Origin of the sequence: Ensifer soli (assembly GCF_041928815.1) — a bacterium.
GTDB lineage: Bacteria > Pseudomonadota > Alphaproteobacteria > Rhizobiales > Rhizobiaceae > JBHFEI01.
Genome location: NZ_JBHFEI010000003.1, coordinates 393,964 through 449,779, shown reverse-complemented (window position 1 = coordinate 449,779; position 55,816 = coordinate 393,964). Strand labels below are relative to the sequence as shown.

Annotated in this window: 52 protein-coding genes and 1 other RNA gene (2 of these 53 running past the window's edge); 21 read left to right on the top strand and 32 right to left on the bottom strand. The window is 67.2% G+C overall.

Annotated features, from left to right (window positions below):
- On the top strand, window positions 1-561 hold the 3' portion of the coding sequence (locus ACEVQ6_RS06975; protein ID WP_374888193.1) for an aldo/keto reductase. It extends 495 nt beyond the left edge of the window; 561 of the gene's 1,056 nt are visible here — the last part of the coding sequence; the start codon falls outside the window, past its left edge; its stop codon occupies window positions 559-561.
- A gap of 136 nt (window positions 562-697) precedes the next feature.
- On the top strand, window positions 698-2,362 hold the full coding sequence (locus ACEVQ6_RS06970) for a M20/M25/M40 family metallo-hydrolase (RefSeq protein ID WP_374888192.1): 1,665 nt from the start codon (window positions 698-700) through the stop codon (window positions 2,360-2,362).
- Window positions 2,363-2,478: 116 nt separating this feature from the next.
- On the opposite strand, the gene ACEVQ6_RS06965 is transcribed toward ACEVQ6_RS06970, so the two are convergent.
- The 5 genes from ACEVQ6_RS06965 to ACEVQ6_RS06945 form a co-directional block, all read right to left on the bottom strand.
- A complete protein-coding gene (locus ACEVQ6_RS06965) occupies window positions 2,479-3,273 on the bottom strand; it encodes an SHOCT domain-containing protein (protein WP_374888191.1) in 795 nt (264 codons plus the stop codon).
- 196 nt (window positions 3,274-3,469) lie between these two features.
- Window positions 3,470-4,699, bottom strand: coding sequence for an aminotransferase-like domain-containing protein (locus ACEVQ6_RS06960; protein ID WP_374888231.1), 1,230 nt, complete (start codon window positions 4,697-4,699; stop codon window positions 3,470-3,472).
- 361 nt (window positions 4,700-5,060) lie between these two features.
- Complete coding sequence (ilvC, locus tag ACEVQ6_RS06955; protein WP_374888190.1) at window positions 5,061-6,080, bottom strand: ketol-acid reductoisomerase; 1,020 nt, start codon at window positions 6,078-6,080, stop codon at window positions 5,061-5,063.
- A gap of 68 nt (window positions 6,081-6,148) precedes the next feature.
- Window positions 6,149-6,496, bottom strand: coding sequence for a hypothetical protein (locus ACEVQ6_RS06950; RefSeq protein ID WP_374888189.1), 348 nt, complete (start codon window positions 6,494-6,496; stop codon window positions 6,149-6,151).
- The gene (locus ACEVQ6_RS06945; RefSeq protein WP_374888188.1) at window positions 6,493-7,113 is read right to left on the bottom strand and encodes a TetR/AcrR family transcriptional regulator; all 621 of its coding nucleotides are present in this window, start codon (window positions 7,111-7,113) and stop codon (window positions 6,493-6,495) included. Before ACEVQ6_RS06945 ends, ACEVQ6_RS06950 begins: the two co-directional genes overlap by 4 nt.
- A 191-nt stretch (window positions 7,114-7,304) precedes the next feature.
- On the opposite strand from ACEVQ6_RS06945, the gene ACEVQ6_RS06940 reads away from it, so the two are divergent.
- Window positions 7,305-7,604 (top strand): hypothetical protein, encoded by a 300-nt coding sequence (locus tag ACEVQ6_RS06940; RefSeq protein ID WP_374888187.1) that lies wholly within the window; start codon window positions 7,305-7,307, stop codon window positions 7,602-7,604.
- A gap of 19 nt (window positions 7,605-7,623) precedes the next feature.
- On the opposite strand, the gene ACEVQ6_RS06935 is transcribed toward ACEVQ6_RS06940, so the two are convergent.
- Window positions 7,624-8,106 carry an Lrp/AsnC family transcriptional regulator gene (locus ACEVQ6_RS06935; RefSeq protein WP_374888186.1) on the bottom strand — a complete coding sequence of 161 codons (483 nt, stop codon included), beginning with the start codon at window positions 8,104-8,106 and terminating at the stop codon, window positions 7,624-7,626.
- A 146-nt stretch (window positions 8,107-8,252) separates the two neighbouring features.
- Here ACEVQ6_RS06935 and ACEVQ6_RS06930 point away from each other — a divergent pair, with 146 nt between their 5' ends.
- Together ACEVQ6_RS06930 and ACEVQ6_RS06925 are read left to right on the top strand one after the other, a co-directional pair.
- Entirely contained in the window at window positions 8,253-8,969 is a 717-nt protein-coding gene (locus ACEVQ6_RS06930; protein WP_374888185.1) for an aspartate/glutamate racemase family protein, read from the top strand.
- 55 nt (window positions 8,970-9,024) lie between these two features.
- Entirely contained in the window at window positions 9,025-9,945 is a 921-nt protein-coding gene (locus tag ACEVQ6_RS06925; RefSeq protein WP_374888184.1) for a bifunctional helix-turn-helix transcriptional regulator/GNAT family N-acetyltransferase, read from the top strand.
- On the opposite strand, the gene ACEVQ6_RS06920 is transcribed toward ACEVQ6_RS06925, so the two are convergent.
- Window positions 9,946-11,184, bottom strand: a complete 1,239-nt coding sequence (locus ACEVQ6_RS06920; RefSeq protein ID WP_374888183.1) for an FAD-dependent oxidoreductase — start codon at window positions 11,182-11,184, stop codon at window positions 9,946-9,948.
- Window positions 11,185-11,192: 8 nt separating this feature from the next.
- Complete coding sequence (locus ACEVQ6_RS06915; RefSeq protein ID WP_374888230.1) at window positions 11,193-11,579, bottom strand: winged helix-turn-helix transcriptional regulator; 387 nt, start codon at window positions 11,577-11,579, stop codon at window positions 11,193-11,195.
- Between the two features lie 160 nt (window positions 11,580-11,739).
- On the opposite strand from ACEVQ6_RS06915, the gene ACEVQ6_RS06910 reads away from it, so the two are divergent.
- From ACEVQ6_RS06910 to ACEVQ6_RS06900, 3 genes are all read left to right on the top strand, one after another.
- The gene (locus ACEVQ6_RS06910) at window positions 11,740-12,621 is read left to right on the top strand and encodes an NmrA family NAD(P)-binding protein (protein WP_374888182.1); all 882 of its coding nucleotides are present in this window, start codon (window positions 11,740-11,742) and stop codon (window positions 12,619-12,621) included.
- 176 nt (window positions 12,622-12,797) lie between these two features.
- Window positions 12,798-13,991, top strand: coding sequence for a hypothetical protein (locus ACEVQ6_RS06905; protein ID WP_374888181.1), 1,194 nt, complete (start codon window positions 12,798-12,800; stop codon window positions 13,989-13,991).
- A 283-nt stretch (window positions 13,992-14,274) separates the two neighbouring features.
- Window positions 14,275-14,955, top strand: a complete 681-nt coding sequence (locus ACEVQ6_RS06900; RefSeq protein WP_374888180.1) for a MerR family transcriptional regulator — start codon at window positions 14,275-14,277, stop codon at window positions 14,953-14,955.
- 143 nt (window positions 14,956-15,098) lie between these two features.
- Here the strand turns inward: ACEVQ6_RS06900 and ACEVQ6_RS06895 are convergent, their stop codons facing one another.
- From ACEVQ6_RS06895 to ACEVQ6_RS06875, 5 genes are all read right to left on the bottom strand, one after another.
- Window positions 15,099-16,226 carry an ATP-dependent DNA helicase gene (locus ACEVQ6_RS06895; RefSeq protein WP_374888179.1) on the bottom strand — a complete coding sequence of 376 codons (1,128 nt, stop codon included), beginning with the start codon at window positions 16,224-16,226 and terminating at the stop codon, window positions 15,099-15,101.
- A gap of 60 nt (window positions 16,227-16,286) precedes the next feature.
- The gene (locus ACEVQ6_RS06890; protein WP_374888229.1) at window positions 16,287-16,634 is read right to left on the bottom strand and encodes a nitrile hydratase accessory protein; all 348 of its coding nucleotides are present in this window, start codon (window positions 16,632-16,634) and stop codon (window positions 16,287-16,289) included.
- Window positions 16,624-17,283: a nitrile hydratase subunit beta gene (gene nthB / locus ACEVQ6_RS06885; protein ID WP_374888178.1), complete on the bottom strand. Its 660-nt coding sequence runs from the start codon at window positions 17,281-17,283 to the stop codon at window positions 16,624-16,626. The genes ACEVQ6_RS06890 and nthB overlap by 11 nt, the downstream gene beginning before the upstream one ends.
- Window positions 17,280-17,903 (bottom strand): nitrile hydratase subunit alpha, encoded by a 624-nt coding sequence (gene nthA / locus ACEVQ6_RS06880; RefSeq protein ID WP_374888177.1) that lies wholly within the window; start codon window positions 17,901-17,903, stop codon window positions 17,280-17,282. Before nthA ends, nthB begins: the two co-directional genes overlap by 4 nt.
- A 75-nt stretch (window positions 17,904-17,978) precedes the next feature.
- A complete protein-coding gene (locus tag ACEVQ6_RS06875) occupies window positions 17,979-18,572 on the bottom strand; it encodes a LysE family translocator (RefSeq protein ID WP_374888176.1) in 594 nt (197 codons plus the stop codon).
- Between the two features lie 107 nt (window positions 18,573-18,679).
- Here ACEVQ6_RS06875 and ACEVQ6_RS06870 point away from each other — a divergent pair, with 107 nt between their 5' ends.
- Window positions 18,680-19,525: an aldo/keto reductase gene (locus tag ACEVQ6_RS06870; protein ID WP_374888175.1), complete on the top strand. Its 846-nt coding sequence runs from the start codon at window positions 18,680-18,682 to the stop codon at window positions 19,523-19,525.
- Between the two features lie 3 nt (window positions 19,526-19,528).
- On the opposite strand, the gene ilvN is transcribed toward ACEVQ6_RS06870, so the two are convergent.
- Window positions 19,529-20,101 (bottom strand): acetolactate synthase small subunit, encoded by a 573-nt coding sequence (gene ilvN, locus ACEVQ6_RS06865; protein ID WP_374888174.1) that lies wholly within the window; start codon window positions 20,099-20,101, stop codon window positions 19,529-19,531.
- Between the two features lie 92 nt (window positions 20,102-20,193).
- On the bottom strand, window positions 20,194-21,969 hold the full coding sequence (locus tag ACEVQ6_RS06860; protein ID WP_374888173.1) for an acetolactate synthase 3 large subunit: 1,776 nt from the start codon (window positions 21,967-21,969) through the stop codon (window positions 20,194-20,196).
- 312 nt (window positions 21,970-22,281) lie between these two features.
- Here ACEVQ6_RS06860 and ACEVQ6_RS06855 point away from each other — a divergent pair, with 312 nt between their 5' ends.
- A complete protein-coding gene (locus ACEVQ6_RS06855) occupies window positions 22,282-24,300 on the top strand; it encodes an ATP-binding protein (RefSeq protein WP_374888172.1) in 2,019 nt (672 codons plus the stop codon).
- Between the two features lie 101 nt (window positions 24,301-24,401).
- On the opposite strand, the gene miaA is transcribed toward ACEVQ6_RS06855, so the two are convergent.
- Entirely contained in the window at window positions 24,402-25,307 is a 906-nt protein-coding gene (gene miaA / locus ACEVQ6_RS06850) for a tRNA (adenosine(37)-N6)-dimethylallyltransferase MiaA (protein ID WP_374888228.1), read from the bottom strand.
- Here miaA and serB point away from each other — a divergent pair.
- A complete protein-coding gene (gene serB, locus ACEVQ6_RS06845) occupies window positions 25,306-26,193 on the top strand; it encodes a phosphoserine phosphatase SerB (RefSeq protein ID WP_374888171.1) in 888 nt (295 codons plus the stop codon). The two genes, miaA and serB, sit on opposite strands and share 2 nt — an antisense overlap.
- A gap of 50 nt (window positions 26,194-26,243) precedes the next feature.
- Here the strand turns inward: serB and ACEVQ6_RS06840 are convergent, their stop codons facing one another.
- From ACEVQ6_RS06840 to ACEVQ6_RS06810, 7 genes are all read right to left on the bottom strand, one after another.
- Window positions 26,244-27,764, bottom strand: a complete 1,521-nt coding sequence (locus ACEVQ6_RS06840) for a DegQ family serine endoprotease (RefSeq protein ID WP_374888170.1) — start codon at window positions 27,762-27,764, stop codon at window positions 26,244-26,246.
- Between the two features lie 157 nt (window positions 27,765-27,921).
- Entirely contained in the window at window positions 27,922-28,308 is a 387-nt protein-coding gene (locus ACEVQ6_RS06835; RefSeq protein WP_374888169.1) for an ACT domain-containing protein, read from the bottom strand.
- A 159-nt stretch (window positions 28,309-28,467) separates the two neighbouring features.
- Window positions 28,468-29,388, bottom strand: coding sequence for a protease modulator HflC (gene hflC / locus ACEVQ6_RS06830; RefSeq protein WP_374888168.1), 921 nt, complete (start codon window positions 29,386-29,388; stop codon window positions 28,468-28,470).
- Window positions 29,388-30,512, bottom strand: coding sequence for an FtsH protease activity modulator HflK (gene hflK / locus ACEVQ6_RS06825; RefSeq protein ID WP_374888167.1), 1,125 nt, complete (start codon window positions 30,510-30,512; stop codon window positions 29,388-29,390). Before hflK ends, hflC begins: the two co-directional genes overlap by 1 nt.
- A 169-nt stretch (window positions 30,513-30,681) precedes the next feature.
- Complete coding sequence (locus ACEVQ6_RS06820) at window positions 30,682-31,188, bottom strand: dihydrofolate reductase (RefSeq protein WP_374888166.1); 507 nt, start codon at window positions 31,186-31,188, stop codon at window positions 30,682-30,684.
- Between the two features lie 9 nt (window positions 31,189-31,197).
- The gene (locus ACEVQ6_RS06815; RefSeq protein WP_374888165.1) at window positions 31,198-31,992 is read right to left on the bottom strand and encodes a thymidylate synthase; all 795 of its coding nucleotides are present in this window, start codon (window positions 31,990-31,992) and stop codon (window positions 31,198-31,200) included.
- A 220-nt stretch (window positions 31,993-32,212) separates the two neighbouring features.
- Window positions 32,213-32,524: a DUF2853 family protein gene (locus ACEVQ6_RS06810; protein ID WP_374888164.1), complete on the bottom strand. Its 312-nt coding sequence runs from the start codon at window positions 32,522-32,524 to the stop codon at window positions 32,213-32,215.
- Between the two features lie 96 nt (window positions 32,525-32,620).
- On the opposite strand from ACEVQ6_RS06810, the gene ssrA reads away from it, so the two are divergent.
- The 4 genes from ssrA to ACEVQ6_RS06790 all read left to right on the top strand — a co-directional run bounded on the left by ssrA (window position 32,621) and on the right by ACEVQ6_RS06790 (window position 34,112).
- Window positions 32,621-32,981: a transfer-messenger RNA gene (gene ssrA / locus ACEVQ6_RS06805) on the top strand.
- A gap of 110 nt (window positions 32,982-33,091) precedes the next feature.
- Complete coding sequence (locus tag ACEVQ6_RS06800) at window positions 33,092-33,610, top strand: SspB family protein (RefSeq protein ID WP_374888163.1); 519 nt, start codon at window positions 33,092-33,094, stop codon at window positions 33,608-33,610.
- A 12-nt stretch (window positions 33,611-33,622) separates the two neighbouring features.
- Window positions 33,623-33,811, top strand: coding sequence for a DUF4169 family protein (locus tag ACEVQ6_RS06795; protein WP_374888162.1), 189 nt, complete (start codon window positions 33,623-33,625; stop codon window positions 33,809-33,811).
- 52 nt (window positions 33,812-33,863) lie between these two features.
- Window positions 33,864-34,112 carry a ribbon-helix-helix domain-containing protein gene (locus ACEVQ6_RS06790; RefSeq protein ID WP_374888227.1) on the top strand — a complete coding sequence of 83 codons (249 nt, stop codon included), beginning with the start codon at window positions 33,864-33,866 and terminating at the stop codon, window positions 34,110-34,112.
- Between the two features lie 79 nt (window positions 34,113-34,191).
- On the opposite strand, the gene ACEVQ6_RS06785 is transcribed toward ACEVQ6_RS06790, so the two are convergent.
- From ACEVQ6_RS06785 to ACEVQ6_RS06770, 4 genes are all read right to left on the bottom strand, one after another.
- The gene (locus tag ACEVQ6_RS06785; protein WP_374888161.1) at window positions 34,192-38,154 is read right to left on the bottom strand and encodes an AsmA family protein; all 3,963 of its coding nucleotides are present in this window, start codon (window positions 38,152-38,154) and stop codon (window positions 34,192-34,194) included.
- 135 nt (window positions 38,155-38,289) lie between these two features.
- Window positions 38,290-39,726 carry an FAD-binding oxidoreductase gene (locus ACEVQ6_RS06780; RefSeq protein ID WP_374888160.1) on the bottom strand — a complete coding sequence of 479 codons (1,437 nt, stop codon included), beginning with the start codon at window positions 39,724-39,726 and terminating at the stop codon, window positions 38,290-38,292.
- A gap of 92 nt (window positions 39,727-39,818) precedes the next feature.
- Window positions 39,819-42,962 (bottom strand): efflux RND transporter permease subunit, encoded by a 3,144-nt coding sequence (locus ACEVQ6_RS06775; protein ID WP_374888159.1) that lies wholly within the window; start codon window positions 42,960-42,962, stop codon window positions 39,819-39,821.
- Window positions 42,959-44,149 carry an efflux RND transporter periplasmic adaptor subunit gene (locus ACEVQ6_RS06770; protein WP_374888158.1) on the bottom strand — a complete coding sequence of 397 codons (1,191 nt, stop codon included), beginning with the start codon at window positions 44,147-44,149 and terminating at the stop codon, window positions 42,959-42,961. Before ACEVQ6_RS06770 ends, ACEVQ6_RS06775 begins: the two co-directional genes overlap by 4 nt.
- Window positions 44,150-44,432: 283 nt before the next feature.
- On the opposite strand from ACEVQ6_RS06770, the gene ACEVQ6_RS06765 reads away from it, so the two are divergent.
- Window positions 44,433-46,889 (top strand): ATP-dependent helicase, encoded by a 2,457-nt coding sequence (locus ACEVQ6_RS06765; protein WP_374888157.1) that lies wholly within the window; start codon window positions 44,433-44,435, stop codon window positions 46,887-46,889.
- A 236-nt stretch (window positions 46,890-47,125) separates the two neighbouring features.
- On the top strand, window positions 47,126-47,611 hold the full coding sequence (locus tag ACEVQ6_RS06760) for a CreA family protein (RefSeq protein WP_374888226.1): 486 nt from the start codon (window positions 47,126-47,128) through the stop codon (window positions 47,609-47,611).
- Between the two features lie 74 nt (window positions 47,612-47,685).
- Here the strand turns inward: ACEVQ6_RS06760 and ACEVQ6_RS06755 are convergent, their stop codons facing one another.
- From ACEVQ6_RS06755 to ACEVQ6_RS06735, 5 genes are all read right to left on the bottom strand, one after another.
- Window positions 47,686-47,973 (bottom strand): hypothetical protein, encoded by a 288-nt coding sequence (locus ACEVQ6_RS06755; RefSeq protein ID WP_374888156.1) that lies wholly within the window; start codon window positions 47,971-47,973, stop codon window positions 47,686-47,688.
- 237 nt (window positions 47,974-48,210) lie between these two features.
- Window positions 48,211-48,507 (bottom strand): hypothetical protein, encoded by a 297-nt coding sequence (locus ACEVQ6_RS06750; protein WP_374888155.1) that lies wholly within the window; start codon window positions 48,505-48,507, stop codon window positions 48,211-48,213.
- 210 nt (window positions 48,508-48,717) lie between these two features.
- Entirely contained in the window at window positions 48,718-49,344 is a 627-nt protein-coding gene (pncA, locus tag ACEVQ6_RS06745) for a bifunctional nicotinamidase/pyrazinamidase (RefSeq protein WP_374888225.1), read from the bottom strand.
- Between the two features lie 81 nt (window positions 49,345-49,425).
- Window positions 49,426-49,893 (bottom strand): chemotaxis protein CheW, encoded by a 468-nt coding sequence (locus ACEVQ6_RS06740; protein WP_374888154.1) that lies wholly within the window; start codon window positions 49,891-49,893, stop codon window positions 49,426-49,428.
- A 2-nt stretch (window positions 49,894-49,895) separates the two neighbouring features.
- Window positions 49,896-51,950, bottom strand: a complete 2,055-nt coding sequence (locus ACEVQ6_RS06735; protein ID WP_374888153.1) for a methyl-accepting chemotaxis protein — start codon at window positions 51,948-51,950, stop codon at window positions 49,896-49,898.
- 311 nt (window positions 51,951-52,261) lie between these two features.
- On the opposite strand from ACEVQ6_RS06735, the gene ACEVQ6_RS06730 reads away from it, so the two are divergent.
- From ACEVQ6_RS06730 to ACEVQ6_RS06715, 4 genes are all read left to right on the top strand, one after another.
- On the top strand, window positions 52,262-52,396 hold the full coding sequence (locus tag ACEVQ6_RS06730; protein ID WP_374888152.1) for a hypothetical protein: 135 nt from the start codon (window positions 52,262-52,264) through the stop codon (window positions 52,394-52,396).
- Between the two features lie 90 nt (window positions 52,397-52,486).
- Window positions 52,487-53,086, top strand: a complete 600-nt coding sequence (locus tag ACEVQ6_RS06725) for an SCO family protein (RefSeq protein ID WP_374888151.1) — start codon at window positions 52,487-52,489, stop codon at window positions 53,084-53,086.
- A gap of 67 nt (window positions 53,087-53,153) precedes the next feature.
- Entirely contained in the window at window positions 53,154-54,032 is an 879-nt protein-coding gene (locus ACEVQ6_RS06720) for a 50S ribosomal protein L11 methyltransferase (RefSeq protein WP_374888150.1), read from the top strand.
- Between the two features lie 423 nt (window positions 54,033-54,455).
- Window positions 54,456-55,816 carry the 5' portion of an aminopeptidase P family protein gene (locus ACEVQ6_RS06715; protein ID WP_374888149.1) on the top strand. It continues 472 nt past the right edge of the window, so 1,361 of the gene's 1,833 nt are visible here — the first part of the coding sequence; the start codon lies at window positions 54,456-54,458; its stop codon lies beyond the right edge, outside the window.

The window sequence follows — 55,816 nt, the reverse complement described above, 5'->3', positions numbered from 1 at the left end:
ATGAAGGCGCTCGGCATCGCCACCGTCGAGCATCGCCAGCGCTTCGTCAGCCAGCAGATCCACTACACGCTCGAATCGCGCGACGCCGAATACGAGCTGATCCCGATCTCGCTCGATCAGGGCCTCGGCATCCTCGTCTGGAGCCCGCTCGCCGCCGGCCTGCTCTCCGGCAAGCATCGCCGCAACCAGAAGGCGCCGGAAGGTTCGCGCCAGCTCGCCGGCTGGACCGAACCGCCGATCCGCGACGAGAACCGCCTCTGGAACATCGTCGACGTGCTGGTCGAGATCGCCGAGGCGAAGGGCGTTTCCGCCGCGCAGGTCGCGCTCGCCTGGACGCTCGGCCGCAAGGGCGTCACCTCCGTCATCATCGGCGGCCGCACGGAGCAGCAGTTCCACGACAACCTCGCCGCCGCCGACCTGAGGCTCTCGGACGACGAGCGCGCCCGGCTCGACGCCGTCAGCCTGCCGCCGGTGCTCTATCCCTACTGGCACCAGAAGAACACCGTCGCCGACCGCCTCGGCGAGGCCGACCTGTCGCTGCTCGGCCCGCACCTGAAATAGGCAGGCGGCGGGAACCGTCCCGCCCCTGAAGACGGAAGATGCCGCCCTGCCTTCGCGGGGCGGCATGTCGCCCGATCAGACGATCGCCCAAGCCTCCTGCCCGCGCGTCCCCGCCCCTTCGCGAGCCCCACCCGCCATGCCGAACGCGACGCCCTCCACCTTCGACCGCACGCGCGACCTGTCGCTGCGCATGACCGGCTGGGAAAGCGTCACCGGCACGGACGGAGAGGCCGAATTTGCCGGGAAGCTCGCGGAACTTCTGCGGGAAATCCCCTATGTCCATGCCCATCCGGACCACCTGCTGACGCTCGAAAGCCATGGCGATCCGGCGCGGCGCAACGTCGTCGCGGTGGTGCGCGGGCGCGGCCGCAACGCGGTCGTGCTCGCCGGCCATTTCGACACGGTGTCGATCGACACGTACGGGCCGCTCGCGCCGCTCGCCACGCAACCGGAGGCACTGAGGGACGCCCTGGTCGACACGCTCTCGGCGGCCCCGACCTTGAGCGCCGTCGAGGCGCGCACGCTTGCGGATCTGAAAGGCGGCGATTTCCTGCCCGGCCGTGGCCTGCTCGACATGAAATCCGGGCTTGCGGCCGCGATCGTCGCGCTGGAGCGTTTCGCCGCCCTGCCCGAGCGGAACGGCACGCTGATCTTCTGCGCGACGCCGGACGAGGAGAACCGCTCGCGCGGCATGATCGCGCTGCGCGACCAATTGCCCGCGATCGCGCAGACCTTCGATCTCGACATCGTCGGCGCCATCAACCTCGATTCGACCAGCGACGACGAGGATTCCGGCATCAACGGCCAGGCGCTCTATCTCGGTTCGGTCGGAAAATTTTCGCCCTTCGCCTTCGTCCTCGGGCGGCAGACCCATGCCGGCTACGCCTTCAACGGCGTCAGCGCCCATCTGATCGCCGCCGAGCTGATGCGGGCGATGGAAACGAACAGCGCGCTCTGCGACAGCGCCCATGGCGAAACCGCGCCGGCGCCTGTCTGCCTCGAGGCGCGCGACATGCGGACCGGATACGAGGTGACGACGCCCGGCCGGGTCTGGCTGTCCTTCAACTGGCTCGCCCATCGTCGCAGCGCCGCCGACATCCTGAACGAGTTTTCCGCGATCGCCGGCACGGCCATGACCACGGCCATCGCCCTTCAGCGGCAGCACGCCGGGCGCTTCTTCGCCGCGCGGGGAGAACCCGCCCCGTCCCTGCCGGAAGGACGCGTCCTGAGGGTGGATGCGGTGCGCGCGATGGCGATCGCCCGGGGCGGCGAACAGGCGGCCGCGCGCCTGCGGACGGCCGAGGAGAACGCCGCCGCGCTGGACGATCCGCTGTCGGCAACGAGGAGCGTTGTCGACGCGATGGTGACCGAGGCCGGCATCGGCGGCCCCGCCATCGTCGTCGGCTTTTCCACGCTGCATTATCCGCGCGTGCATGTCGACGCGCATGGGCGGCACGGAATGCGCTTTGCCGCGGCGGTCGAGGCAGCCGCCCGCGCCGTCGCCGAACGGCATGGGACGACCCTGACGGCGAAGCCGTTCTTCGCCGGCATCTCGGACATGAGCTTCCTCGGCCACCGGCCGGACCCGGACGAAGCGATGCGCATTGCCGCCAACACCCCCTGCCCCGCCTTCGTCGACGCGGCGAAGGCGGACGGCCTGTCCTTCCCCGTCGTCAATATCGGTCCCTGGGGGCGCGACTATCACCAGCGATGGGAACGCGTTCACATGCCCTACAGCTTCGCGGTCTTGCCGGAGATCATCCACGCAGCCGCCCTTGCCGCGCTCGGCGCCAAGGGTTGAGCGTCGGACATTCGGCGCGGTTCGACCCAATCGAATCTGAGAAACGCTTCAAGCCATCGATTTAAAATCATTCTTTTGCCGACCCGTGTTTCACTCAGGTCGGATGATTTTCCGGATCAGAGCCGGGACAGCAGATCGGTCTTTTTCGCCTGGAACTCCTCCGCCGTCAGCAGGCCGGCATCCCGCAGCGCGCCGAGCTTTTCGATGAGAGCCAGAATGTCGCCCGTGCCGGGACTGCCGCCGGCGGACGTCCGGGCGCCTGCATCCTCGATCGCCGCCGCCTTCGTGGCGTCGAACACGGGATCGCTGACAAGAGGCTGCGGGATCGAGGCGACGCCCTGCGTGTGGTAGGTGCTGCCGCCCGTGGGGGCGCCGTCGGCCCGCGCCAGGCTGTCGACGGCGAAGGAGCCGTGCTGGCTGGCAAAGGTCAGGCTCGATCCGCCGCCCTGCTGCTGGCTGACGCCGCCGATCACATGATCAGCGGTGTGGTAGACCGCGACGCCGCCCGCCGACCTGATCGCGAGCTTGCGTTCGCCGGGGAAGACGGCATAGGCGCCGCCGTTCTGGCAGCCGGTCGCCGAGGGCGTGCCGAGATCCTGCGGCCACCAGCGCGCATCGCCGTCGGCGGAGGCGGACGCATAGATGCCGCCCGCCATCAGCGCCTGGGCGAGGTCGGAGCACAACGCGTCGACCTTCGCCTTCAGGCCATGGTTGAACATGTCGCCGACCATGGTCATGCCGCCGCGCATCCATTGGCCGCTGCCGCCGAGTTCGGCGATCGAGAATTGCGCCATCCCGCCCTGGCCGCGCTGGACGGCATCGAGCATTGCCCGCACGGATTCGGTGCCAAGGCCATGGCGCCGCGCCATATCTTCGACCAGAGACTCGCCCGCCGACGTCAAGGTCATCATTCCGCCACTCCCGCCAAAGCGCCCACCGCGCTCCATCTTCTCAGAAATGGGGCCATGACGGATGGGGTCAAGGGCGAGGCGAAGGCATGTTTTGCGGCAGCGTGTCGCGATTTTGCGAAAAGACGCGCGTAAAAGCAACGGCCTGAAGCACGAGGAGCGAAAGCGAGGGGCCGCGACACGCATGAACGGCCGGCGTTTATGCCGCGGCCGGCATCTCGGCGGAGATCAGCCGTCCGAGGCGGGCAATCCCCTCGTCGATCATGGCGTCCGAGGCGCAGGAGAAGGACAGGCGGATCGTGTTCTCCCCGGAGCCGTCGGCGAAGAAGGCCTTGCCGGGGACGAAGGCGACGCGCACCGTCTCGAGCGCGCGCGCCAGCAGTGCCGCCCCGTCCATGCCCTTCGGCAGCGTCACCCAGACGAACATGCCGCCCTCCGGCCTCGTCCATTCGACGCTCGACGGCATATGGGTCGCAAGCGCCTCCAGCATCCGCGTGCGGCGGTGGCTGTAGGCCTTGCGGATCTTGGCGATCTGCGCGTCGAAGATCGTTTCGGCGACGCGCGCGATCACCATCTGGTTGACGGTCGAGGAATGGAGGTCTGCCGCCTGCTTGATCAGGACGAGCTTGCGGATCACCTCGGAATTGGCGACGACCCAGCCGACGCGCAGGCCCGGCGCCAGCGTCTTCGAGAAACTGCCGCAATAGAAGGTGCGCGTCTTCTCGATGTCGCCGCCATGGCGGGCAAGGTCGAGGGCGAGGATCGGCGGCACCGTCTCGCCGTCGTAGCGAAGCTGCTGGTAGGCGGCGTCCTCGACGACGGCGATGTCGAGCGTCTCGGCGAGGTCGAGCAGCCAGTCGCGCTCGGCCCGTGTCATCGTCACGCCGGTCGGATTGTGGAATTCGGGCACGCAATAGGCGAACTTGACCCGCCCGCCCTTCGCCTCCGCCGCCTGGACATAGGATCCCGGCTCGCGGTTCGACAGGGGCGTCAGCCGGTCATAGGCGGGCTCGTAGGCGTTGAAGGCACCGAGCGCGCCCATATAGGTCGGCCAGGTGACGAGCGCGGTGTCCTTCGGCGACAGGAACAGCTTGCCGAGATAGTCGAGGACCTGCTGCGAGCCTGAGGTGATGAACACGTTGCCGGCCGAACAAGCGATGCCGATCTTAGCCATCTCGCCGGCGATCCAGTCGCGCAGCGGCTTGTACCCCTCGGAGACAGAATATTGCAGGCCGACAGCCGCCTGTCCGCCGCCGAGAATGTCGGCATAGGCGGCCGCGACCTCCGCCTTCGGGAAAAGGTTCACGTCGGGGATGCCGCCGGCGAATGAAATAATGTCCGGCTGCTCCAAGAGCTTCAGCAGTTCGCGGATTTCCGACGCCTTCATCCGCCCGGCGCGGTCGGCGAAAATCGTTTCCCAATTCATGATGTGTTTCCTCGTCTTATGGATCACACATCATCACGGCCCGGGATTTATGTCAACATTACTGACCTAAATTCCAGGCCCGAGGAAGACGAAAACCGAACTTCCGCGCGCGAGAGACAGGTCAGGCTTCGCCCTGGTAGAGACTGCAAAGCACCAGCGCCGCGATCGCGGTCAGGATCACCAGATCGAAGAGAGCGAAATACTGCAGAAATGTCGCCATGACAGTATCCTCCTGCCGTAAAAACGCAGCATCGTCTGTTTCCGTTCCCGAAATAGGATGTCCTTGAATAGAGAAAGGGCGCGGCCGAGACCCGACCGCACCCCTTTTATTGCATCGCAGCGACGATTTTGCCGCGCGGTATTCTCAGTTGACGGTCTTGTCGACCAGCTTGTTCTTGCCGATCCACGGCATCATGCCGCGCAGCTTGGCGCCGACTTCCTCGATCTGATGGGCGTCGTTGACGCGGCGGATACCCTTGAAGCGCGCCGCGCCCGAACGGTATTCCTGCATCCAGTCGGAGGTGAACTTGCCGGTCTGGATGTCCTTCAGCACGCGCTTCATCTCCGCCTTGGTCTCGTCGGTGATGATGCGCGGACCGGTGACGTATTCACCCCACTCGGCCGTGTTGGAGATCGAGTAGTTCATGTTGGCGATGCCGCCTTCGTAGATCAGGTCGACGATCAGCTTCACTTCGTGCAGGCACTCGAAATAGGCCATTTCCGGGGCGTAGCCGGCCTCGACCAGCGTCTCGAAGCCGGCGCGGATCAGTTCGACCAGGCCGCCGCAGAGAACGACCTGCTCGCCGAAGAGGTCGGTTTCGCATTCTTCCTTGAAGTTGGTCTCGATGATGCCGGAGCGGCCGCCGCCGACGCCGCAGGCGTAGGAGAGCGCCAGATCAAGGGCGTTGCCCGACGCGTTCTGGTGGACGGCGACGAGGCAGGGAACGCCGCCGCCCTTCTGGTATTCGCCGCGCACGGTATGGCCCGGGCCCTTCGGCGCGATCATGACGACGTCGACGGAGGCCTTCGGCTCGATCAGGCCGAAATGGACGTTGAGGCCGTGGGCAAACGCGATCGCCGCGCCGTCGCGGATGTTCGGCGCGATCTCGGCCTTGTAGATGTCGGCCTGCAGTTCGTCCGGCGTCGCCATCATCATCAGGTCGGCCCAGGCGGCGGCTTCGGCGACCGTCATGACCTTGAAGCCGTCGGCCTCGGCCTTCTTGACGGTCGGCGAGCCGGCCTTGAGCGCGATCGCGACATTGGCGGCGCCGGAATCCTTGAGGTTCAGCGCATGGGCACGGCCTTGCGAGCCGTAGCCGATGACGGCGACCTTCTTCGACTTGATGAGGTTGAGATCGGCATCACGATCGTAATAGACGCGCATGGTGGTTCCTTCCCTTTGGATCTGCACTTTGGCGGTTGCACCGGCGGGCATGCCCGCCGGAATGGCTCTCACTGGCGGTGTGGTGTGGTCACCGTCCAGCAAGCGATGAAATCCGGGTCCCGGACGCTTTCGCCGGTCCCCGATGTGTATAGTCCCGGATCCGCCGGCTCGAAGGCGTCGAGCAGCGGCGGAAGGGTGAATGTCTCTCCCGAACGCGTTCCCTGAAGGGCGATGGCGATGCCCGTGCGCGGATCGGCCGCCACGACACGGCCATGAAACTGCCGGACCTCCACCTCCGTCCCGTCCGCATCGCAATAGGTGATCCCGACGAGGACGAGGCTCTCTAGGAGGTCGGCGGCGAAGGCCTCGTCCCAGTCCGCCTCCCGTTCGTCGTCCCCCGGCGTCCAGCCCGTCATCGCGCCGTCCCCCCGTCTGCGTGAAGGCGAAGGAAAGCGCCGACCATCCTCTCGACGCGGCGCGCGGCCTCCTCCCCGGTGAGCCTGATATCCTCGCCGAGCAGCATGCGCAAATGCAGATCCGAGACGACGAGACCGTAGAAGGTCTCGTAGGCCTCGTCGCCGCTGTCGATCGCGAGCAACCCGGCGGCGGCCCCCGCCTCCATCAGCGCCACGGCCCGCCGGCGCACCTGCCTGCGGCCGCGCTCCTCCAGGAGCCGGCCGAGCTTGGCGCCGTCTCGGCTCGCCTGGCCGATCGCCAGCCGGTTCAGCGCCAGCGACACGTCGCCGGACAGGACGTCGAGGAGATCGCGGCCGAAGCCCGTCAGCAGTCCGCGGAAGCGCGCCGCAGTCAGCGGCCCGGCGTCAAGCTCGATGGCGCGCACCTTCGCCGCCTGGTAGTCGATCATCGCCGACAGGAGGCCGTCCCGGTCGGTGAACCACTTGTAGAGGCTTTCCTTCGAACAATTGGCGGCCCGCGCCACGCCCGCCGTCGTCAGCGCCTTCTCGCCGCCATCGACGAGCAGCCGCAGCGCGCTTTCGAGCACCGCCGCCTGCCGGGCGGAATAGTCCGCCATCCCGATGTGATCCGTCGAAAGCACGCCAACACCTTTCAAGTACCGTACGGTACGGTTCTCATCGCATCGATCCCCGTTCCCGTCAAGCCGGGCAGTTCCGAAAATGAGGTGGAGATGCCGGACGCCCCGAGGTTTCTGCCGGAGGCTGTGGTAAGGCTGTCGTCCACAGAACCCCACACACGGACCGATCCATGCGCACCCTGCCCGCCCTCCTGCTTCTCCTTTTGCCTTCCGCGGCGCCCGCGGCCGAGACGCCCTTCTATGTCGGCACATGGGACTGCGAGGTCTCGACCTTCACCTTCACCGAGACGACCTACGATCCGGGCGAGGCGCCGCTGGCGATCCGGTCGGTGACGCGGGACGGCGAGAATGCCTATACGCTCGCCTTCGACGACGGCTATGCCATCGGCGTCAGCCGGATCGACGGTCAGAGCATGCAGTGGCTCTCCCATGCAAGCGGCGACATGTTTACCTGTAAACGCCTGCCTTGAGGGCGAGCCCCGGCGGCGTTCAATCGCCCGCGCGCGGCGCATGGCCGACCGGGATCGCCGTCCCGCTCTTCAGTATCTCCATGGAAATCGAGGCGGAGACATCGAAGAGTTCGATGCGGCGAACGATCTGCTTGTAGATCACGTCGTAGTGTTCCACCGAAGGCAGCACGATCTTCAGGATGTAATCGTGGTTTCCCGTCAGCCGGTGCGCCTCGACGATCTCGCCGATGTCGGCGATGGCACGGCGAAACGCCTCCGTCCAGGCGTCGCTGTGATGGGCGGTCTTGATCAGGGCGAAGACCGTGGTCGGCACGCCCATCCTGGCGCGGTCGAGCACGACGATGCGGCGCGCGATGACGCCCGCCTCCTCCAGCCGCTGGATCCGCCGGGAACAGGCGGAGGGCGACAGCGCCACCTGATCGGCGAGTTGCGCCAGCGGCAGCGCCGCATCCTCCTGCAGCAGCCTGAGGATCTTCCGGTCACGCTCGTCAAGCCCTGCCATCGGTTCTCTTCGTGCAATCGATTCGCTTCTTCCGGTAAAAATACGCAATCAGGATGCATGGCAACGCAAATTCCGTCGTGCATTCGCGCGAAATTTCCGCGCCGATCACGTCATAATGCGTCCGTCGAACACGAAAGGGGACAGGGATGAAACGCATCGGACTGATCGGCGGCATGAGCTTCGAAAGCTCGGCCGTCTATTACAAGCTGATCAACGAGCGCGTCCGCGCCGTGAACGGCGGCCTGCATTCCGCCGACCTCCTGCTTCATTCGCTGAATTTCCAGGTGATCGTCGACTGCCAGAAGGCTGGGCGCTGGGACGAGGCGGCCCGCCACCTGATCGACGCCGCGCGCGGCCTGGAGCGGGCCGGCGCCGACTGCGTGCTGATCTGCACCAACACGATGCATCTTGTCGCCGACGAGGTAAAAGGAGCGATCGGCATCCCGCTCATCCACATCATCGACGAAACCGCCGCCCGCCTGAAGCAGCAGGCCGTGCGCCGGCCCCTGCTGCTCGCCACGCGCTACACGATGGAACACGGCTTCTATGCCGGCGCGATGGCGCGGCACGGCATCGACCTGCGCATCCCCGATGCGGCCGGGCGGACGCTCGTCCACGACGTCATCTTCGAGGAACTCTGCGCCGGGGTCGTGCGTCCTGAATCGCGCGACCGGGTCGAGGCGCTGGTGACGGCGGCGAAGGACGACGGTGCCGACGGCGTCATTCTCGGCTGCACCGAGATCTGCCTGCTGCTCGATCCCGACCGTCTCCCCCTTCCCGGCTTCGATTCGACCCGGATCCATGCGGAGGCCGCCGTCGCCTTCGCGCTGGAGAGCGACGAGCGGGGCCGCGATGCCGCATAATTTACTTGACTCAGTCAATTAATAATGGGAAAGCGAAGGGCATGGAGGATGTCTCTTGCCCCTCGACACCATCGACAGCATCCGCGCGTTCAACCGCGACTATACGCGCTGGCTCGGCCTTCTCGACCGCGCCTATCTCGACGGCCCCTACACGCTGACCGAGGCGCGCATCCTCTACGAGCTCGCCAACCGGGACGGCCTTGCCGCAAGCCTGCTCATCGAGGAACTGCATCTCGACGCCGCCTATCTCAGCCGCATCCTCAAGGCCTTCCGTGGCTCGGGCCTCGTCGAAAGCCGGCCGGACCCCGGCGACCAGCGCCGGCAGATCCTGTCGATCACGGAGAAAGGCCGCGCGGAAGCCGCGGACCTGGCGCACCGGTCGCGCGCGGCGATCTCTGCATCGCTGGAGGACCTCGCCCCCGCCGGACGCGAGCGGCTCGCCGGCGCGATGCAGGCGATCCGCGACTGCCTCGGCAAGGAGAGGCGCGATCCGCAGGTGGTGCTCCGCCCGCACCGCGTCGGCGACGTCGCCCGGATCGTCCATCGCCAGGCAATCCTCTATGCCGGGGAATACGGCTGGAACGGCGAATACGAGGCACTCGCCCTGGAGATCGCCGCGCGCTTCCTCAGGGATTTCAAGCCGGGACGCGAGGCCTGCCATGTCGCCGAGCGCGAAGGGGAGATCGTCGGCGCGGTGTTCCTGGTCGAGGACGACGCGGAGACCGGCCGGCTGCGCCTCCTGCATGTCGAGCGCGAGGCGCGCGGGCTCGGCGTCGGCCGCCTGCTGGTCAGGGCCTGCATCGCCTCGGCGCGCGCGGCCGGCTACCGCCGCCTGACGCTCTGGACCAACGACGTGCTCGCCGCCGCCCGGCGCCTCTACGAGTCCGAAGGGTTCCGGCTTGTTTCGGAGGAACGGCACCGGAGCTTTGGCAAGGACCTCAACGGGCAGGTCTGGTCGCTCGACCTTGACGGCTGATCAGGCGGACGCCGCGAGGCTTTCCCAATCGCATTCCAGAAGGCCCGTTCCGGCGAACGGGTCGACGAGCGTGCCCGAGACGATCGCCGCGAGCAGCGCCGGCGCCGGCGGCACGCGGGCGATTGTCGCCACCAGCCGGTCGCGGATGATGGCGAGCGCCTTCGAATCGGACTGGTAGAAGGGCGTGAAGGCGAGCGACAGCATCTGGAACACTCGCACATGCCGTCGCCGCGCCGCCGCATAGGCGCCGAGCGCCGCGCCGACGCTGTCATGGCGCGACAGCATGTGAGCCAGCGTCGCCGCGTCGAGCAGCGCCATATTGGCGCCCTGGCCGAGCTGCGGGCTCGTCGAATGGGCGCTGTCGCCGATGAACGCGATGCGGCCGGCCACCGGCGGCAGCACGGTGCGGTGCTGGTAGCGGGCAAGGGTCAGCTGCTCGAAGCCGTCGATCTGCGCCAGAACGGGCGCCATCTCCGGCCAGTAGTCGTTGATCCGCGCCGCCCACCGCCCGATGCCGTCCGCCTTCACCGCTTCGGCATCGGCGACCTTGAGGCTCCAGAAGAACGCGCCGGTCGTCTCGCCGCAGGCAAGACGACCGGTCGGCAGCAGGCCGATCATCACCCGCGCGCGGTCGTATCTTTGCGCCAGAGCGTGGCGATCATGCGCGATGCCGTCGAGGCGCACGGTCGCCCAGAAGGCGCCGTACGGCAGCGGCCGGGGCGCCGGCATCCCGCCATGGGCGTGCCGCAGCGCCGTTGCCGCGCCGCCGGCATCGACGACGAGGTCGAAGGGCCCGGCCTCGTCGCCCGAGACCGCACGCAGCACGAGCCCGGCGGCGCGTTCCTCGGCGGCGGCGACCTCGAAGCCGGTCAGAGGCCGGATTCCCTCCGAGGCTGCGGCCTCAAGCAGCGTGTCGAAGAGCGCCGCGCGCCGGATGCCGAGCCCGAAGCGGCCACCCGGACGGGCCGCATAGCGGACATCGAGCACGGTGCGCCGGCTTCGCGCATCCTCTCCCCGCAACCGGTCGATGCGGCTGCCCCTGGCGAGCATGCGCGGCAGCAGACCGAGCGCCGCAAGCACGGTCATGCCCGTCGGCTGCAGCATCAGCCCGGAACCGACCGGGGCGGCGGCGGAAAACCGTTCCAGAACCGTGACGCGGTGCCCCTGCCGCGCCAGGAAAAGCGCCGCCGAAAGGCCCGCAGGGCCCGCGCCGACGATGCCGACGTCCAGCCGGCCCATGCCGCCGCTCACGCCGCGTCTTGGTCGAAGGACGCGCGCGCGGCGCGGATCGCGGCATGATGCTCGACCGACCAGCGCACCAGCCCCTTGAGCAGCGCCTCGAACGAGCGGCCCATCTCGGTCAGCCGGTATTCGACGCTCGGCGGCTTGGTCGGAAACACCGTGCGGGACAGATATCCGTCCCGTTGCAGGTCGCGCAGCGTCTGCGTCAGCATGCGCTGCGAAATGTCGGGAAGGCGCCGGCGCAGCGCCGAGAAGCGCAAAGGACCCTCGGCGAGCATCAGAACGATCAGCGTGTTCCATTTGCCGCCGATATTGTCGAGGACATCGCGCACCGGGCAATCGGCAAGGCTCATCGCCGTGTCGCCGATCACCATCGTCAGGGGCTCCGCCATCGTCCGGGCTGCCGTGTTCATGTCGTGGTTCCCTTCGCGTAACCTTGAGCGGAAAACCTGCCTCCTTTACATCGGCCGGCCGGTGCCAGATCTACACGAAGTCTCGAAACGAGACCATCTCCCGCAGCGCCGCAGCGCGCACAAGGCTGAAGGAAAACCCATGTCCAAGACCCTCGTCGTCACCGGCGCCTCCGGCCATCTCGGCCGGCTCGTCCTCGATCACCTTCTCGAACGGCCGAACATCGATCCGGCACGGATCGTCGCCGCGAGCCGCGATCCCGGCAAGCTCGCCGGCTATGCCGAAAAGGGCGTGGTCACCCGCCGTGCCGATTTCGACGACCCCGCCTCGCTGGAGACGGCCTTCGCCGGTGCCGACACGATCCTGATCGTCTCGACCGACGCGCTCGATGCCCCGGGCCGGCGCCTTCGCCAGCACCGCGCGGCGATCGCGGCGGCCGCGGGCTCCGGCGCCACCCACATCCTCTATACCTCGATGCCCAATCCGGAACACTCCGTTATCCCCTTCGCGCCCGATCACCTCCAGTCGGAAGAGGCGGTGAAGGCGACCGGCATCGCCTACACGATCCTGCGCAACGGCTGGTACATGGAAAACCTCTTCATGGCCCTGCCGCATGCGCTTTCGACCGGCCACTGGAACAGCTCGGCCGGCGAAGGCCGCCTGGCCCACGTGGCGCGTGCCGACATCGCCGCCGCGACCGCCGCCGCGCTCGTGGCCGAGCCCGCCAACCGCACCTATACCCTGACCGGCGCCATGGCGCGCACGACGGCCGAGATCGCGGCGCTCGCCGCGGCAGCCACCGGCAAGCCGCTCGCCGTCGTTCCCGTCGACGACGAAGCGCTCGCCGCCGGGCTGAAGGCCGCCGGCCTGCCGGACGCGATCGTGCCCGTCGTCGTCTCCTTCGACACCAACACGCGCCTCGGCCTCATCGACATGGTGACGGGCGACCTCTCCGCGCTGTCCGGACGGCCGGCCGAGACGCTGGAGTCCTTCCTCGCCAAGAACGCCGCTGCACTCTCATGACGCAAACGTCAGCGGCCGGCAGCGGAAATTTGATTGACCGGCCGCTGACAAGAATCAGTAATTGCGATTTAATGAGGACTTCGTAAGATACGCACATTCTGTTCCGTGCCCGCGGAGCGACTCGACGATCGTCAGGAACGATCACGCCCGATCACGGACCCTGGAAGCCGCCACCCATGACCATGCCCGAGAGACCCGCCGACGACGACATTCGCCTGTGCCTTGCGCGCATGCTTGCCGCATCGGCCTTCGGACGCTCGGAACGGCTGCGCAATTTCCTGAAATACGTCGTCGAGAAGGAGATCGCCGGCGAGGCGCACCAGTTGAAGGGGTACACGATCGCCATCGACGTTTTCGGGCGGTCTCAGTCCTTCAATGCCGACAGCGATCCGCTCGTGCGCGTCCATGCCGGCAAGCTGCGCAAGTGCATGGACCTCTATTATGCCGAGGACGGCGCGGACGACCCCTGGCGGATCGTGATACCGAAAGGCACCTACGTGCCCGAATATCACCTCAACGCGCCGGCCGCGCCTGCGGAGGCGGAGCCGCAGGCCGCGACGACCGACGAGGCGGCCGTCGCGACGCTGGCTTTCGCCGGCGCAGGCCCGGACACGGCCCCGCCGCCGGTCGAGACCGGGCTGCGCCGCCGTGTGCGCCGCATCCTGCCGGCGCGGCTGAGTTCCTCCTCGATCGCCATGCTGTCGTCGCTGCTTCCGCTGCTGCTGATCGTGCCGCTCAGCCTGCCTTTCGGCTCTGCGGATCTGCGCAACGGCGACGGGGCCGCCGCGCGCGAATCGGCCTCCGCGCGCATCGCCGGCAATCTGCCGGGCATCTTCGTCATTGCCGACGGCAAACCGGGCAACCTCGCCAGCACCTTCGCCGCCGCCCTGACCTCGGCCGCGCGGTCCTACAGGACCGTGACCCTGCGCGCCGACGGCGAACCGGCGACCGCCGCGACGCTCGACTTCGTCGTCAAGGTGAAACCGGAATTCGACCCCGTGGGGCTGACGATCAGCGTCGTCCACCAGCAGACCAATGCGGTGGCGAGCCAGACCTTCATCGGCAGCGACCAGTTGAACGACGCCGACGACATGATGTTCGAAAGCGTCTCGCTCGCCGCACGGCTCCTGCCGATGAGCGGCCCGATCTACGACTTCAGCACTGCCGCCGGCCTTTCGACGCCGCTGATGACCTGCATGCTCGCGACCGACCGGTATCGTGCACAGCAAACGCGCGAGAATTTTCGCGCTGCCGAGGAATGCCAGCGCGATCTTCTCGCCGACGATGCAGAGGTCGGTTTCGTCTCGACGGCAGGAAGCCTGCTCTACGTCTTCGGCACGGCGCACGAGACATCGGCCGAGAGGCACTGACGTCGATATCGGCCGGAAAACCGAACGGACACCAGCCCGACGCGCGCCGCACAGACATTCAGCATCTGCTTAAAAAAACAGAATTTTACCTGTAAGAATAGACACTATCGCCGCGATGCAACTTTGCATAATCTGCCACAATGCGCAGGAATTGGTATCGTGTTGCTGGCAGCGACGGCACGGAGACGGACGGCTCGTCCCGACATTCTGACCCTGTGCTTGGTTTGACTGCGAGAAACACATCCGCTCTGCGCCAAAGGTGCAAACGGAGACCGTCTTGCTGATGACAGACCACTTGCAGGCTAAAAGACCGCCGGGCGGCAGGCGCGGCTCGGTCCGCTATCTGCCCAACCTGCCCCTGCCCGGCACCATCGCCGACGGGCAGGTCGGCATCGCCGACATGGCCGACGCCTTCGGCGTCACCCATCGCACGCTGCATTTCTACGAGGAGAAGGGCCTGCTTTCCGCAGAGCGCATGGGCCCGATGCGCGTCTACGGCAACGAGGACATCCGCCGGATGGCGGTGATCAACGGCTGCCGCGAGATCGACATGCCGATCGCCGACATCCAGCAACTGATGGCCGATCTCCTCGAGGCCGACAGCCAGGACGAGGCGGACCGCCTCTTTGCCGAGGCGCTGCTTGCCCATCGCAAGGAGCTGGTGGCGCTGCAGTCGACGCTCTGCCGGCAGATCCAGCGCGTCACCGAGCTGCTCGAATCGGCCGCCCATGACGAGCACAAGCCGATCCTGCTGCGCGAGCGCGTCCATCTCTCGCCGATCGAGACCCGCTGCATCCAGATGATGGCAAAAGGCGCGGCCGCAAGCCGGATCGCCCTCGACATGCACATGGACGTCGCCGCGGTGGCAACGCTCGAAGCCGACATCATCCGGAAATTCAACGGACACAACCGCTTCCAGGCCATTGCCAAGGCGATGCTTCACGGACACGTCTCAGCCGAGTGACGGCGGGCGACGGCAACGGCCCGCCCGCCGACCGCCCGTCGAAGAGCCCGCCGAAAGCTGACATGCGTCGCAGTCGTCCGGATGCGCGCCTATGCTTGAGATTTTTTAAGAATCGCTTTTCGCACGTTTTCGCGAAGCGGGCCTCAGCGCACCACCGTCAACGTTTCGGCCGCCCGCGTGATCGCGGTGTAGAGCCAGCGTTCGCGCATGTCCCGGAAGGCCCAGCTTTCGTCAAACAACACCACGTCGTTCCACTGCGACCCTTGCGCCTTGTGCACGGTCAACGCATAGCCGTAGTCGAATTCGTCGTAGCGCTTGCGCGTCGACCAGGGGATCTCTTCGTCCAGATTTTCGAAGGCGGCCTTCAGGAGCTTGATCTTCGCCGCGCCGCGATCCATGTCGTCGTCCTCGGGGCGGATGAGCAGGTTGATGCCGGGCTTCACCGTCTCGCGCGACGAGGTCATCACCTGCCACAGCGAGCCGTTGAGCAGGCCCTTGGCCGGATCGTTCCTGAGGCAGACGAGCTTGTCGCCGGCCTGCGGATGGTCGGTGGTGAAACCCTTCAGTTCCCTCAGGCGCGCATTGTAGCGCCGCCGCGTCTTGTTGGTGCCGACCAGCACCTGGTCGGCGGCGAGCACCATGTCGCGATCGACGTCGCCGCGCGAAATCACGCGCACCGTGCCGAAATCGCCCTTCGGGATCTCCTCGCCCTCACGCACCTGCATGGCGAGACGGATGATCGGGTTGTCGCGCGCCTGCCGGTGGATGTCGGTCAGAAGGAAATCCGGCTCCTGGTCGGTGAAATAGCCGCCGCCCGAGACCGGCGGCAACTGGCCGGGATCGCCGAGCACGAGGATCGGCGTGCCGAAGCTCATCAGGTCCTTGCCGAGCGCCTCGTCGACCATCGAGCATTCGTCGACGATGATCAGCGCGGCGCGCGCGACCGGGCTCTGCCGGTTGATGGAGAACATCGGCGCGATCGATGTCTTGCCGGTCTCCTCGTCGGAGACCTCCTCCTCGCCGCGCGGCCTGTAGATCAGCGAATGAATCGTGCGGGCGTTGGTTGCGCCCTTCGAGCGCAGCACCTGCGCCGCCTTGCCGGTGAAGGCGGCGAACAGGACCTCGCCATCGACATGCTCGGCGAAATAGCGCGCCAGCGTCGTCTTTCCGGTGCCGGCATAGCCGAATAGCCGGAAGAGCGGCGAGCGGCCTTCCTTCAGCCAGCGCGAGACCGCCGCCAGCGCCTCGTCCTGTTGCGGTGCAAGTTCCATGGCTCGCGAAGTGGCAGGATTCGGCCGTTTCGCGCAAGCGCAACCGGCGAAATTCGCGCCTCAGCGGTCACCGAGCCGGATCGGCCGGCCGTGCGGCGTCGCCTCGGCGGCGCGCTGCCAGTCGGCGGCAAGCTGCCGTATCGTTTCGTCGGAGGCGACGCCGCGCTCGACGAGAAGCGCCCCGAGCGCGGCGACCCAGCTTTCGAAATAATCCGACCCGTCCGATGCCCGCCCGGGACGATGCACCTCCCGCGACAGGGCCGCCGCCCATTCGCTCCAGGTGAACACGCCGCTTTCGTGGAGATGCACGGTCATGGCGAAGGCCTGCGCCTGCCAGGGATGGGAAAAGGCGGGCGCGCCGTCGACCGAGAGAGGCAGTCCGGGCGAGCGTTCCAGCTCATGCGGCAACAAGATAGCTCTCCCAGGCATCGATCGAGACGGTGAGCGACGGATCGGCACCGTCGCCCCAGATCTCCGCCCCGTCGAACACGACGGTGTAGACCCATTGCGGCGCCTCGCCGAGACCATGCGCATTCGTGTCCGGGAAGACGAAGCTGCCCTGCACCGCCTCGACGGTTCCCGCCTTCGCCCTTGCGTAGCGCGGCAGGCGGGTATGGGTCTCCGGGTGAGAATTGCGGGTGCGCACGCGCTCGCCGACGGCAAAGCGCGGCGGCTCCGAGACCGGCCGGTCGCAAGGGGAACCCTTTGCAAGTACCGCCGGCACGCGCTCGGCCGTCAGCACCGCCACGTCGCGGCGGACCGGATCGAGCGCCCGGCCTTCGCGCAGTTCCTGATCGCTGACGAAGTCGTGGCGGACGAGCAGCCGCTCCAGCGCCCGGATCCAGATCTCGTAGTAGCTCGACGACAGATAGGTCGCCGGCGGCAGGGTTTCGCGCATGTGCCGGCTCTCGTCGATCGTCCAGGCGCGCAGCGCACCGCAGGAGAGCGTCACGCCGAGCGCCCGTTTTTCCCACGCGCCGTGAAAGTAGGGCTCGTCGGGTTCCGGCGCCACCGGGCCGAAGCCATGCTGGCCGCCGAGATCATGGGGTCCGTTCATGGCCGCGCCTCCGGAGAAAGGGCAAGCCCGGTCCCGATCATCGAATCGCGCGTGACGAGCGCCGCAAGCGCCGCCTCGTCCATGCCCTCGGTTCCCGCCGGACGCTCGGGCACGACGAGATAGCGCAGTTCGGCGGTCGAATCCCAGACGCGGATCTTCCGCTCCTCCGGCAGGGCGACACCGAATTCTGCCAGCACCCCGCGCGGATCGATGACGGCGCGGGAGCGGTAGGCGGGCGCCTTGTACCAGACCGGCGGCAGGCCGAGCACCGACCACGGATAGCAGGAGCAGAGCGTGCAGACGACGAGATTGTGGGTCTCGGGCGTGTTGAAGACGGCGCGCATATGCTCGCCCTGGCGGCCGGTGTAGCCGAGGCTGGCGATCGCCGCCGTCGCGTCCCCGGCAAGCCATCCGGCGAAGGCGGGATCGGCCCAGGCCCGCGCCACCACGGCGGCGCCGTTGCGCGGGCCGATCTTCGTCTCATAGGTGTCGACGATCGCGTCGATCGCCGCCGGATCGATGAGGCCCTTCTCCGTCAGGATCGTTTCGAGCGCCTTCACCCGTGCCTCGATCGGCGTCAGGTGATTGTCGTGATGGTCATCGTGATCGTGGTGATGCATGGAGGTCCTCCGGACGGACAGTGACTGTTTTCATACGCCGATCCCGCCGCGTCGCCAACCGTTTCGCGCCGACCGTCAGCGCAGCATCGGCCAGAGGCTGAGGACGAGCAGCACGGCCATGCCGATGTTGAACCCCTTGAGCCGGCGCGGGTCGGAAAGCCAGCGGCGCAGGACCGAACCGAAGCCGGCCCAGCTCGACACGCTCGGCAGATTGACGAGGGCGAAGGCGACGCCGACGATCATGACCGTCGCCGTATGATTGGCCGGGTCCGGATAGGCGGCCATCGCCGACACGGCCATGACCCAGGCCTTCGGATTGACCCACTGGAAGGCGGCGGCCTGAAGGAAGGTCAGCGGCCGGCTGCCGCTCCTGCCCTCCGCCAGACGGCGCGACGTGGCGATGGTCCAGGCGATCCACAGAAGGTAGAGCCCCCCGGCGATTTTCAGGACGGTGTAGAGGAGCGGCGCCGCTTCGAGAAGCGCGCCGAGCCCGAAGCCGACGCCGAGCAGCAGCGACAGGAAGCCGAAGCCGATGCCGAGCATGTGCGGCACCGTGCGCAGGAAGCCGAAATTCACACCCGAGGCGAACAGCATCATGTTGTTCGGGCCCGGCGTGATCGACGTCGTGAACGCGAAGAGAAGAAGGCTGAGAAAGGTTTCGATCGGCATTGTCGTCCTCGGTCTGACCACGGTTGCACGCGCCCCTCGCCTTGAACCGCGCGATCCTTGCTGTAGTGTCTGCCGCGCAGCATCACCGCGAGGCAGGAGCGACGGCCATGCACCAACCGATCCCGACGACAGACCTTGCATCCGGCCCGCGCGTGCCCGTGCTCGGCCAGGGCACCTGGCACATGGGGGAGAACCGGGCGAACGCACGTGCGGAGGCCGACGCGCTCCGCCTCGGCCTCGATCTCGGCATGACGCTGATCGACACGGCGGAGATGTATGCCAATGGCGGCGCCGAGACGGTCGTCGGCGAAGCGGTCAGCGGGCGGCGCGACGAGGCCTTCATCGTCAGCAAGGTGCTGCCGTCGAATGCGAGCCGAAGCGGCACGATCGCCGCCTGCGAGGCCAGCCTGAAACGGCTCGGCATCGCGTGCATCGACCTCTATCTGCTGCACTGGCGCGGTCGCTTTCCCCTCTCAGACACGGTCGCCGCCTTCGAGACGCTGAGGCGCGACGGCAAGATCGCCGCCTGGGGCGTCTCCAATTTCGACGTCGACGACATGGAGGAACTGGCAACCGTCGCCGGCGGCAACAAGGTCGAGACCAACCAGGTGCTCTACAACCTCGCAGAACGCGGCATCGAATACGGCCTCGTCCAGTGGCAGGCCGCGCGCGGCATCCCGGTCATGGCCTATTCCCCGCTCGACGAGGGCCGGCTGGTGCGTCATCCCGCCCTCGTCCGCCTCGCCAAGGCCCATCAGGCGACACCGGCGCAGGTGGCGCTCGCCTTCCTGATGAACCGGCCGGGCGTGGTCGCCATCCCGAAGTCGTCCTCGCCCGAAAGGGTCCGGGAGAACCGGCAGGCCGCCGACATCCGCTTCACGGCACAAGACCTGGCCGCGATCGATGCCGCCTTCCCCCCGCCCCGCGCCAAGACGCCGCTGGCGATGATCTGACCCTCACATGCCCTGAGGCCCGCGGTTCATCGCGGCAATCCCGGTCCGGCAGATCTCGATCACGCCGAGCGGCTTCATGATCGCGACGAACTGGTCGATCTTCGACGACTTGCCGGTGATCTCGAAGATGAAGTGATCGAGCGTCGCGTCGATGACCTTGGCGTGGAAGGCATCGGCGAGGCGCAGCGATTCGGCGCGGTGCTCGCCGCTGCCGCTGACTTTCACCAGCGCCACCTCGCGCTCGATCGGCCGGTCATGGCCGAGCGCTCCGGCGCGCACCGTGAGATCCACGACCCGGTGCACCGGAACGATGCGCTCGAGCTGCGCCTTGATCTGCTCCAGCACATGCGGCGTGCCGAGCGTGACGATAGTGATGCGCGACAGATGCGCCTGATGCTCGGTTTCCGAGACCGTCAGGCTCTCGATGTTGTAGCCGCGTCCGGAAAAAAGGCCGATGACGCGGGCAAGGACGCCGGGCTCGTTGTCGACGAGCACGGAGAGCGTATGCCGCTCGGCCCGTTCCGTTTCCTTGGCGATGAAATAGGCCGATCCCGTCGGCTGATGCTGGGCATTCATGGTGTCCGTCCCGTCACTGTTCGTCTGCGCCGCCGCGCAATCCTTGAGGTCTTCAATGAAAAGGCGGCGGCTTGCCGCCGCCCTTCCCGTCGTCACACCAGCTGTCGGCCCTTGGCGTCGATCGCGGTGGCGACCGCCTCGTCCGTCGCCTCGTCCGGCAGCAGCATCTCGTTGTGCGCCTTGCCCGAGGGGATCATCGGGAAGCAGTTGGCGAGATTGGCGACGCGGCAGTCGAAGATGACCGGCGCCGGGCTGTCGATCATCGCCTGGATCGCCTCGTCGAGCTCGCCCGGCTTGTCGCAGCGGATGCCGACGCCGCCATAGGCTTCCGCCAGCTTGACGAAATCGGGCATCGCCTCCGTATAGGAGTTGGACAGGCGGTTGCCGTGCAGCAGCTGCTGCCACTGGCGGACCATGCCCATGTACTGGTTGTTGAGGATGAAGATCTTGACCGGCAGATTGTACTGAACGGCGCAGGACATTTCCTGGATGCACATCTGGATCGAGGCGTCGCCGGCGATGTCGATGACGAGGCTCTGCGGATGGGCGACCTGCACGCCGATCGCGGCCGGGAAGCCGTAGCCCATCGTGCCGAGGCCGCCGGAGGTCATCCAGCGGTTCGGCTGCTCGAAGCCGTAGAACTGCGCCGCCCACATCTGGTGCTGGCCGACCTCCGTCGTGATGAAGGTGTCGCGGTCCTTGGTCAGCTCGTAGAGCCGCTGGATCGCGTATTGCGGCATGATGACGTCGTCGCTCGGCGTGTAGGCGAGCGACCTGCGGCCGCGCCAGCGCTCGATGCCGGCCCACCACTCCGAAAGTCTGCCCTTTTCCGCAGCACCGCCGGAGCGCCACAGCCGAACGATGTCCTCCAGCACCTCGCCGGCGTCGCCGAGAATGCCGATGTCGACATGGACGTTCTTGTTGATCGAGGACGGATCGACGTCGATGTGGATCTTCTTCGAGTCCGGCGAAAACGCGTTCAGCCGGCCGGTGATGCGGTCGTCGAAGCGCGCGCCGATGCAGACCATGACGTCGCAGTCATGCATCGTCATGTTGGCCTCGTAGGTGCCGTGCATGCCGAGCATGCCGAGCCAGTTCTTCCCCGAGGCCGGATAGGCGCCGAGCCCCATCAGCGTCGAGGTGATCGGGAAGCCGGTGAGGTCGACGAGTTCGCGCAGGAGCTTCGAGGCTTCCGGCCCGGCATTGACGACGCCGCCGCCGCTGTAGATCACCGGGCGGCGCGCGGAGCGCATCAGGGCGACGGCCTGCTCGATCGCCTTCAAGTCGCGCTTCAGCTTCGGCGGATAGCTCGTGCGCTCCTCGACGGCATCCGGCGCGACATAGGTGCCGCGGGCGAACTGGACGTCCTTGGGGATGTCGACGACGACCGGGCCGGGACGGCCGGACTTCGCGACGCGGAACGCCTCGTGGATGATGCGGGCGAGATCGTTGACGTCCTTGACCAGCCAGTTGTGCTTGGTGCAGGGGCGTGTGATGCCGACCGTGTCGCATTCCTGGAACGCGTCCGAGCCGATCAGCGAGGTCGGGACCTGGCCGGTGAGGCAGACGAGCGGGATCGAATCCATCAGCGCGTCCTGCAGCGGCGTCACCGCATTGGTCGCGCCCGGACCGGAGGTGACGAGCATGACGCCGACCTTGCCGGTGGAACGCGCATAGCCCTCGGCCATGTGGCCGGCGCCCTGCTCGTGGCGGACGAGGATGTGCTGGATGTCGTCCTGCTGGAAGATCTCGTCATAGATCGGCAGCACGGCGCCGCCCGGATAGCCGAACACATGCTCGACCCCGTTGTCCTTCAGCGCCTTGATGACGATCTCCGCGCCGGTCATCTCCTGTTCCGTTCCGCTCATTGGTCCATCCGTCCCTTGGTTGTTGCGGCTTGTTTTCGGGCATAAAAAAAGGCCCCTTGAGGAGCCTCGTCTTCGCGCATGGGTGGCTGTCGCCGGATGGTTAGACCATCCTGCCCATGCGCGTTCCCACCACAAGAATAACTGCAAATTTTTTCATGGGCGTTGTGTTAACGGGAAATCCCCTTCGCGTCAACGCCTTTGTGCCAACAATCAAGACGTGTCAAAATGAAACAACGCAACCAAGAAGTCCCTGGAACGACTTATTAAATTCCATCCTGTACGGTTTCGGGCCAGAGTGTCGGGAAACGGGCGTTGCTGAACAACGAACTGCAAAATTCGATCAGCGCCGGCGAACAGGAACGGCGCGACGTCCTGAAGCGCGGCAATCGCTTCCTGGGTCGGGTCGTCGCGTGCAACGGCTCGCGTGCGACCATCGCCTCGCTCGCCGAGCATGGCGAGACCTCTCTGACGGAACTGTGGTCCGTCGGCCGGCTGATCTCGATCACGGTCGGCAAGAACCGCGTCGTCGCGCTCGTCTATTCCATGCAGACGCCGACCCACGACTGGGGCGAGGAAAGCGACAACGTGTTCCGCATCGAGGTCGAGCTGATGGGCGAGGTCCATGTCGGCCCGAACGGCCGCGAGGAGTTTTCCGCCGGCATCACCCAGTATCCCTATCTCGGTGCCGTCGCCCACCGTATCCGCGCCGCCGACCTCGCCCGCATCTACGACACCGGCAAGAGCGACACCTGCATCATCGGCAAGCTGACCCAGGACGAATCGATCGACGCGACGATCCACATCCCCTCGATGCTGTCGAAGCATTTCGCCATCGTCGGCACCACCGGCGTCGGCAAGTCGACCGCCGTCACGCTGCTCCTGCACAAGGCGATCGCCTCGGATCCGAAACTGCGCGTGCTGATGCTCGATCCGCACAACGAGTTCGCCGCCGCCTTTCCGGACCACGCCGTCGTCATCGACACCGACACGCTCGACCTGCCCTTCTGGCTGATGCGGCTCGAGGAATTCGCGGAGGTGATCTTTCGCGGCCGCACCGCCGTGCCCGAGGAGATCGACATCCTGCGCGACACGATCCCGGAGGCGAGGCGGGCGTTCAAGGGCGGCCAGGACGCGGGACTCGTCAGGCGGAACGGCGAGCGCAACACCGTCACCGCGGACACGCCGATCCCCTACCGCATCGCCGACCTGCTCGCCGCGATCGACGAGCGCATCGGCAAGCTCGACGGCAAGGCGGAAAAGCCGGCGCTGCGCTCGCTGAAGATGCGCATCCTGTCGGCGATCAACGATCCGCGCTACCATTTCATGTTCTCCTCGAACACGATCTCGGACACGATCGTCGAGACGATCGCCCGCATCTTCCGCATCCCCGGCGACGGGCGGCCGATCGCGACCTTCCAGCTCGCCGGCATCCCCTCCGAGGTGGTCAATTCCGTCGCCTCCGTGCTCTGCCGCCTCGCCTTCGAGGTGACGCTCTGGAGCAATGGCGGCGTGCGCATCCTCGTCGTCTGCGAGGAGGCACACCGCTATGTCCCCGCCGACCCCAATCTCGGCTTCGTCCCGACGCGGCAGGCGATCGCCCGCATCGCCAAGGAGGGCCGGAAATACGGCGTCTCGCTCGGCATGATCACGCAGCGCCCCGGCGAACTCGATCCGACCATCCTGTCGCAATGTTCGACCGTCTTCGCCATGCGGCTCGCCAACGAGCGCGACCAGGCGATCATCCGCTCGGCGATCCCGAACTCGTCGAGTTCGACGACGAGCTTCATCTCCTCGATCGGCAATGGCGAGGCGATCGCCTTCGGCGAGGCCGTCGCCGTGCCGATGCGGATGAAGTTCGACCGGGTCGAGGAACGGTGGCTTCCGCGCGCCAACGGCGTGGTCGCCGTGCAATCCGAGGAAGACCCGACAACGATCGACCTGAAGGCCGTGGTCGGCCGCATGCGTGCGATCGGCGCCCAGGACGCGTCACAGGCCGCGCGCGCGCATGAGGATGACGCCCATTGGGGCCAGGCGCCGGTCGCACCGCCGGAACGGCCCTCGCTGCGCCGCCAGGAGGATCCCGGCCAGCGCGACAGCTACGTGCCGCCCGAGTCGGATGCCTACCGCAGCGACACGCAGCGCCTGGAGCCGAAGGAGGCGCTCGAACGCTTCCACCAGATGCGCCAGCAGGTGATGGCAAAGGAAGCGGCCAGCGCGCCGCCGCGGCCGGCCGCCCCGCCGCCGAAGGCGGACCATCCGATCAAGAAGGAAATCTCCTCGATCCGCGAAAGCCTGATCAAGAAGCCGCTCGGCGGTTTCCTCCGCAAATAGGCGATCTGCGGCCGGAGCGCCGTCGATCCGGCATCCGGCAATCTCTTGAGAAATGAAGAAAGACTTTCGTCGGCTCCCGGGCGCTCCTCATGCGCGGACGGTCAGCCGGTTTGCCCGTCGAGCACGCGCCAGCGGTCGTCGAGCTGGTTGCGGAACCAGGTCATCTGCCGCTTGGCATAATGGCGTGTCGCCGTCGCCCCCTGCTCGATCGCGGCCTCGCGCGTGATCGCGCCGGCGATCAGCGCGGAGATCTGCGACACGCCGATCGCCTTCATCACCGGCATGGCAGGGGAAAGGCCGAGCGACAGGAGCGCGCGCACTTCCTCGATTGCTCCCTCCTCCAGCATCGTGGCGAAACGGCGGTCGATACGCTCGTAAAGCACCGGGCGCGGCGGCAGGACGAGCAGGCATTGCGCCCGCGCCGGATCGATCACCATCGGCCCGGAGCGTCGCTGCAGGCGGGCGAGCGGTTCCCCCGACACCTCCAGCACCTCCAGCGCCCTGAGGATCCGCTGGGCGTCCGCCGCGCCGATCTGCGCCGCCGTCTCCGGATCGCGCGCATGAAGCTCGGCATGAAGCGCCAGCGCCCCTTCCCGCGTCAGACGGTCGCGGAGGGCGGTACGAACCGGATCCGGTATGTCGGGCATCGGCGCCAGCCCGCCGGTCAGCGCACGGAAATAGAGCCCCGTTCCGCCGACGAACACCGGCAGCCGCCCCTCCCGACGCAACGCCGCGACGAGATCCGCCGCCGCGCGCAGCCAGCTTCCGGTCGAAAAGGCGCCGCCCGCCGGCACATGGCCATAGAGCCGGTGCGGCACGCCGGCCATGGCGGCCTCGTCGGGACGCGCGGTCAGCACCCGCAGCGTGTCGTAGACCTGCATGCTGTCGGCATTGATCACCACGCCGCCGCGTGCTCGGGCGATCGCAAGCGCCAGCCCGGACTTGCCGCTCGCCGTCGGCCCCGTTATCAGAACCGCATCCGTTTCATCGTCAGGGATCGTCACCATGGCCTTCGTTGCCACGCTTGTTGCCAATCCGTCAAACCCCGTGCTGACGCCGGCGCTCGGCGAAGCCGCGACCGCCGCGATCGACGCCGCCGGCCTCTACTGGCTGGCGGACGGGGTCGCCTGCGACATCGCGCTGCGCGACGGGGTCGATCCGGCGGCCGCGGACGCCATGCTCCGGAACACGCTTGCGGGCGCGCCGGTCGACGTCGTCGTGCAGGAAGCGGAACGCCGGCGCAAGCGGCTGCTCGTCGCCGACATGGATTCGACGATGATCGGCCAGGAATGCATAGACGAGCTCGCCGCCGAGGTCGGGCTGAAGGAGAAGGTCGCGGCGATCACGGCGCGGGCGATGAACGGCGAGATCGCCTTCGAGCCGGCGCTGATCGAGCGCGTCGCGCTGCTTGCGGGACTGCCGCTGTCCGTCGTCGGCAAGGTCATCGAGACCCGCATCACGCTGACGCCGGGCGGGCCGGAACTGATCGCGACGATGAAGGCAAAAGGCGGCCACACGGCGCTGGTCTCCGGCGGCTTCACCGTGTTCACGGAGCCGGTGGCGGCAATGCTCGGCTTTGACGAGAACCATGCCAACCGGCTGACCGTCGAGGACGGCGTGATCGTCGGACGCGTCGAGACGCCGATCCTCGGCAAGCAGGCGAAGGTCGACCAGTTGCGCGCGATCGCGCAGAGGCTCGGCATCACGCCAGACGAGGCGATCGCCGTCGGCGACGGCGCCAACGACCTCGGCATGCTGGAAATCGCGGGCTCCGGCGTGGCGCTGCATGCCAAGCCCGCGGTTGCGGCCGAGGCGGGGATCCGCGTCGACCATGGCGACCTCACGGCGCTTCTCTACATCCAGGGCTATCGCAAGACCGATTTCGTCCGTTGACCCTCCGGGACCGGCGACGGAAGATCCGCCGCCGGTCCCTCAAGGCCAGGCTATTCCATCCGCAGCGTGACGAAGCGCATTTCGCCGCTCTTGCCCGACATCATCACCAGCGCGTTGCGCCGGCCGTCCCGCTTCAGCGCCTCGACGCGGCGGCTCACATCCTCCGGCGTCTTCATCGCCTCCTGGCCGACCTCGACGATCACGTCACCGGCCGCGATCCTGCGTTCGGCCGCGGCGGAGCCCGGCCGGACCTCGGTGACCACGACGCCCTGCACCTCTTCCGCGATGCCGAAGGTCTTGCGCGTGTCGGCATCGAGCGGCGCGATCTTCATGCCGAGGACCAGATCGGTCGACGGCACGGTGGCGGCCGGCGGCTCCGCGCCGTTTTCCGTCCCCTCTGCCGGCTCGTCGCTCGCAGGCGCGGCGGAGGCCATGTCGTCGGCATCCTCGAGCCGCCCGAGCGTCACCTTGACGGTCTGCTCCTTGCCGTCGCGGATGATCACGACGTCGACGGCCTTGCCGACAGGGCTCTCGGCCACGACGCGCGGCAGGTCGCGCATCGCCGGAACATCCTTGCCGTCGAAGCGGACGATCACGTCCCCGGTCTTGATGACGCCATTGGCGACCGGGCCGCCTTCGATGATACCGGAGACCAGCGCGCCCCGGGCGCGGTCCATCTGCAGCGTTTCGGCGAGGTCGTCGGTGACCGGCTGGATGCGCACGCCGAGCCAGCCGCGGCGGGTTTCGCCGAACTCGCGCAACTGCCCGATGATGTTCGCCGCAAGCTCCGTCGGGACGGAGAAGCCGATGCCGATCGACCCGCCGCTCGGCGAGATGATCGCCGTGTTGATGCCGATGACCTCACCCTTCATGTTGAAGAGCGGCCCGCCGGAATTGCCGCGATTGATCGCCGCGTCGGTCTGGATGAAATTGTCGTAGGGACCGGCATTGATGTTGCGTCCGCGCGCCGAAATGATGCCGATCGTCACCGAACCGCCGAGGCCGAAGGGATTGCCGATCGCCATCACCCAGTCGCCGATGCGCATGCTGCGCGAATCGCCGAACGGCACCCATTTGAGCGGCGTCGGCGATTCGACCTTCAGCAGCGCGAGGTCGGTCTTCGTATCCTTGCCGACCAGCTTCGCCTTCAGCTTCGATCCGTTGGCGAAATTCACCTCGATGTCGTCGGCGCCGTCGATGACGTGATTGTTGGTGACGATGAAGCCCGACGGATCGATGACGAAGCCGGAGCCGAGCGAGTTGACCGTGCGCTGGCGGTTGCCGCCCTGGCCGCCCTGGCCCTTGAAGAACTCGTCGAAGAAATCCTGGAACGGCGACCCCTCGGGCACCTGCGGCGCCGGGGCGTTGTCGTCGTTCTTGACGTTCTGTGAGGTCGAGATGTTGACGACGGCGTCGAGCAGGCCGGCGGCGAGATCGGCGACCGATTCGGGACCGTTCATCGGGTGCTGCGCGAACGCGCGCGGCACGATCGCGCCCTGCGCCACGGCCGAGGCGAGAAGCACGGCGGCGACGGTCTTCATCTGCCGCCGGAAACGGATGGACAAGCCCATGGAGGTCCTTTCGATGTCGCGGCGCGGCCGTCTGCCGCCCGTCCGTTCGTCCCGGCCGGCCGCATCATGCGACAGGCCGGACGGTCTCGCCGGAGAGGATAAGGCGGAATCGGCAAGCGTCCAGACACGATTTCATGAGGGTCCCTGACGGAGCGCCTCAGGACGTCACCGTGTGACCGGCCTCGCCGAGCGCGGCGAGCGCCCTGTCGAGGTCCGAGCCAAGGATGAACACGTAGTCGGTGCTGAAGGTGGAGGTGGCGAACACGCCGACGCCGGCCTTCGACAAGGGTTCGAGCACGGCGGAAAGAACGCCCGGAATGTCGAAGGCGAAATGCTCCTCGATCCGCAGGCAGCGCCAGCCGAGCGAGGACTGGACCGCGGACGGCACGCGCGCCGCCCGGCAGACCAGCGTCATTTCCTCGCGGGACGACGAGACGGCCCAGAACCCCGGCCCCGGCAGCCAGGACGGAAGCGGGGTGCCGACGTTCAGCCGCGTGATCGCATATTCCGCTTCGACCAGCCGTATGTTCAGTTTCTTCGCCATTCCCGATCACCTTTCGATCCACCGCCGGCACAGCGCGCCGGCGACCGCATGCGGCGACGGGCCGAGTACGGTCACGTCGCCGGTCGCGCGAAAGGGGCCGGCAAGCCAGCCCCTTTCCGATTGTGTCCTGCCGGCACCGGCCGCCCGGCGGGGGCGGTGTCAGTTCGCCGCCGGCGGTGTCTGCGTCGCGGCCGGCGGCTTCGCGCCGGTCGCATCGTTGAAATAGCGGAAGAACTCGGAGTCCGGCGAAAGCACCAGCGTCGTGTCGGGGCTGCCGATCGCCCGCTGGTAGGCATTCATCGAGCGGTAGAACTCGAAGAAGCCGGGGTCGCGGGCAAAGGCCCCGGCGAAGATGCCGGTCCGCTCCGCCTCGCCCTCACCGCGCAGGATTTCCGAATCGCGCTGCGCTTCCGCGACGATCTCGACGACCTGGCGATCGGCGATGGCGCGACGGCGCTGGCTTTCCTCGTTGCCGCGGGCGCGGATCAGTTCCGCCTCGGCCAGGCGTTCGGCCTTCATGCGCTCGAAGGTCTGCTGCGAGACTTCCTGCGTCAAATCGGTCCGGCGGATCCGCACGTCCGTGATCGACAGGCCAAGCGATTCGGCATCCGGCGTCAGGTCCGACCGTACCTCGCGCATCATCGACGCACGCTCGTCGGAGAGCGCCGATTCGAAGCCTCTCAGGCCGTAGACACGGCGCAGCGACGCATCGAGACGGGTGCGCAGACGGGAGACGGCCGCCTCTCGGTCGCCCGAAACGGTTTCGCGGAACCGGCGCGGATCGGCGATGCGATAGACCACGAAGGCATCGACCTCGTAGAACTTGCCGCCCGAGACCTGCACGCGGATATTGTCGAGGTCGAAGCGGAGCGCCTGGTCCTCGACATATTGCACGCGGTCGGCGTCCATGAAGGCGAAGGGGAGCTTGAAGTAGAGGCCGGGCTCCGTCTTGACGTCGCGGATCTGACCGAAGCGCACGACGATCGCCTGCTGGCGCTCGTTGACGACGAATACCGACGAGTAGATGCCGATGAGGATGACCGCGAGCGCGATCAGGATGGCGGGAACGCGATTGCCCATCACTGCGCTCCTCCCGTCTGGGCCGGCTGCGGCCGGGCGATCTCGTTCAGCGGCAGGTAGGGCAGCACGCCCTGGCCGTTGCGGTCGTCGAGAATGATCTTCTTCGAGCGGCCGAGCACGTCCTGCATGGTCTCGATGTAGAGGCGGCGGCGGGTGACGTCAGGCGCCTTCTCATATTCCTGATAGACGGAGACGAAGCGCTGAGCCTCACCTTGCGCCTCCTTGACGACGCGGTCCTTGTAGGCGGCGGCCTCTTCGCGGTTCTGCGCGGCCTGACCGCGGGCCCGGCCGAGCACCTGGTTCGCGTACTGGTTGGCCTCCTCGACGAAGCGGTCCTCGTCCTGCTCGGCGCGCTGCACCTCGTCGAAGGCGTCGGCAACCTCGCGCGGCGGCGCCGCATCCTCGATCGCGACGGTATTCACGGAAATGCCGGCGCCGTAGGCGTCCATCGTCGCCTGGATCGTGCTCTTGACGTCGGCGGCGATCGCCTGGCGGTTGTCGCGGAAGATGTCCTGCGCCGGACGGCGGCCGACGACCTCGCGCATGGCGCTTTCCGACACCTGCTGCAGCGTGTTGGCCGGCTCCTCGACGTTGAAGAGATAGGATTTCGGGTCGGTCACGGAGAAGAGGACCGAGAACTGCACGTTGACGATGTTCTGGTCGCCCGACAGCATCAGGCCGGCACCCGCCTGGCTGCTGTTTGCCCGGCCGCCGATGTTGAGCTGCTGCTCGGTCACCTTGACGATCTCGACCGTCTCGAAGGGCCAGAAATGGAAGTGCAGGCCCGGCATGGAAATCTCTTCCTTCGGCTTGCCGAAGCGCATCTCCACGCCGCGCTCATCCGGCTGCACCGTGTAGATGGAATTCATCAGGAGGAAGCCGATGACGATCAGGCCGATGATGACGAAGACGCCACCGTTGATGCCGCCCGGAACCACGTTTTTCAGCTGGTCCTGCCCGCGACGGAAGATGTCCTCGAGATCCGGCGGGCCGCCATTGCGTCCGCCCCCGCCGCCGCGCGGCCGGTTCGGTCCCTGTCCCCAGGGTCCGGGCTTCGGCCCGCCGCCGCCTCCGCCGCCGCCGCCCCAAGGGCCGCCGCCGCCATTCTGATTGCTCCAGGGCATCCATACCTCTTCGTGTCAAACCGGTCAGGGCGCAGGGCAAGGCCGTCTCCGGCCGCCGCACCGCCCATGCGCACCCGTTATAGGTATCCCTCTTAAGGCTTTCAACGCGAAGGACACAGCTTACCGTGAAATGCGGCAAAATAGTTCCGTGCGCCCCCGCCGGGCTGCGCTAGCGGCGGCGCCAGGTGACGAAACGCATCGAATGGCTGTCTTTCTCGCCCCGAAACCACGCTCCTTCGGCAATCCTTTCGAAGACGTCAGGGTCGATCGCGGGGAAGACGGTGTCGCCCTCGATCACGGCGTCGACCTCCGTCGCCTCGATCCGGTCCGCACGGCCGATCGTCTGCCGGTAGATCTCCCCGCCGCCGATCACGGCAATCTCCGCCTCGCCCGTTTGATCCGCGATGGCGCGGGCCGCGGCGAGCGCCGCCTCGACGGAGGCCACCACTCTCGCGCCCTCGGCGACGAAATCCGGATCGCGCGTGACGACGATGTTCTCGCGTCCCGGCAAGGGCCGGCCGATCGAGGTCCATGTCTTTCGCCCCATGACGACCGGCTTGCCGAGCGTCAGCTGCTTGAAGCGCCTGAGGTCGGAGGGCAGGCGGAACGGCAAGCCGCCGTCCCTGCCGATCACACGGTTTTCCGTCATGGCGACGACGAGGACGATGCCGGTCATCACGCGTCCTCAGACCGCGATCGGCGCGCGGATCGTCGCCTCCGCCTGGTAGCCGACGAGCTCGAAATCCTCGTAGCGGAAGGCGAGGAGATCGCGCACCGACGGGTTGAGCCGCATCCGCGGCAGCGGTCCGGGCGTGCGCGTCAGTTGCAGGCGGGCTTGGTCGAAATGGTTGTGGTAGATGTGCGCGTCGCCGAGCGTCAGGATGAAGTCGCCCGGCTCGAGGTCCGTCACCTGCGCCACCATCATCACGAGAAGCGCATAGGAGGCGATGTTGAAGGGCACGCCGAGGAAGATGTCGCCCGAGCGCTGGTAGAGCTGGCAGGACAGTTTTCCGTCCGCCACGTAGAACTGGAACAGGCAGTGGCAGGGCGGCAAGGCCATGTCGTCGATGAGCGCAGGATTCCAGGCCGAGACGATCAGCCGCCGCGAGGTCGGCGTCGTGCGGATCGCCTCGACGACGGCGGAGATCTGGTCGAGATGGCGTCCGTCATGGGTCGGCCAGGAGCGCCACTGGTAGCCGTAGACCGGGCCGAGATCGCCGTTCGCGTCGGCCCATTCGTCCCAGATCGTCACCTTGTTCTCGTGCAGGTAGCGGATGTTGGTGTCGCCGCTGAGGAACCAGAGCAATTCGTGGATGATCGAGCGCAGATGCAGCTTCTTCGTCGTCAGCAACGGGAAACCTGCCGAAAGGTCGAAGCGCATCTGATGGCCGAAAACCGAGCGCGTGCCCGTCCCGGTGCGGTCGCCGCGATCGGTGCCGTTGGCCATCACATGGCCGAGAAGGTCGAGATATTGCCGCATCGGTCGAAAGCCCGCTCCCTGATGTTCTGCGACAGACACTAGCGCGGCGCAGGCCCAAGGCAAATCGCCGCCGGAGAGGTTATCCACCGTGCCGCGACGCGGAACGGCCCTTCGTCCGTTCGAAGGTCGTCCGGGACGAGGTGGAATCCCGCCATCCCGGACAGGCAAGCGACAACCGGAGATCGGAGAGCCGTCCGGTCCGGAATGAACCTTAAGGCGCCTACAGCGTCTCGAGCTTGCCGAGATGCTTGGCGACCAGGTAGTAGAAGGTCACGCGCGATTTCGAGCGGTCGCCCGCCATCTGCTTCGCCACCGCCGCCACGGCGGCATCGGCCTCCGGCCCGGTTACACCGAGCTTCTTGCCGCACCATTTCTCCTTGACCCGGTCGAGTTCGGTCTGGTCGGATGCGGAGACGAGCGAGGAGTCCCGGTTGCGCAGCGCGATCCCCAGGTGCCGGACGATCTTCTTCACCACCGCCTCGTCGGCCGCGGCGTCATAGGTCTTCACGTCGGCGAAATAGTCCTGGCTCATGGTCAACCTCCCTTGGTCCCCGGGCGCCTGCCCTTGGAGGCGAGCTTCCCCGCAGGCCGGCACGCTGTCAAGGGATGCGAGAAGATCGTCGCGGCACCCCTTTTCTCCGGCGGACGAAACGCCTATATGGGGAACGCCGCTTCGGCGGCTATGGCAATAAACGGACGATGCAATAAACCCATTGGACCCGGGGGCGGTACCCGGCGCCTCCACCAAAAGCAGGCGGGCCTGATCCGGCCTGTTTTTGCTGGGGGCGAAATAGGATCGACAAGGGCGTAAAGATCGATTTTTTGCTCGGCATTGTACCGCCGTTATCGGGCTAAAATTATAGTTGCCAACGACAACTATGCTGAAGCACGTCTCGCTGCCTAACCGCGGTGCGACACTTCAAATCAAGCCCTTGCGGGTAGCACCGTAAGGCGGGGTTCGGAGGTACCTGGCAACAGAAACCTCCACCTTGCCCTCCCCGTAAGCACTTCATACAATTCGATCGGATCGGGCTTTCCTCGCCGAAGGCGCGGTGGCATAAGAGAGGAAAGCGTTGAGTTCGAAGAAGACGGGGACACCATGGCTCAGGACCATATCCGCTACGACATTCTGGCGCAGGATGCCCTGCGCGGCGTCATCCGCAAGGTCCTCTCCGAGGTAGCCGCGACCGGGCACCTGCCCGGCGAACATCACTTCTTCATCACCTTCCTCACCGGGGCGCCCGGCGTGCGCATCTCCCAGCACCTGAAGGCCAAGTATGCCGAGCAGATGACGATCGTCATCCAGCACCAGTTCTGGGACCTGAAGGTAACGGAAAGCCAGTTCGAGATCGGCCTCTCCTTCTCCGACACGCCGGAGCGCCTCGTCATCCCCTTCAACGCGATTCGCGGCTTCTACGACCCCGCTGTCAATTTCGAGCTGGAATTCGACGTGGCGGCGATCGAGGGCGAGGACGAGACCAGCGCGGAAATCACCGCCTATCCGGCCACGGCGCCGGAAAAGCTCGATGCCGGCTCGGACGACCGCGATGCCGATGCCGAGCCGAAGAAGGAAGGCGGCTCCGTGGTGTCGCTGGACGCTTTCCGCAAGAAGAACTGATCGGGCCCGGCGATGACCGCAGAGATCGTCAACCTCCGCCAGGTGCGCAAGTCCAAGGCCCGCGACGCGCGCGAAAAGCAGGCGGAGCAGAACCGCATCACCCATGGCCGTACCAAGGCCGAGAAGAGGTTGACGAAGGCGTTGAACGACAAGGCCGAGGCGGCCCATGCCGCAGGCCGCCTCGATACGCCGGAAACGTGATCCTCCGCCTTTCGCGCCCTCCGTCATCGCGGGCGACGATGGACGTTTGCCGATGATCCGCAAACATTCCGCCACGCTTCACGGCCACCGCACCAGCATTTCGCTTGAGGAAGCGTTCTGGAGCGAGCTGCGCCGCCTTGCCGCGGAACGCGCCATGCCGCTCGCCCGCCTGATCGCCGAGGTCGACGACAAGCGCGCGGCCGGTGCCAACCTCTCGTCGGCGCTGCGCCTTCATGTCCTCGATGCTCTGAGAGGCGAGGCGGGGAGGAAGCCGGACATAGGCCACGTTCGATCGAATTGAATGACTATGGCGCTCTGAACGCCCTCCTCGTGACGCCCGCCCTCGCCGCGTCTTGCTTCAATCCTGTCGGATCGTGCTCTCAGGGTGAAAGTTCGACGCCCGGCAGGGACGGCGCCGCGCCGTTGGTCGCATCCGGGAGCGTATCGAGCCGGAAGGGAGGCGTCACCGCATTGCCGCGATCCTGCGGCGGAGACAGCGCGCTGCCCCGCTCGACCTCCTCGCTTGGGGTGACGGGCATCTGCCGGCGCGGAACCGCGGTCTCGCCGGGCTGCGCGCCGGTCTCCGACTGCCGTCGCGCCCGTTCCTCCTCCACGGCCCGGCGGCGGGCATCCTCCTCGGCGCGGCGCGCTTCCGCGGCCTGTCGCGCCTCGGCCGCCTTGCGCTCGGCGTCCTGACGCGCGGCCTCCGCCGCCGCCTTGCGGGCGTTTTCCTCCGCCTCCAGGCGCAGCCTCTCGGCTTCCGCGCGTTCGGCGGCCTCGCGTGCCTCGGCCTGCTGGCGCTTCAGTTCTTCCGCCGCCAGTTCCCGCCGGCGTTGCTCCTCGAGCGCGCGGACCCGCTCGGCCTCGCGCGTTTCCGTCGTGAATTTCAACAGCGCCACCTCGCGGCGAAGACGCTGCTTTTCGAGCACGTTGGCCTGCACCGTCTCGACGCGGCGGCGCTCGCGCTCATAGGCGCGCAGCGAAAGGAAATTGGCGAGTTCCGTCGCATCGACCGTCACGCCCGGTGCCTTGAGGTCACCGGCATAACCGATCTCCACCTGCGGCTCCGCCCCGGCCAGCGCCTCCTCGCCCGGAGCGAGGGTGACGAGCAGCGTCGCATCGATCCGCTTTTCCGGCAGCGCGACGGCGACTTCGCCGCGCAGCGTCGCGGCCTGATCCGCCGCCGTGACATTCTGCGCCCGCAATGTCCCGCCGGCGATGGTGAAGGGAATGCCGACCGTGCCGAGCGTCGTCTCTCCCGAGAGGATCGCCCCGGAGACCGCCGGGGCGATCGCCTCCGGCGTGATTTCGCCCTCGATCCGGTCGGCCGCGGAGAGCACGGCGCCGAGCGCGCCGCTGTTCAGCCCGCGCAGGACCAGCCCCTCCGCATCGAGCCGGCCGGACCCGCTTGCCGACTGCGCCATCGCCTGCGCCGTCGCCCCGGACGCCTCGAGCGCCAGGGCGAGATTAAACGTTCCGCTTGCCACCGGCACGCCGCCATGCACCAGTCCGGTGCGCGCGAGATCGCCGCCGGTGATGTCGAGGCGCGACTGGATGAAGCCGGAGCCGTTGCCGTTGCCGATCAGAAGGCGGCCCGCGACCTTGCCGCCGAACATCGCGCCCGCCGCATCGGCGATCTCGGCCTGATCGCCGCGCCAGAGCAGCTTGCCGGTGAAATCCGTGATCGAGGAGGTGATTCCCGTCAGGACGCGCGCGGCCTTGAGGTCGAGCGTCGCGTCGACGCCGGCGAAAAGCGGCGTGCCGACCGGCGCCGTTGCGAGCGCCCCGGTCGAGGGATCCTCGACGGAGCCGAGCATCGCTTCGGCGATCCAGGCGAGATCGACCGTGTCGAGCGTGAGCGTGCCGGTCGCAGCCCCCGTCTTCTCCCCCCGGCGGATCGATACGGCGCCGGAAAAGCCGTTGCCGTCGGCCCGGCCCTCGAGGCCGGCGATGGCGATCTGCTCCGGCGTCGTCTCCAGCGACGCCTTGACCGAGACCGGCAGGCCCGCACCCATGCCGGGAAAACCGATTCCCTCGACGATCAGGTAGGGTTCGAGGTCCCGGCTCTGCAGCGTCAGCGTCGTCTTCCCGTCGAGAAAGGTCGAGGAGGCGAGATCGACGTCACCGTTGATCGCCAGCGACGAGCCCTCCGTCGTCAGGCTGAGATTGCCGCTCGCCTTGGTTCCGTCGGTGCTCTGCAGCCGGACCGACAGGATGCCGTTGGCCTCGGTCTCGAAAGGCAGCGGATCGAAGCCCGCCTGCCCGAGAAGCACGGTGGCGGAGGGGTTTTCGAGCGTCGCCTCCACGGTGATCCCGTCGAGCGAGAGCGCGCGGGCAATGTCGGGGGCGGAATATTGCGCGGCGATCCGCGATCCGTTCGCCATGCCCATGATGCCGAGGGTGACGGCCGAGCCCGTCTCCTTGCCGCCTGCCGCAAGCGTCACGTCGAGGGTGGTGTCCGCGAAATGATGGCCGCTCGCCGCGAGCCGCGCCAGCATCGGATGCGGCGAGGCGTGACGCTGCAGCATGTCGAAGAAGCCGCCGAGATCGCCCGCCGCGAGCTTCATCTTGGCGGAGACGACCGGTGCCTGCAGGGTGCCGCTCATCCGCCCCGAGACGGCGAGCTTCGCCCCGGCGAGATCGCCGATGGAGACACGCTCGGCCTGGAGCTGGCCGTTCTTCAGCGTCAGCACCGCCTGGACGTCGCGCGCTTCCTCGCCGAATGCGGTGAAGACATCGGCCGAGATGTCCGCCGCGATCGCGTGCGACAGCACGGTTTCGGTCGAGGCGTCGCCGGCGACGAGGCCGGTCAGCGCCTGCAAGGCCTCGAGATCGATGCGGTTGCCCTTGAGCTGCATCGAGAGCGACGGCTGCTGGTCGTCATAGGACTGCCGCTCGATCCGCCCGGTGAGCGTCGCCGGGCCTGCGGCGATCTCCAGCCGCTCGAACTGCTGCAGCCGGTCGGTCAGGTTGACGGTGGCGGAAAAACCGGCCGTGCGCAGCTTGCGGATCGCCGGATCGACCGAACCCGCAAGCCAGGCGGCAAGCCCGGACGGCTGGTTCGAGGCGACCAGCAGGTCGCCGCGAAAGGCGCGCTGGCCCTTCAGGTTCAGCCGCCCCTTGGCCTCGATCTGCGTGCGTCCCGGAAACAGCGCGACGGCGTTGTCGATCAGCCAGCCGGCGCCGTCCGGGCGGAGGTCGAGGGTGACGTCGCGCACCGTCGTGTCGCCGACGACGATCGCCGGCAGGCGCAGCCGCGCCCGCCCCGGCACCTGCGGGATCGGAATGTCGGCCGCCATCGCCATCATCGCCGCAAGCCGCTGGCGGATCGAGACGGAAGGGTCGCGACCGGTCTTTCCGGCCTCCCCCATCGTCGTACCGATGCGGCTGACGTCGATCTGCTGGCCGTCGGCGGTCAGGAGGAATTCCGGGTTCTGCCCGGTGTCGAGCGTCGCCTCGCCGGTCACGACATAGGGATCGGCCACCGGCCCGACCTCGACACGGTATTCGGGAACGCGGATGCGTTCGTTGGTCAGCTCGAACTTGCCGGTGACGCGCGGCGCCCGCGGCTGGTCGCCGCCGACCTCGGTCGCCTCGCCGGGCATGCGGGTCTCGGACAGGACGAAAGTGCCCTGGTAGAGCGGCTTCAGTTCAACGATCTTCAGTTCGCCCTCGAGCTCGACTCCGAACGGACGCTTGTCCGGCGTGAGGCGCGCCTTGAGGCCGATCACGCCCTTGTCGTCCGGTTCCCCGCTGTTGAAGAGGAAGCTGCCGGCCTCGCCGTCAAGCGCGGCGCGGCCGTCGATCCGCCACGGACCGGCGAGCGAGCGGGCGGAAAGCTCGGCATTGAGCCCGTCGACGCTCCGCGTGCGGCCGGTCTGCTCGTCGATGAAATCGATCGAGCCGTCGGTGATCGAGACGTTTTCGAGCACCACGGTCTTTGCCGGGATCGAGGCCCGCGACCCCCGCGCCCAGTCGAGCGTTCCGTCCGGCAGCAGACGGATGCGCGCCTTCGGCTGCTCGAGCCGCATGTCGAAGATCAGCGCCTCGCCGCTGAGGAACGGCGCAAGCTCGGCATCCATCGAAAAATGCGCGACCTCGATCAGCGGCTGGCCGTCCTCGGCCGCGCCGACCCGCACGTCGTTGAGCGTCACCGAGGGAAAGGGGATGAGCCGCGCGTCGACGCTCCCATGAACCTTGACGGGCTTGCCCATGATTCGCGTCGCCTCGCGCTCGAAATCGAGGCGGAAACTCGTCCAGTCGACGAAGAACGGCGCGATCAGCGCTGCGAAGAGCGCGACGACGAGAAGGCCGCCGATGGATACCAGAATACGAGCGAGCACCCGAAAACGATCCTGTCCTGTTGTCCGTGGCGCAAGGCCGGTCAGCGCCCGCGTGCCGTCAAGGCCGCGTTTCGCGCTTTAGTTCATTGATTTTCCGCATGTTGCACGACACCTTCATCAAAGCGGGGGCCGTGGTCAAGACAAGAAAATCTTTCCCGGATTGAAGATGTCGTGCGGATCGAGCGCCTGCTTGACCGCCCGCATGACATCGAGGGCCGGCCCGAGCTCGGCCTCGAGGAAGGCGCGCTTGCCCTGCCCGATGCCGTGCTCGCCGGTGCAGGTCCCGTCCATCGAAAGCGCACGCGCGTTGAGCCTCGCGACGAAGCTCTTCGCCCGCTCGATACCGTCCGGGTCCTTGTCGTCGAACAGGAGCCCGACGTGAAAGTTCCCGTCGCCGGCATGGCCGACAATCGGTGCGGTGAGGCCGTGTTCGGCGATGTCGGCCTGGGTTTCCACCAGGCATTCGGCCAGGCGCGAAATCGGCACGCAGACATCCGTCGACAGGATCGCCGCGCCGGGAACCAGCGATTTCTGCGCCCAGTAGGCATTGTGCCGCGCCTTCCACAGCCGGGCACGCTCTTCGGGATTGGCTGTCCATGCGAAGTCCGTACCACCGAATTCCGACGCGATTTCGGCAAAGGCGCGCGACTGCATCGCCACCGTCTCGCCGCTGCCGTGGAATTCGACGAAGAGCGTCGGCAGCTCGGCATAGGCAAGGCCGGAATAGGCGTTGCAGGCCTTCATCTGCAGCGCGTCGAGCAATTCGATGCGGGCGACCGGCGGGCCGGACTGGATGGTGAGGATCACCGTGTTGCAGGCATCCTCCACCGTCTGAAAGGCGCAGACACCGCCGGCGATCGCCTCCGGGATGCCCTGGAGGCGAAGCGTGACCGAGGTGATGATGCCGAGCGTGCCCTCGGCGCCGACGAAAAGCCGTGTCAGGTCGTAGCCGGCGGACGATTTCTTTGCCCGGTGCGCGGTGCGGATCTCGCGGCCATCCGCCACGACGGCGGTGACGGCGACGACATTGTCCTTCATCGTGCCGTAGCGCACCGCATTGGTGCCGGATGCCCGCGTCGAGGCCATGCCGCCGATCGAGGCATTGGCGCCGGGATCGATCGGGAAGAACAGCCCCGTGTCGCGCAGCTCGACGTTCAGGGCCTCACGCGTCACCCCCGGTTCAACGACGCAGTCGAGGTCCTCGGCATGGACGGCAAGCACGCGGTTCATCCGCATCATGTCGACGGAGAATCCGCCGAACGGGGCGTTGACGTGCCCCTCGAGCGACGACCCGGTGGCAAACGGCACCAGCGGCACCCGATGATGGGCGGCGATGCGGACGATCTCCTGCACCTCCGCAGCGCTTTCCGGAAAGACGACGCCGTCCGGAAGCTGCGCCGGGATGTAGGTCGTCGAATGGGCATGCTGCTCGCGAATCGAGAGACCGGTCTGGAAGCGATCACCGAAGCGCTGCCGCAAGGCCTCGGCGGCGGACGCAAGCGCCTGTTCGTCGCGCCCGCGCCGTCCGCCGCCTGCGACAGGGAAGAGGCCGTCTCGGGTCGTGTCGGACATGGTGCGAAGCCGCTGCATAGGAGGAGAAGGGTCGGCCGAACTGCTACACCAAACCGGCGGCGGAGGAAACGGCTATCGCCCCTCGCCCCGCGCTATTCCGCCGGATGAAGGGCGGCCGCCGCCTCCATTTCCTCGCGCAGCCGCTTCTCCTCGTCCACCTGCGGCTTGGTGAAGCGAGCGATCAGCAGATAGGACACCGGGGTCAGATAGAGGGTGACGACGGTGGCGAGGCCGAGGCCGCCGACCAGCACCCAGCCGAGCGCGATGCGCGCTTCCGCGCCCGCACCCTGCGCCAGCACCAGCGGCACGGCGCCGACGATCGTGGCGATCATCGTCATCATCACCGGGCGAAGGCGGATGTTGGCGGCGTTCTCGATCGCCTCGCGCACGCTGTCGCCCCGGTCGCGCAACTGGTTGGCGAATTCGACGATCAGGATGCCGTTCTTCGCCATGATGCCGACGAGCAGGACCAGGCCGATCTGGCTGTAGATGTTCAGCGACGTGCCGGTCATCAGCATGGCGAAGACGGCGCAGGCGAGGCCGAGCGGCACCGTCGACATGATGATGAAGCCGCTGACGAAGCTTTCGAACTGGGCGGCGAGCACGAGGAAGATGATGACGAGCGCGAAGCCGAAGGTGACGAAGAGGCCGCTGGCATTCTCGTTCAGCGTTGCGGCCTCGGCGAGCGGCAAAATCCGCGCGCCCGGCGGCAGCAGCGGTGCGGCCATCGTCTCGACCATCGACAGCGCGTCGCCGAGCGCGAGCCCGGGCCCGAGACCCGCCGAGAGAGAGACGGAGCGCAGCTGCTGCTCGCGCGACAGTTCCGGCGCGACCGCGCGTTCCTCGACCGAGGCGATGGTCGACATCGGCACGATCTTGCCGTCGCCGGTCTTCAGGAAGATGTTCTGCAAGTCGGTCGGGTCGTTGATCGGATTGGTGGTCGAGATCAGCTTCACCGGATAGGCCTCGCCGTCGACATAGACGTCGGTGACGCTGTTGCCGTCGAGCATGGCCTGAAGCGCCGGCGAGAGGCCTGAAATGTCGATGCCGAGGTCGGAGGCGCGCTCGCGGTCGATCGTCACGGACAGCTGTGCCTGGTTCGCCTCGTAGTTCAGGCGCACGTTCTGGAAGCGGCCGCTGTCCTCCATCTGCCGCACCAGTTCGGCGGCGGCGGCTCCGAGCGTCTCGTAATTGTTGCCGACAAGCGCCACCTGCAGCCCGTTGCCAGCGCCGCGGATGCCGAGGCTGTTCGGCTGGATCGGGAAGGCGCGCACCGCCGGCACGGTGGCGGCGATGCGGGTGATGTCGGCGGCGATCTGCTGCTGGCTGCGCTCGCGCGCCGACCAAGGCGCGAGGCTCAGCACCATGAAACCGTTGTTGACCGCGCCGCCCTGCCCGGAAACGGAAAAGACGTTCTCGATTTCGCCCGAATCGACCAGCGGCTGCAATCCCTGTTCGAGGCGGCGCATCTGCGCCTGGGTGTAGTCGAGCGACACGCCCTGCGGCGCGTTGATGCGCAGCATGATGCGGGCGCGGTCCTCCGGCGGCGTCAGTTCGGAGGTGAGCGAGGTAAAGCCGAGCGCGCCGACGGCGGTGAACATCAGCGCGGCGAGCACGACGACCAGCGGGGCGTTGAGGCAGGCCCGCAGCGTCGCGCGGTAGAAGCCGGCGCAGGCGCGGCCGAGACCGCCGAGGACGCCGCCCCGCGGCGCGCCATGGTCGGCCTGCGTCTTCAGCAGGCGCGAGGCAAGCATCGGGCAGAGCGTCAGCGCGACGAAGGCGGAAAGCAGGATGGCGAAGGCGAGAACGAAACCGAATTCGCGGAAGAGGCCGCCGGTCTGGCCGGGCAGGAAGGAAAGCGGCACGAAGACGGCGGCGAGCGTCGCGGTCGTCGCGATGACGGCGAAGAACACTTCGAGCGTCCCGTGCACGGCGGCCGCGCGCGGCCCCATGCCCTCTGCGCGGCGCCGAACGATGTTTTCCAGCACGACGATCGCATCGTCGACGACGAGGCCGGTGGCGAGCACGATGGCGAGCAGGGTGAGAATGTTGATGGAGAAGCCGGCCAGGTAGATCGCCGCGACTGTTCCGATCAGCGCGATCGGCATGGTCAGCACCGGGATCAGCGTTGCCCGCCAGTCGAGCAGGAAGAGGTAGATGACGATTGTCACGATCACCACGGCGACGCCGAGCGCGATCTCGACCTCGTGGATCGCCCCCTCGATGAAGACGGCATCGTCGCTGGTGATGCGAAGCTGCGTGCCTTCCGGCAGGATGTCGCCGATCGTCGCCACCGCATTGCGCACGCCCTCGGAAATGTCGAGCGTGTTCGACTGCGCCTGGCGGATGACGCCGAGGCCGATGCCCTGCTGGCCGTTCGAGCGCAGCGACGACGTGCCGATGTCCGGGCCGAGCGTCACCGTCGCGACATCACCGAGGCGGACATTGTTGCCGATGATCAGGGTCTCGAACTGCTCGGGCGTCTGCAGGTCGGCCGTCGCCCGCACCGAGAGGTCCTGGTTGATGCTGGTCAGCGACCCCGCCGGCACGTCGAGGGCGGCGGAGGCGAGCGCCGTGCGCAGATTGGCGATGGTCAGGCCGCGTCCGGCGAGCTTCGACTGGTCGACGTCGACGCGGAAGATCTTTTCCTGGTCGCCGTTGATCTGCACGTCGGCGACGCCCTCGACGGCGGCAAGCCGGTCGGTGACCTCGTTTTCGGCGAGCAGCGTCAGGTCTTCCATCGACAGCCGGTCGGAGGTCAGCGCCAGGCGCAGGATCGGCTGGCTGTCGGCATCCGCCTTGACGATGCGCGGTTCGTCGGCACCGTCCGGAAGCTGGTTCGAGACGCGGCCGAGCGCATCGCGGATGTCGTTGGAGGCCTGCCCGATATCGGTCGAATCGGAGAATTGCAGCGTCACCCGGCTGCGGGCATAGGAGGATTGCGAGGAGATCGAGGTGATGCCCTGCACGCGGGACACGGCCCCCTCGATGGTCGACGTCAGTTCGCGATCGACCGTTTCGGGCGCGGCGCCATCGAAATCGGTGGTGACGGAGACCACCGGCTGGTCAACCTGCGGCAGTTCGCGCACCTCCACGCCGTTGAAGGCGGCAAGGCCTGCAACGACGATCAGGGTATTGATGACGAGGGCGAAGATCGGCCGGCGGATGAAGAGGGCGGTGAATCCCGCCGAACCGCCCTGCCCGACATCGACGGGCGTGTCGCCGCCGCCGCTCACGGGGTCGCCTCCGCCGCCTTGAAGCCCTGGGGACGCGCCGCCGCGCCATTGTCCTGGTCGCGCCCGGCGATGCGCACCGCGCCGCCGTCGCGCAGCTGCTGCACGCCTTCCATCACCACCTCGTCGCCCTCCGAGAGCCCGGCATCGACCAGCACCTTGTCCGGATTGCGCTGGACGATGTGCACCGGAACCTTCTCGCTGCGGCCGTCCACCACCCGCCAGACGAAGGAACCGTCGGCGCTCCACTGGATCGCCAGAGGATTGACGGCGGGATAGCGGTCCCCGTCGAACGTCATCGTGACCGAGAACGACATGCCGCCGCGCAGGCGATCCTCGGGGTTCTCGATGCGGGCGCGGACCCTCAGCGTCCGGCTCGCCTGGTCGACGCGATTGTCGATCGCATGGATGGCGCCGGCAAGCGTCTTGCCGGGCTCGGCGATGGCGGTCGCGGTCACGGGCTGGCCGACGGCGATCTTGTTGGAGAAGCGCTCCGGCACCCAGAAATCGACGAGGATCTCCGAGCGGTCGTCGACGCTCGCGATCGCGGTGGAAGTCGTCACGTAGTCGCCGGGATTGACCGGAATGATGCCGACGATGCCGGAGAGCGGCGCGATCACCTCGCGCCGCTTCAGGTCGAGTTCGGCCGTGCGCAGCGCCAGTTCCGCCGTCTGAAGGGCGATCTCGGCATCGCGGACCTCGACCGCCGTCACGGCGGCGGCAGAGCCGAGATTGCGGTAGCGCGTCACCTTCTCCTGCGCGCTGTCGCGCGTCAGCCGTGCCTGTTCGGCCGCGATCGTCTGCTCGTCGCTGTCGAGGCGGGCGATCACCTGGCCTTCCTCGACGCGGTCGCCGGACCGCACGAGAACCTCGGTGAGATTGCCGGTCGCAGACGGCGTCACGGTGACGGAACGGATCGCCTCGCCATTGCCGATCGCGTTCAGGCGGTCATTGATGACGGCGACGCCGGACGGCTCGACGACGACGCTGCGCTGGCCGCCGCCCTGACGGCGTTCGCCGGCGCCCGCGGCGGCCTCCCCTGCCGGCTTCGCGGCGATCGCGTCGATCAGGGGATGGGAGACCCCGATCGCGGCGAGCGTCGCGCCGGCGCCGGGCACGAATTTCAGCCACAGGCCGAGCCCTGCCACAAGAAGGACCAGACAGATGATGAGCTGCCGCACGAACCGCATTCAGATCTCCAGATTCACCCTGTTCATCGGCCGCGCCCGGCCCAGGCGCGGTGGAATTGGCGCAAGTATCCCGTTTTGCAAGTGTCGCGGCAATCAAGGTCGCCGATCATGACACAATTGTAATGAAACGGCTTTTCGCGCTGCTGCATCGCAATATCAACGTTTTGTACGTGGGCAGCGCGAGGGCCGGATGTCACGGCGGCTACACTTCCTCGTGATGCCCGAGAATAAAAGAGGAACGCCCATTCTGGCCTTTCGGACCCGAATCACTACATTGAGCCGCATGCAGAGTGGTTACGACGACATTCCGTTCTTCGACGAGGAACCGCCGCAGCGCCCCGCGGCTGCCGGGCCGAGCGGCCTTGCCGCCCGGGCGCTGGCCGCGCGCGACCGCTCGCGCCAGCCCGACAGCGGCGCCTATCTCGCCGGGCTCAATCCGGAACAGACCGACGCGGTCGAGACGCTGGAAGGCCCCGTCCTCGTGCTCGCCGGCGCCGGCACCGGCAAGACGCGGGTGCTGACGACGCGCATCGCCCATATCCTCGCGACCGGCCGCGCCTATCCCTCGCAGATCCTCGCCGTCACCTTCACCAACAAGGCGGCGCGCGAGATGCGCGAGCGCATCGGCGTGCTCGCCGGCGGCGCGGTCGAGGGCATGCCCTGGCTCGGCACCTTCCACTCGATCGGCGTTAAGCTCCTACGCCGGCATGCGGAACTCGCCGGGCTGCGCTCCGATTTCACCATCCTCGACACCGACGACGTCATCCGCCTGATCAAGCAGGTGCTCCAGGCCGACGGCATCGACGACAAGCGCTGGCCAGCCAAAACCTTCGCCCAGATGATCGACGGCTGGAAGAACAAGGGGCTCGGCCCCGCCGACATTCCGGAGGGCGACGCCCGCGCCTTCGCCAACGGCAAGGGCCGCGCGCTCTACCATGCCTACCAGGCGCGGCTCCTGACGCTGAACGCCTGCGACTTCGGCGACCTGCTGATGCATCCGATCCGCATCTTCCGCGCCCATGCGGACCTTCTGCGCGACTATCACAAGCGTTTCCGCTACATCCTCGTCGACGAGTACCAGGACACCAACACCGCGCAGTATCTCTGGCTGAGGCTGATCGCCCAGCGCACGCGCGACGAGGGACCGGTCAATCTCTGCTGCGTCGGCGACGACGACCAGTCGATCTACGGCTGGCGCGGCGCGGAGGTCGACAACATCCTGCGCTTCGAGAAGGATTTTCCCGGCGCCAAGGTCGTCAAGCTCGAACGCAACTACCGCTCGACCGGCCATATCCTCGGCGCCGCCGGCCATCTGATCGCCCATAACGAGGGGCGGCTCGGCAAGACGCTCTTCACCGACCGGCGCGATCCCGAGGATCCGAAGGTGAAGGTGCATGCCGCCTGGGATTCGGAAGAGGAGGCGCGCGCGGTCGGCGAGGAGATCGAGCAGCTCCAGTTGAAGACGCACGCGCTGAACGACATGGCGATCCTGGTGCGCGCCTCCTTCCAGATGCGCGAATTCGAAGATCGTTTCGTCACGCTCGGCCTCAACTACCGCGTGATCGGCGGCCCGCGCTTTTACGAGCGGATGGAGATCCGCGATGCGCTCGCCTATTTCCGCCTGGTCGCCCAGGGCGCCGACGACCTCGCCTTCGAGCGGATCGTCAACACGCCGAAGCGCGGCCTCGGCGACACGACGGTTCGGGCCCTGCACGACTATGCCCGGGCGCGCGACCTGCCGATGCTGCGCGCCGCCGAGGACATCATCGAGACGGAGGAACTGAAACCGCGCGCGCGAAAGGCGCTGTTCGACGTCGTCGCCGACGTCAAGCGCTGGCAGGGGCTGCTCGAGACGACGCCCCATACCGAACTTGCCGAAAAGATCCTCGACGAGAGCGGCTACACCGCGATGTGGCAGAACGACAAGTCGGCGGAAGCGCCCGGTCGGCTCGAAAACCTCAAGGAACTGATCCGCTCGATGGAAGCCTTCGAATCGATGCGCAGCTTCCTCGAGCATGTCGCGCTGGTGATGGATGCCGAGCAGAACGAAAACCTCGACGCCGTCAGCATCATGACACTGCATTCGGCCAAGGGGCTCGAATTCGAGACGGTGTTCCTTCCGGGCTGGGAGGAAGGTCTTTTCCCGCACCAGCGCTCGCTCGACGAAGGCGGCAGGGCCGGCCTGGAGGAGGAGCGGCGCCTTGCCTATGTCGGGCTGACCCGCGCGAAGCGGCGCTGCCACATCTGGTTCGTGTCGAACCGGCGTATCCACGGCCTCTGGCAGTCCACGCTGCCCTCGCGCTTCCTCGACGAGCTGCCGCCGGACCATGTCGAGGTGGCCGAGGCCGAGCAATCCTACGGAGGCTACGGCCGTGCCGCCTACGGCCAGTCGCGCTTCGACCGCGCGGAACCCTTCGGCAACAGCTATGCGACGCCGGGCTGGAAACGGGCGCAGGCGAACCGGACGGAGGCGACGCGCGACAACTGGGGCAACCGCTCCGGCCACGCGATCGAACGCATCGGTTATGGCGAAAGCGGTCCGCGCGCCCGGCAGATCGAGGGGGAACTGGTGGCGAAATCGACCGCCGCCGAGCCCTCGCGCTTTTCCAAGGGCGACCGTGTCTTCCACGTCAAGTTCGGCAACGGCAATGTGGTCTCGATCGAGGGCAACAAGCTGACCATCGCCTTCGATCGTGCCGGCGAGAAGCGCGTTCTGGACGGTTTCGTCGAAAGGATCTGAGCGCGGGTCTTCGGGACAAGGGGAGCCCGGCTGTCCCGGGGACACAAAAGGCAAGCAACGTCAGGCCTCTCCGGTTGACAATCCGCCATGCGGGGCCCCGGGACCAGGCAAGGACGCCATGGCGGAGGTGCCCGTCGGATGCGCCGTCCCCCGAATCGGTCGCCGCGATCACGACCCTGTGAAAACGCTGCCCCGTGTCCTATCTCCCAAGGGTACAAACGGAGGGACTGACGATGATGCGGCGAAGCCTGCTTGCCTGTGCGAGCCTTGCGATGATGATGTCCGCCGGAATAGCGGGCGCGGAGACGGTCGGAGAGGTCGGCGTCGACTGGATCGGCAACGACATCAAGGTGGACGCGGTCAGCGACCCGAAGGTGTCGGGCGTCACCTGCCACGTGACCTATTTCGACCGCGGCGTCATCGACCGGTTGAAGAACGGCAACTGGTTCGAGGACCCCTCGAACAATTCGATCGCCTGCCGGCAGACCGGCCCGATCACCATCGGCGAGATCGACCTGTCGAAAGGCGGCGAGGACGTGTTCCGCTCCGGCCTGTCGCTGATCTTCAAGAGCCTCGTCGTGACGCGGATCTACGACAAGAAGAACGACACGCTGATCTATCTCGCCCATTCCCGCGAGCTGACGGAGGGATCGGCCAAGATGTCGCTGTCGACGGTTCCGCTCTACGGCCAGACGGTGACCTGGAGCGTCAAGAAGCCCTGACGCGATCATTCGCACTCAAACGGAAAAGGGGCCGGCAACCGCCGACCCTTTCCCCTGCATTCCATCCGTATGCGTTACTTCTGCTCGGGGTTCGCACCTTCGTAGTAGTCACCGTCGCCCGGGGCGGCCGGAGCGGTCTTGTCGTCGGCGATGCTGCCGGTGGCGTTCTGGTCGACCTTCGGCAGGACGATGGCTTCACCGGTCTGCGGCGCGGGCGTGACCTGTTCGGTGGCCTCCGGAGCCGTCGTGCCGTTGAAGTAGTCGCCGTCGCCGGGCTCAAACGTGCTCTGTGCCACGGCACCGCCGAGGGCGACCGACGAGAACAGGGCGGCAGCGGCGAGGATCGAAAGTTTCTTCTGCATTGTCTCTCTCCTTGAAGGGAAGGGTTTGAGTTCAACTGTCTGTAATTCTTTAAGTCAGCGCCTGACCTGCAGGAATAACGAGAAAAAGAGCGTATGGTTCCAGCGGGATTCGCTTCTATCCGAAAATTAATCTGCAACGATACACTGCGGCATGCCGGAACTTACCGATCAAAAACGACAAAGCCCCGGCATCATGTGATGCCGGGGCTTTGAGCCGGTGGTTGATCCCGCCCGGTATTACTGGTTGGTCGGGGACGTCCCTTCGTAGTACTCCATGTCGCCGGCGATCGGGGCCTGCGGCTGTGCCTGGCTGCCGCTGCTCATGCCCATCGAGTTGGAACGGACGCTGCCGGTGTTGTTCGGATCGACGAGCGTGCCGTCCGGGCCGGTCGAGGACGGGGGCGTCGCGCCGATGTAGAAGTCGCCGTCGCCCGGCTGATAGCCGTCGGCATTCGCACCCTGGGCAAAGGCGCCACCGAGGGCGGCGGACGAAAACAGCGCGGCGGCGGCGGCGAGCTTGATGAACTTGGACATGATATTCTCCTGTTCTGGTTCCATTGGGTTCGTTTGTCTTGACCCGTCCATGAAACGCCCGACAACCGGTATGGTTTCATGCCGCGCCTGCGCCGCTCATCACACTGTGTTGAGCGAAAACATGTGCCGGCGAATGAAACTTTTCGGTCTGTCGCCCGTGCGATCCGCCTGCCCGGCCGTGTGCCGCGAAAGGTCCCGCCGATCGGACGGTCAGCCGCCGATGACGTCCGATGCGGTGACGATGGCGATCCCGGCCGCCCGCATCTCCTCGACCGCCGCCGCGACGCCGGCCGGGTCGATGCCGCGGCTCGCATCCTCGACGAAGCGCACGGCGACCCCGTCCAGCATGGCGACGGCGTCGAGAGCGGAGAACTTGACGCAGTAGTCGGTCGCGAGCCCGCAGATGTCGAGCACCGTCACGCCCCTGTCCCGAAGCACGGCGTCGAGCCCGGTCAGCGCGGCCCGGTCATTGTCGCGGAAGGCGGAGTAGCTGTCGACGGCGGCATCGATGCCCTTGCGCTGGACGAGATCGACGCTCCGCAGGTCGAGATCCGGGTGGAACGCGGCGTCCTCGGTGCCTTGGACGCAATGGTCCGGCCACATCATCTGCGGCTTGCCGCCGAGTTCGCCCATGTCGAAGGGGCGTTTCCCGGGATGGCTGGAGGCGAAGCTGCCGTGGCCTTGCGGGTGCCAGTCCTGCGAGGCGACGACAAGGTCGTAGCCTCCCTCGGCGATCAGCCTGTTGGCGACCGGAACCACCGCATCGCCATCGGGCACCGGCAGGTTGCCGCCGGGGCAGAACCCTCTCTGGATATCGACGAGAAGCAGGCATTTCACCACGGCAGTCTCCCTTGCCCATGCGATGACCCCATTGAGCACGGAGGCAAAGCGCGGCGCAAGGCCCTGCGGCGCGCGCCGTCAGGCGGCGTTGGCAAGCCGGTCGGCGATGACGGTGTCGAGGTTCAGGAAGCAGACCATCGACTTTTCCAGCGCCACGATACCGCGGCAGAAGGCGCGCTGCGCCTCGGGAATGATCTCCGGCGCCGGCTGCAGGTCCTCCGCGCGGATGGTCATCATGTCGGAGACCTGCTCGACCAGAAGGCCGACCAGCTTGCCGGCGATGTCCGTGACGATGATCGCGGCGCGCTCGGAAGGCTCCGTCATCTTCATCCCGAGCCGGCAGGCCATGTCGATGACCGGGATCACGGCGCCGCGCAGGTTGATCAGGCCGAGCACGTAGGGCGGCGTGTGCGGCATCGGCGTCACCGGCGCCCAGCCGCGGATTTCGCGGATCGCCATGATGTCGATGCAGAATTCCTGGTCGCCGAGATGGAAGGAGACGATCTCCAGATAGGAGGCACCGGACTGCTTGAGCGCGTTGGACATGATCAGAACTCTTCCCAGTTGTCTGCGGAACTCGCCGAAGCGGCGGACGAGGCCGGAGAATTGCCGAAGGCGCCTGCGACACGGCCGATCAGGGCCTTGGCAGGAGAGGAGCGCGGCCGGCTGGCCGTCGAGGCGGCCTTGGGCGCCAGCGACGAACGCGGCGCGGCGGCGCGCATGGCCGGCATCCCTACCGGCGCCGGCTGGTCCGGGGCTTGACGGTAGGGCTGGTGGGAGGCCGGTTGCGCCTGGCCGCTCAGATGGAACTGGCCGACGATGCGGCCGAGACCCTCGGCATCCTGCGCCAACGTGTGGCTTGCCGCGTTGGTTTCCTCGACCATCGCGGCGTTCTGCTGCGTCGTCTGGTCGAGCTGGCCGACCGCGGCATTGATCTCGCCAAGCCCGGTCTGCTGCTCGCGCGCGGCCATCACGATTGACTTCATATGGGCGTTGATGCGCGACACGTCGGTGCCGATGCGCCCGAGCGCGTCGCCCGTCGCCTGGACGAGCCGGACGCCGTTGCCGACCTCGGTGCCGGAGCGGGTCACGAGCGCCTTGATGTCCTTGGCGGCGCCGGCGGCGCGCTGGGCGAGTTCGCGCACCTCCTGGGCGACGACGGCGAAACCCTTGCCGGCCTCGCCCGCCCGTGCCGCCTCGACGCCGGCATTGAGCGCCAGCAGGTTCGTCTGGAAGGCGATCTCGTCGATGACGTTGATGATCTTGCCGATCTCCAAGGACGCCCCTTCGATGCGCGCCATCGCGGCCACCGCCTCGCCGACGATGCGGCCGGATTCCTCGGCGTTCGTCCGCGTCTCGTCGACCATGCGGCTCGCTTCTTCCGCAAGCGCGGTCGAACTGCGCACGGTGCCGGTGATCTGGGCCAGCGCCGCGGAGGTCTCCTCCAGCGAGGCCGCCTGTTGTTCCGTCCGCCGGGCGAGGTCGTCGGCGGCGCTGCGCATCTGCTGGCTGTTCGACTGGATCGAGGCGGTGTTTTCCTTGACCTGCGCCATCACGTCCTGCAGGCGCTCGACGGTCTGGTTGAAGTCGCCGCGCAGCCGGTCGAGATCGCCGTGGAAGGGTTCGCGCAGCATGTCGGAGAGGTCGCCCTCGGAAAGCCGGTTCAATCCGCGTCCAAGCGCATCGACGGCGGCCTCGATATGGCGGGTCTCGGTGCTGCGCAGGGCCTCGCGCGCCGCCCGCTCGGCGTCGCTTGCCGCGCGCGCGGTGGCCGTGGCCTGTTCCATCTCCTGCTTATCGATCGCGGCAAGGCGGAACTGTTCGATCGAACGGGCCATCTCGCCGATTTCGTCGGCGCGGCCGGTCGAGGGGACGGCGGTGGCGAGACGACCGGCGAGAATATGCTGCATGCTGTCGCGCAGGCCGTAGATGCCCCGGCGCAGCACGTTGCCGTGGTAGACGATCAATCCCATCAGCCCTACCATGACGGCAAGGCCGAGGCCGATCTGGTAGGCGAGCGACGCGGCGGAGGCGGCCCGCGCCTCGGCGATCCGGGCCTCGGCGAGCGCACGAGCCTCGCCCTGCAGCGCATCGAGCGACGTGCCGATGCGGTCGCCGCCGCCATCGATGGCGTCGTCCAGCGCGGCATAGGCCTCCGGCGCGGCGCCTGTCTCCACCATGGTTTTCAGGTCGACGGTGATCGCCTTCGAAAGCGCGGCGAGATCGGCATCGAAGCGCGCCGTCAGTTCCGGCTTGCCGACCTGTGTCGCGAGTGCCTTTGCCGCAGCGAGATTGTCGTTGAGGACGGCGAAAGACGTCGCGATCGACGCCTGGCGCTGGGGCTGGATCGCCCGCTCCTCGCGATCGATGATCGTGTCCATCGCCACCAGGACCAGTTCCTTGTTGGCGGAATGCATGTTGCCGATCGTCGTGATCGCGTTTTGCGCGTCGATCGAACGGGCGAGAGCGCCGTTCAGGGCTGCACTCTGGTACCAGCCGACGCCGAGGATCGCGCCGACGCCGACGAAAGCGGCCATACCGAGCGTCGTCAGCCGCTGGCCGACGGAGAGTGTTCGCATGCTGCCCGCTGCGGTCGTCGTCATGTCGCAACACCCGGTTGCCACCCGCAGGGCATGGAGACGCCGGCCGCGAGCGGGTTTGAGCCCATCATGCGGATCCCGGTCTTTCGACCGCGTGACATCATGTCGATCCTGTGGAGACGGCGCTCCTCCGCCGTCAAACCATCCCAGAGTTCCCTTAAACTTTTCCTAAAATATCGCTGCGGCGACATGCAGCAGGCACGTGCCGGAGTTTTTTGCCCTTGTCCGGTTGCCGGACGGCAGGGATCGGGCGATACTGCCGAAGGTTGATACCCCGAAGGCCCGCGCCCATGCGTCCCAGTGCACGACATGTCATGACCCCGCTCCTCGCAACGGCCGGGCTCGCCGTCCTGTCGCTCGTCACCTTCCATGCCTTCGACGGCTGGCTCGCCCATGGCAGCGACATCCTGCTCGCCATGGCGGCGAACGGACTGTCCTGGTGCTTCTGAACACCCGGCGGCTGCGTCACTTTCGCCGTTTGCCTCCGTTGCCGCGACGGTCTATGTCCGGCGGGACGTGAACGAACCGATGGAGACGACATGAAGACGCTGCGCATCGTTCTGTGGCTGGCGGTTGCCGTCGTCGCGCTCGGCATCGGCTGGATGACGTTCCAGGCGACGCGCCCTCCGGTCTCGGCGACCGGCGGGCCTTTTGGAGTCCCCTTCACGCTGGTGGCGCAGAACGGCGCGCCGATCACGCAGGAGGCCTTCACGGGCAAGCCGTCGGCCCTGTTCTTCGGCTTCACCCACTGCCCCGAGGTGTGCCCGACCACCCTTTTCGAGCTGGACGGCTGGCTGTCCAAGGTCGATCCCGACGGGACCAGGCTTCAGGCCTATTTCGTCTCCGTCGATCCCGAACGCGACACGCCCGAAATCCTCGGCCAGTATGTCTCGAACGTCTCCAAGCGCATCACCGGCATTTCCGGTCCGCCGGACAAGGTGATGGAGATGGTCAAGGGCTTCCGTGTCTATGCGAAGAAGGTGCCGCTCGACGAGAAGGCACCGGACGGCGACTACACGATGGACCACACGGCCTCCGTCTTCCTGCTCGACGCCGCTGGCGGCTTCCGCGGCACCATCGCCTACGGCGAAAATCCGGATACGGCGGTGAAGAAGCTCGAAAACCTGATCAAGGGCTGATAGGAGCGGCACGGCCCGCAGCGGAAAAGAAGGACGTGGCGGGCCGGCCAGTAAGGAGATCGCCCCCGTGAACCAGGACATCCGCCTCTTCGTCTCCACCAGCGAACGCCTGGCGACGCTTGCCCTCGATCGGATGGGTGCGGCCTTCGACGAGGACGGCTATGCGATCGCGACGATGGAGATCGACGAGCGCAACGATGTCTGGGAGGCATCGATCTATTTGGCGGCGGAGGAGGAGGAGACGATCCGGACACGGCTCGGCGAGATCTTCACGGATGCGCTCGCCGGGCTCGCGATCGAGCGCGAGCAACTGCCGGATGTCGACTGGATCGCAAAATCCCTCGAAGGTCTCGCCCCGGTGCGCGCCGGCCGCTTCGTCGTGCACGGCTCGCATGACCGCGACAAGGTGCAGACCGGCGAGATCGCCATTGAGATCGACGCCGGCATGGCCTTCGGAACGGGGCACCACGGCACGACGGCGGGCTGCCTCGAACTGATCGAGGAGGTGCTGCGCGCCCGGCCGGTGACGAACGTGCTCGACCTCGGCACGGGAAGCGGCGTGCTGGCGATCGCCGCCTACAAGCTCGCCCGCGTGCCGGTGCTCGCGACCGACATCGACCCGGTCGCCACGCGCGTGGCCACGGAAAACGTCCGCATCAATGGGATCGCCGGCGGGATCACGCTGCGCACCGCGACGGGTTTCCATGCGCCCGCCTTCCGCGAACAGGGCCCCTTCGACCTGATCATCGCCAACATTCTGGCACGGCCGCTGATGCGCCTTGCGCCGGACGTGGCGCGCCATCTCGCGCCCGGCGGCGCGATCATCCTGTCGGGCATCCTCGCCGAACAACGCTGGAAGGTACTCGCCGCCTATAACGGCCAGCGCTTCCGCCACGTCCGCACGATCTGGCGCAACGGCTGGGTGACGATGCACCTGACGCGCTGAGGCGAAGGCAAGAACAAAAGAAAAGGCGGTGCCGAAAGCACCGCCTTTTCTTTTGTTCTTGCCGCATTGTCCGGCGCCCGCGAGCCTTGGGGAGGAGAAGGCTCGAGCGGGCTTTCCCATGTCGCGCCGCCGGCATCCTGAGGGAGGAGGATCGGAGGCCGGCGCGAAACGCGTCATGGAGATCCCTGCCCTGCGGCAAGGAAGCGACATACCCTCATGCGCTCGGTCGTTGCCGGACCATACGGGCGCGTCCCCCCCCCCGCGCGGCCAGTCGGCCGTCGGCATGGGTGCGATGCGCGTGCGATGCATGAAGGGCTGCGCTCGCCGGCAGGCGCCTTCGCGCATCGAAGGAGATTCCGGGCGGCGGTTTTCTGCAGTAGGGTCCGGCAGGCGGGAATCGCCGCGCAACTCATGGATCGCCCGATGTTCCAATCCTTCGACGTCACCTCCACGCCCAGTTTCGGACGGAGCCGCGTCGCGGCGCTCAGGGGCCGCTTCGCCGCGCTCGGTGTCGACGGCTTTCTCGTGCCGCGCGCCGACGAGTATCAGGGCGAGTACGTCCCGGCCTCCGCGGAGCGGCTCGCCTGGCTGACCGGCTTCACCGGTTCCGCCGGCTGCTGCCTCGTCACGATGCGCGAGGCCGTGGTGTTCGTCGACGGCCGCTACGTCACGCAGCTTGCGGCGCAGGTCGACGGCGACGTCTTCTCCCCCGGCGATCTCGTCGGCGAGCCGCCGCATCTGTGGCTCGAACGACATGCCCCGAAAGGATTTCGCCTCGGCGTCGACCCCTGGATGCAGACGAGCGCGGAGGTCGAGAAACTGGAGACGGCATTGAAGCGGATCGACGGCATGCTGGTGCCGCTCGACGACAATCCGCTCGACGCCGTCTGGACCGACCGTCCTGCCCCGCCGCTCGGCCGCGTCCTCATCCAGCCGCTCGAGCATGCCGGCGCCTCCGCCCGCGACAAGATCGCCGCGATCGCGGCTGCCGTCGCGGAGAAGAACGTGGCCGCCGTGATCCTTTCGGATCCCTCGTCCGTCGCCTGGACCTTCAACATCCGCGGCGCCGACGTGCCGCACACGCCGCACCCGCTGTCGCGCGCCCTCATCCGCGCCGACGGCAGCGCCGCGATCTTCCTCGACAAGCGCAAGACGGGCATCGAGCAGGAGGCCTACCTCACCCAGCTTGCCGACATGCTGCCGCCCGGGCAATTCGACGAGGAGATGAGGGCGCTCTCCCGCCAAGGCGCGACGATCCTGATCGATCCGGACGTCGCGCCGCAGGCGCTCGCAAGCCTGATCCGCTCGGAAGGCGGAACGCCGGTGCAGGCCCCGGACCCCGCGCGCCTGCCGCGCGCCTGCAAGAATGCGGCCGAGATCGCCGGTTCGGCGAGGGCCCATCTCCAGGACGGCGCGGCGATGGTCGAATTCCTCGCCTGGCTCGACGCGCAGCCGCACGGCACGGTGAGCGAGATCGCCGCCGTGAGGCGGCTCGAGGCCGCGCGCACCGCCGTCGGCGCACGGATGCAGAACCCGTTGCGCGATATCTCCTTCGACACGATCTCCGGCGCCGGCTCCAACGCCGCGATCATCCATTATCGCGTCACCACCGAGACGGACCGGCCGCTCGAGGCCGGCACCATGTTCCTGGTCGATTCCGGCGGTCAGTACCTGAACGGCACGACCGACATCACCCGGACGGTCGCGATCGGCGCCGTTCCCGACGAGCAGAGGCGCTTCTTCACCCGCGTGCTGAAGGGGATGATCGCCATCAGCACCGCGCG

What these genes read in the sequence shown, in the direction of transcription:
- ACEVQ6_RS06970 (WP_374888192.1), top strand. Translation starts at nt 698, where the DNA reads ATGCCGAACGCGACGCCCTCCACCTTCGACCGCACGCGCGACCTGTCG.
- ACEVQ6_RS06965 (WP_374888191.1), bottom strand. Translation starts at nt 3,273, where the DNA reads ATGATGACCTTGACGTCGGCGGGCGAGTCTCTGGTCGAAGATATGGCG.
- ilvC (WP_374888190.1), bottom strand. Translation starts at nt 6,080, where the DNA reads ATGCGCGTCTATTACGATCGTGATGCCGATCTCAACCTCATCAAGTCG.
- ACEVQ6_RS06950 (WP_374888189.1), bottom strand. Translation starts at nt 6,496, where the DNA reads ATGACGGGCTGGACGCCGGGGGACGACGAACGGGAGGCGGACTGGGAC.
- ACEVQ6_RS06945 (WP_374888188.1), bottom strand. Translation starts at nt 7,113, where the DNA reads ATGGCGGACTATTCCGCCCGGCAGGCGGCGGTGCTCGAAAGCGCGCTG.
- ACEVQ6_RS06940 (WP_374888187.1), top strand. Translation starts at nt 7,305, where the DNA reads ATGCGCACCCTGCCCGCCCTCCTGCTTCTCCTTTTGCCTTCCGCGGCG.
- ACEVQ6_RS06935 (WP_374888186.1), bottom strand. Translation starts at nt 8,106, where the DNA reads ATGGCAGGGCTTGACGAGCGTGACCGGAAGATCCTCAGGCTGCTGCAG.
- ACEVQ6_RS06930 (WP_374888185.1), top strand. Translation starts at nt 8,253, where the DNA reads ATGAAACGCATCGGACTGATCGGCGGCATGAGCTTCGAAAGCTCGGCC.
- ACEVQ6_RS06920 (WP_374888183.1), bottom strand. Translation starts at nt 11,184, where the DNA reads ATGGGCCGGCTGGACGTCGGCATCGTCGGCGCGGGCCCTGCGGGCCTT.
- ACEVQ6_RS06915 (WP_374888230.1), bottom strand. Translation starts at nt 11,579, where the DNA reads ATGGCGGAGCCCCTGACGATGGTGATCGGCGACACGGCGATGAGCCTT.
- ACEVQ6_RS06910 (WP_374888182.1), top strand. Translation starts at nt 11,740, where the DNA reads ATGTCCAAGACCCTCGTCGTCACCGGCGCCTCCGGCCATCTCGGCCGG.
- ACEVQ6_RS06905 (WP_374888181.1), top strand. Translation starts at nt 12,798, where the DNA reads ATGACCATGCCCGAGAGACCCGCCGACGACGACATTCGCCTGTGCCTT.
- ACEVQ6_RS06900 (WP_374888180.1), top strand. Translation starts at nt 14,275, where the DNA reads ATGACAGACCACTTGCAGGCTAAAAGACCGCCGGGCGGCAGGCGCGGC.
- ACEVQ6_RS06895 (WP_374888179.1), bottom strand. Translation starts at nt 16,226, where the DNA reads ATGGAACTTGCACCGCAACAGGACGAGGCGCTGGCGGCGGTCTCGCGC.
- nthB (WP_374888178.1), bottom strand. Translation starts at nt 17,283, where the DNA reads ATGAACGGACCCCATGATCTCGGCGGCCAGCATGGCTTCGGCCCGGTG.
- nthA (WP_374888177.1), bottom strand. Translation starts at nt 17,903, where the DNA reads ATGCATCACCACGATCACGATGACCATCACGACAATCACCTGACGCCG.
- ACEVQ6_RS06875 (WP_374888176.1), bottom strand. Translation starts at nt 18,572, where the DNA reads ATGCCGATCGAAACCTTTCTCAGCCTTCTTCTCTTCGCGTTCACGACG.
- ACEVQ6_RS06870 (WP_374888175.1), top strand. Translation starts at nt 18,680, where the DNA reads ATGCACCAACCGATCCCGACGACAGACCTTGCATCCGGCCCGCGCGTG.
- ilvN (WP_374888174.1), bottom strand. Translation starts at nt 20,101, where the DNA reads ATGAATGCCCAGCATCAGCCGACGGGATCGGCCTATTTCATCGCCAAG.
- ACEVQ6_RS06860 (WP_374888173.1), bottom strand. Translation starts at nt 21,969, where the DNA reads ATGAGCGGAACGGAACAGGAGATGACCGGCGCGGAGATCGTCATCAAG.
- serB (WP_374888171.1), top strand. Translation starts at nt 25,306, where the DNA reads ATGGCCTTCGTTGCCACGCTTGTTGCCAATCCGTCAAACCCCGTGCTG.
- miaA (WP_374888228.1), bottom strand. Translation starts at nt 25,307, where the DNA reads ATGGTGACGATCCCTGACGATGAAACGGATGCGGTTCTGATAACGGGG.
- ACEVQ6_RS06840 (WP_374888170.1), bottom strand. Translation starts at nt 27,764, where the DNA reads ATGGGCTTGTCCATCCGTTTCCGGCGGCAGATGAAGACCGTCGCCGCC.
- ACEVQ6_RS06835 (WP_374888169.1), bottom strand. Translation starts at nt 28,308, where the DNA reads ATGGCGAAGAAACTGAACATACGGCTGGTCGAAGCGGAATATGCGATC.
- hflC (WP_374888168.1), bottom strand. Translation starts at nt 29,388, where the DNA reads ATGGGCAATCGCGTTCCCGCCATCCTGATCGCGCTCGCGGTCATCCTC.
- hflK (WP_374888167.1), bottom strand. Translation starts at nt 30,512, where the DNA reads ATGCCCTGGAGCAATCAGAATGGCGGCGGCGGCCCTTGGGGCGGCGGC.
- ACEVQ6_RS06820 (WP_374888166.1), bottom strand. Translation starts at nt 31,188, where the DNA reads ATGACCGGCATCGTCCTCGTCGTCGCCATGACGGAAAACCGTGTGATC.
- ACEVQ6_RS06815 (WP_374888165.1), bottom strand. Translation starts at nt 31,992, where the DNA reads ATGCGGCAATATCTCGACCTTCTCGGCCATGTGATGGCCAACGGCACC.
- ACEVQ6_RS06810 (WP_374888164.1), bottom strand. Translation starts at nt 32,524, where the DNA reads ATGAGCCAGGACTATTTCGCCGACGTGAAGACCTATGACGCCGCGGCC.
- ACEVQ6_RS06800 (WP_374888163.1), top strand. Translation starts at nt 33,092, where the DNA reads ATGGCTCAGGACCATATCCGCTACGACATTCTGGCGCAGGATGCCCTG.
- ACEVQ6_RS06795 (WP_374888162.1), top strand. Translation starts at nt 33,623, where the DNA reads ATGACCGCAGAGATCGTCAACCTCCGCCAGGTGCGCAAGTCCAAGGCC.
- ACEVQ6_RS06790 (WP_374888227.1), top strand. Translation starts at nt 33,864, where the DNA reads ATGATCCGCAAACATTCCGCCACGCTTCACGGCCACCGCACCAGCATT.
- ACEVQ6_RS06780 (WP_374888160.1), bottom strand. Translation starts at nt 39,726, where the DNA reads ATGTCCGACACGACCCGAGACGGCCTCTTCCCTGTCGCAGGCGGCGGA.
- ACEVQ6_RS06770 (WP_374888158.1), bottom strand. Translation starts at nt 44,149, where the DNA reads ATGCGGTTCGTGCGGCAGCTCATCATCTGTCTGGTCCTTCTTGTGGCA.
- ACEVQ6_RS06765 (WP_374888157.1), top strand. Translation starts at nt 44,433, where the DNA reads ATGCAGAGTGGTTACGACGACATTCCGTTCTTCGACGAGGAACCGCCG.
- ACEVQ6_RS06760 (WP_374888226.1), top strand. Translation starts at nt 47,126, where the DNA reads ATGCGGCGAAGCCTGCTTGCCTGTGCGAGCCTTGCGATGATGATGTCC.
- ACEVQ6_RS06755 (WP_374888156.1), bottom strand. Translation starts at nt 47,973, where the DNA reads ATGCAGAAGAAACTTTCGATCCTCGCCGCTGCCGCCCTGTTCTCGTCG.
- ACEVQ6_RS06750 (WP_374888155.1), bottom strand. Translation starts at nt 48,507, where the DNA reads ATGTCCAAGTTCATCAAGCTCGCCGCCGCCGCCGCGCTGTTTTCGTCC.
- ACEVQ6_RS06740 (WP_374888154.1), bottom strand. Translation starts at nt 49,893, where the DNA reads ATGTCCAACGCGCTCAAGCAGTCCGGTGCCTCCTATCTGGAGATCGTC.
- ACEVQ6_RS06735 (WP_374888153.1), bottom strand. Translation starts at nt 51,950, where the DNA reads ATGACGACGACCGCAGCGGGCAGCATGCGAACACTCTCCGTCGGCCAG.
- ACEVQ6_RS06730 (WP_374888152.1), top strand. Translation starts at nt 52,262, where the DNA reads ATGACCCCGCTCCTCGCAACGGCCGGGCTCGCCGTCCTGTCGCTCGTC.
- ACEVQ6_RS06725 (WP_374888151.1), top strand. Translation starts at nt 52,487, where the DNA reads ATGAAGACGCTGCGCATCGTTCTGTGGCTGGCGGTTGCCGTCGTCGCG.